General features: G+C 59.1%; 46 protein-coding genes (2 of these 46 only partly in view). 40 read left to right on the forward strand and 6 right to left on the reverse strand.

Features of this window, described 5'->3' with window-relative positions:
• The 31 genes from VFQ24_05660 to VFQ24_05810 all read left to right on the forward strand — a co-directional run.
• Window positions 1-585, forward strand: partial view of a DUF72 domain-containing protein gene (locus VFQ24_05660; protein ID HET9177828.1) — the 3' portion only. Its footprint begins 261 nt before the window's first position; 585 of the gene's 846 nt are visible here — the last part of the coding sequence; the start codon falls outside the window, past its left edge; its stop codon occupies window positions 583-585.
• Between the two features lie 608 nt (window positions 586-1,193).
• Complete coding sequence (locus VFQ24_05665) at window positions 1,194-2,723, forward strand: Gfo/Idh/MocA family oxidoreductase (GenBank protein ID HET9177829.1); 1,530 nt, start codon at window positions 1,194-1,196, stop codon at window positions 2,721-2,723.
• Between the two features lie 81 nt (window positions 2,724-2,804).
• Complete coding sequence (locus VFQ24_05670; GenBank protein HET9177830.1) at window positions 2,805-3,668, forward strand: TIM barrel protein; 864 nt, start codon at window positions 2,805-2,807, stop codon at window positions 3,666-3,668.
• A 278-nt stretch (window positions 3,669-3,946) separates the two neighbouring features.
• Window positions 3,947-6,154 carry an alpha-amylase family protein gene (locus VFQ24_05675; GenBank protein ID HET9177831.1) on the forward strand — a complete coding sequence of 736 codons (2,208 nt, stop codon included), beginning with the start codon at window positions 3,947-3,949 and terminating at the stop codon, window positions 6,152-6,154.
• Between the two features lie 258 nt (window positions 6,155-6,412).
• A complete protein-coding gene (locus tag VFQ24_05680; protein HET9177832.1) occupies window positions 6,413-8,626 on the forward strand; it encodes a nitrite/sulfite reductase in 2,214 nt (737 codons plus the stop codon).
• A gap of 19 nt (window positions 8,627-8,645) precedes the next feature.
• Window positions 8,646-9,227 (forward strand): hypothetical protein, encoded by a 582-nt coding sequence (locus tag VFQ24_05685; protein ID HET9177833.1) that lies wholly within the window; start codon window positions 8,646-8,648, stop codon window positions 9,225-9,227.
• A gap of 134 nt (window positions 9,228-9,361) precedes the next feature.
• Window positions 9,362-12,790 carry a TonB-dependent receptor gene (locus tag VFQ24_05690; protein ID HET9177834.1) on the forward strand — a complete coding sequence of 1,143 codons (3,429 nt, stop codon included), beginning with the start codon at window positions 9,362-9,364 and terminating at the stop codon, window positions 12,788-12,790.
• 617 nt (window positions 12,791-13,407) lie between these two features.
• The gene (locus VFQ24_05695; GenBank protein HET9177835.1) at window positions 13,408-14,067 is read left to right on the forward strand and encodes a response regulator transcription factor; all 660 of its coding nucleotides are present in this window, start codon (window positions 13,408-13,410) and stop codon (window positions 14,065-14,067) included.
• 188 nt (window positions 14,068-14,255) lie between these two features.
• On the forward strand, window positions 14,256-14,636 hold the full coding sequence (locus tag VFQ24_05700) for a hypothetical protein (protein ID HET9177836.1): 381 nt from the start codon (window positions 14,256-14,258) through the stop codon (window positions 14,634-14,636).
• Complete coding sequence (locus VFQ24_05705; protein HET9177837.1) at window positions 14,633-18,250, forward strand: SLBB domain-containing protein; 3,618 nt, start codon at window positions 14,633-14,635, stop codon at window positions 18,248-18,250. Before VFQ24_05700 ends, VFQ24_05705 begins: the two co-directional genes overlap by 4 nt.
• Window positions 18,251-18,282: 32 nt before the next feature.
• Entirely contained in the window at window positions 18,283-20,817 is a 2,535-nt protein-coding gene (locus VFQ24_05710) for a capsule assembly Wzi family protein (GenBank protein HET9177838.1), read from the forward strand.
• A gap of 40 nt (window positions 20,818-20,857) precedes the next feature.
• A complete protein-coding gene (locus tag VFQ24_05715) occupies window positions 20,858-22,273 on the forward strand; it encodes a GNVR domain-containing protein (protein HET9177839.1) in 1,416 nt (471 codons plus the stop codon).
• Window positions 22,274-22,356: 83 nt separating this feature from the next.
• Window positions 22,357-22,920: a UpxY family transcription antiterminator gene (locus tag VFQ24_05720; protein ID HET9177840.1), complete on the forward strand. Its 564-nt coding sequence runs from the start codon at window positions 22,357-22,359 to the stop codon at window positions 22,918-22,920.
• 196 nt (window positions 22,921-23,116) lie between these two features.
• On the forward strand, window positions 23,117-24,103 hold the full coding sequence (locus VFQ24_05725) for a GDP-mannose 4,6-dehydratase (GenBank protein ID HET9177841.1): 987 nt from the start codon (window positions 23,117-23,119) through the stop codon (window positions 24,101-24,103).
• A gap of 32 nt (window positions 24,104-24,135) precedes the next feature.
• The gene (locus tag VFQ24_05730) at window positions 24,136-25,593 is read left to right on the forward strand and encodes a polysaccharide biosynthesis C-terminal domain-containing protein (GenBank protein HET9177842.1); all 1,458 of its coding nucleotides are present in this window, start codon (window positions 24,136-24,138) and stop codon (window positions 25,591-25,593) included.
• Between the two features lie 581 nt (window positions 25,594-26,174).
• A complete protein-coding gene (locus VFQ24_05735; GenBank protein ID HET9177843.1) occupies window positions 26,175-27,161 on the forward strand; it encodes an O-antigen ligase family protein in 987 nt (328 codons plus the stop codon).
• The gene (locus tag VFQ24_05740) at window positions 27,152-28,285 is read left to right on the forward strand and encodes a glycosyltransferase family 1 protein (protein HET9177844.1); all 1,134 of its coding nucleotides are present in this window, start codon (window positions 27,152-27,154) and stop codon (window positions 28,283-28,285) included. Before VFQ24_05735 ends, VFQ24_05740 begins: the two co-directional genes overlap by 10 nt.
• Window positions 28,282-29,475 carry a glycosyltransferase family 1 protein gene (locus VFQ24_05745; protein HET9177845.1) on the forward strand — a complete coding sequence of 398 codons (1,194 nt, stop codon included), beginning with the start codon at window positions 28,282-28,284 and terminating at the stop codon, window positions 29,473-29,475. The genes VFQ24_05740 and VFQ24_05745 overlap by 4 nt, the downstream gene beginning before the upstream one ends.
• A gap of 13 nt (window positions 29,476-29,488) precedes the next feature.
• Entirely contained in the window at window positions 29,489-30,766 is a 1,278-nt protein-coding gene (locus VFQ24_05750) for a glycosyltransferase (protein ID HET9177846.1), read from the forward strand.
• Window positions 30,766-31,488: a sugar transferase gene (locus VFQ24_05755; protein ID HET9177847.1), complete on the forward strand. Its 723-nt coding sequence runs from the start codon at window positions 30,766-30,768 to the stop codon at window positions 31,486-31,488. The genes VFQ24_05750 and VFQ24_05755 overlap by 1 nt, the downstream gene beginning before the upstream one ends.
• Before the next feature lie 161 nt (window positions 31,489-31,649).
• Window positions 31,650-33,104, forward strand: coding sequence for a sugar transferase (locus tag VFQ24_05760; protein HET9177848.1), 1,455 nt, complete (start codon window positions 31,650-31,652; stop codon window positions 33,102-33,104).
• Window positions 33,088-34,194 (forward strand): GHMP kinase, encoded by a 1,107-nt coding sequence (locus tag VFQ24_05765; protein ID HET9177849.1) that lies wholly within the window; start codon window positions 33,088-33,090, stop codon window positions 34,192-34,194. Before VFQ24_05760 ends, VFQ24_05765 begins: the two co-directional genes overlap by 17 nt.
• 92 nt (window positions 34,195-34,286) lie before the next feature.
• Window positions 34,287-34,520 (forward strand): hypothetical protein, encoded by a 234-nt coding sequence (locus tag VFQ24_05770; GenBank protein HET9177850.1) that lies wholly within the window; start codon window positions 34,287-34,289, stop codon window positions 34,518-34,520.
• A 40-nt stretch (window positions 34,521-34,560) separates the two neighbouring features.
• A complete protein-coding gene (locus VFQ24_05775) occupies window positions 34,561-34,932 on the forward strand; it encodes a type II toxin-antitoxin system VapC family toxin (protein ID HET9177851.1) in 372 nt (123 codons plus the stop codon).
• A 228-nt stretch (window positions 34,933-35,160) separates the two neighbouring features.
• Window positions 35,161-35,856, forward strand: a complete 696-nt coding sequence (locus VFQ24_05780; GenBank protein HET9177852.1) for a nucleotidyltransferase family protein — start codon at window positions 35,161-35,163, stop codon at window positions 35,854-35,856.
• A 6-nt stretch (window positions 35,857-35,862) separates the two neighbouring features.
• Window positions 35,863-36,528: an HAD family phosphatase gene (locus VFQ24_05785; GenBank protein HET9177853.1), complete on the forward strand. Its 666-nt coding sequence runs from the start codon at window positions 35,863-35,865 to the stop codon at window positions 36,526-36,528.
• A 176-nt stretch (window positions 36,529-36,704) separates the two neighbouring features.
• Window positions 36,705-38,108, forward strand: a complete 1,404-nt coding sequence (locus tag VFQ24_05790; protein HET9177854.1) for a UDP-glucose/GDP-mannose dehydrogenase family protein — start codon at window positions 36,705-36,707, stop codon at window positions 38,106-38,108.
• A 328-nt stretch (window positions 38,109-38,436) separates the two neighbouring features.
• The gene (locus tag VFQ24_05795; protein ID HET9177855.1) at window positions 38,437-39,330 is read left to right on the forward strand and encodes a UbiA family prenyltransferase; all 894 of its coding nucleotides are present in this window, start codon (window positions 38,437-38,439) and stop codon (window positions 39,328-39,330) included.
• 50 nt (window positions 39,331-39,380) lie between these two features.
• Window positions 39,381-40,358 (forward strand): NAD-dependent epimerase/dehydratase family protein, encoded by a 978-nt coding sequence (locus tag VFQ24_05800; GenBank protein HET9177856.1) that lies wholly within the window; start codon window positions 39,381-39,383, stop codon window positions 40,356-40,358.
• The gene (locus VFQ24_05805) at window positions 40,351-41,730 is read left to right on the forward strand and encodes a DUF92 domain-containing protein (GenBank protein HET9177857.1); all 1,380 of its coding nucleotides are present in this window, start codon (window positions 40,351-40,353) and stop codon (window positions 41,728-41,730) included. Before VFQ24_05800 ends, VFQ24_05805 begins: the two co-directional genes overlap by 8 nt.
• 129 nt (window positions 41,731-41,859) lie before the next feature.
• Window positions 41,860-43,929, forward strand: a complete 2,070-nt coding sequence (locus VFQ24_05810) for an ATP-dependent DNA helicase RecQ (GenBank protein ID HET9177858.1) — start codon at window positions 41,860-41,862, stop codon at window positions 43,927-43,929.
• Window positions 43,930-44,178: 249 nt separating this feature from the next.
• On the opposite strand, the gene VFQ24_05815 is transcribed toward VFQ24_05810, so the two are convergent.
• Together VFQ24_05815 and VFQ24_05820 are read right to left on the reverse strand one after the other, a co-directional pair.
• Window positions 44,179-45,069, reverse strand: coding sequence for a S41 family peptidase (locus VFQ24_05815; protein HET9177859.1), 891 nt, complete (start codon window positions 45,067-45,069; stop codon window positions 44,179-44,181).
• Window positions 45,070-45,571: 502 nt separating this feature from the next.
• Window positions 45,572-45,922: a helix-turn-helix transcriptional regulator gene (locus VFQ24_05820; protein HET9177860.1), complete on the reverse strand. Its 351-nt coding sequence runs from the start codon at window positions 45,920-45,922 to the stop codon at window positions 45,572-45,574.
• A gap of 206 nt (window positions 45,923-46,128) precedes the next feature.
• Here VFQ24_05820 and VFQ24_05825 point away from each other — a divergent pair, with 206 nt between their 5' ends.
• On the forward strand, window positions 46,129-46,674 hold the full coding sequence (locus VFQ24_05825) for a hypothetical protein (GenBank protein HET9177861.1): 546 nt from the start codon (window positions 46,129-46,131) through the stop codon (window positions 46,672-46,674).
• Between the two features lie 103 nt (window positions 46,675-46,777).
• Entirely contained in the window at window positions 46,778-47,404 is a 627-nt protein-coding gene (locus tag VFQ24_05830) for a hypothetical protein (GenBank protein HET9177862.1), read from the forward strand.
• 204 nt (window positions 47,405-47,608) lie between these two features.
• On the opposite strand, the gene VFQ24_05835 is transcribed toward VFQ24_05830, so the two are convergent.
• The 3 genes from VFQ24_05835 to VFQ24_05845 all read right to left on the reverse strand — a co-directional run bounded on the left by VFQ24_05835 (window position 47,609) and on the right by VFQ24_05845 (window position 49,049).
• Window positions 47,609-47,791, reverse strand: a complete 183-nt coding sequence (locus VFQ24_05835) for a hypothetical protein (protein ID HET9177863.1) — start codon at window positions 47,789-47,791, stop codon at window positions 47,609-47,611.
• A gap of 66 nt (window positions 47,792-47,857) precedes the next feature.
• Complete coding sequence (locus tag VFQ24_05840; protein ID HET9177864.1) at window positions 47,858-48,214, reverse strand: hypothetical protein; 357 nt, start codon at window positions 48,212-48,214, stop codon at window positions 47,858-47,860.
• A gap of 334 nt (window positions 48,215-48,548) precedes the next feature.
• The gene (locus tag VFQ24_05845) at window positions 48,549-49,049 is read right to left on the reverse strand and encodes a carboxymuconolactone decarboxylase family protein (GenBank protein ID HET9177865.1); all 501 of its coding nucleotides are present in this window, start codon (window positions 49,047-49,049) and stop codon (window positions 48,549-48,551) included.
• Window positions 49,050-49,127: 78 nt separating this feature from the next.
• Between VFQ24_05845 and VFQ24_05850 the strand changes: the two genes are divergently transcribed.
• The gene (locus VFQ24_05850; protein HET9177866.1) at window positions 49,128-50,009 is read left to right on the forward strand and encodes a sigma-70 family RNA polymerase sigma factor; all 882 of its coding nucleotides are present in this window, start codon (window positions 49,128-49,130) and stop codon (window positions 50,007-50,009) included.
• A gap of 118 nt (window positions 50,010-50,127) precedes the next feature.
• Here VFQ24_05850 and VFQ24_05855 read toward each other — a convergent pair whose 3' ends face one another.
• A complete protein-coding gene (locus tag VFQ24_05855) occupies window positions 50,128-50,616 on the reverse strand; it encodes a cupin domain-containing protein (protein ID HET9177867.1) in 489 nt (162 codons plus the stop codon).
• Window positions 50,617-50,841: 225 nt separating this feature from the next.
• Here VFQ24_05855 and VFQ24_05860 point away from each other — a divergent pair, with 225 nt between their 5' ends.
• From VFQ24_05860 to VFQ24_05885, 6 genes are all read left to right on the forward strand, one after another.
• Complete coding sequence (locus tag VFQ24_05860) at window positions 50,842-53,040, forward strand: alpha-amylase family protein (GenBank protein ID HET9177868.1); 2,199 nt, start codon at window positions 50,842-50,844, stop codon at window positions 53,038-53,040.
• An 87-nt stretch (window positions 53,041-53,127) separates the two neighbouring features.
• Window positions 53,128-54,291 (forward strand): mandelate racemase/muconate lactonizing enzyme family protein, encoded by a 1,164-nt coding sequence (locus VFQ24_05865; protein HET9177869.1) that lies wholly within the window; start codon window positions 53,128-53,130, stop codon window positions 54,289-54,291.
• Between the two features lie 71 nt (window positions 54,292-54,362).
• Entirely contained in the window at window positions 54,363-55,229 is an 867-nt protein-coding gene (locus VFQ24_05870; GenBank protein HET9177870.1) for a glycoside hydrolase family 16 protein, read from the forward strand.
• A 178-nt stretch (window positions 55,230-55,407) separates the two neighbouring features.
• On the forward strand, window positions 55,408-55,908 hold the full coding sequence (gene coaD, locus VFQ24_05875; GenBank protein ID HET9177871.1) for a pantetheine-phosphate adenylyltransferase: 501 nt from the start codon (window positions 55,408-55,410) through the stop codon (window positions 55,906-55,908).
• A gap of 2 nt (window positions 55,909-55,910) precedes the next feature.
• Window positions 55,911-57,083, forward strand: coding sequence for a pyridoxal phosphate-dependent aminotransferase (locus VFQ24_05880; GenBank protein ID HET9177872.1), 1,173 nt, complete (start codon window positions 55,911-55,913; stop codon window positions 57,081-57,083).
• Window positions 57,084-57,227: 144 nt separating this feature from the next.
• Window positions 57,228-57,671, forward strand: partial view of a type I phosphomannose isomerase catalytic subunit gene (locus VFQ24_05885; protein ID HET9177873.1) — the beginning only. It continues 645 nt past the right edge of the window; 444 of the gene's 1,089 nt are visible here — the first part of the coding sequence; its start codon is at window positions 57,228-57,230; its stop codon lies beyond the right edge, outside the window.

The following is a 57,671-nucleotide window of genomic DNA, read 5'->3' on the forward strand; positions in this document are numbered from 1 at the left end:
CTGGGCGCATTGCTCGCACAATTCCCCTGGTCATTCAAAAACACGCCCGAAAATCGAGAGTACCTGATAAAGCTGGCAGACCGCTTTGGAGACTTTCCGTTGGTTGTCGAAGTTCGTCACGCCTCATGGGACAAAAAGGATTTCTACAGTTGGCTCGCCGAGCGGGGTATCGGTTTTTGTAATCTCGATCAGCCCGTGATTGGAAAATCCATGAAGCCGACAGAACGAGTGACGGCCCCAGTGGGGTACGTTCGACTTCACGGGCGCAATTACGCGGCTTGGTTTCGTGAGGCGGAGGGCACAGAGAGCGCAGCCGAGAGATACAACTACCTTTACTCTGTCGAGGAACTGAAGCCCTGGGCCATGCGAGTGAGAAATGTTGCTGACAAAACGAAGTCACTATTCGTCATCCTGAATAACCATTTTCGAGGAAAGTCGATTGCCAATGCCGCTCAGCTCATCCATATCCTGACTCACCAGCCGGTCAGAGTTCCACGTGACCTGTTTCGGCACTACCCAGAACTTCGAGCCATTGCTTTGCTTCCTGACGAGGAGCAATCACTTTTTCAGGATGAACTCTTCTGAAAAATAAGTGGCCACCCACAAGTCAAAAGCAAGATAGTGCCTGGAGTTTGATAGGGGTGACCTGCTCCCCAAAAGCTGTCCCTCGAGCAAATAGCGCTGGCCACGGGCACAAACGATTAAGCAGAAAGAGCGGATATCTCACCGCGAGATTGGCGGTTCTTCAGGCGACGGTTGCACACTGCTCTTTTTGCGGAGCCAAGACGCTGCGCCGGCGTCGCCACCAGCATCGCTACCCGCGGAAATTTCCAAAACAGTGATTAGCCTTGATAACTAGGCTACTCATCGTAAATCGCCCTGAAATGAGACAAATGGGATTTTCCCAGCACAATTTCAGAATTTTCCATCTGCTAGATAATAAATTAGTTATTGATTACTCCTCGTCTCTTTTCTAAAAATGTGTTTCAGCGATGAACACTGGGTAAGATTTACATCATCGTATCGAATCACGATTTGGTTGCGTCCGGAATCACACCTCGACCGGCCCAGGAGTTCCCATTGCCCAGCGAGCTAATGTGAATCGGCACGATTTGTGATATGGTGTTGCCGCTCCATGCAGCCACATTCTGATTAGCTCTGCTCTGCAGCCGATCTGCCTGACGGAGGATGCGATGCCTGACCGGGACGACGAGATGCGATCATCACTCTTGACGAGGCGTGAATTCCTTGAAGGCAGCGCCGCTTCGGTGGCGGCGCTCACGCTGCTTCCGCGGTCTTCGAGTGCGGCGGCTGCTCCCGTTCCTGCTGGCAAGCCCGTCACGCTTGGCTGTATCGGTGTTGGCGCGCAGGGGACGCGCGTAATGATGGACTTCCTGAAGATTCCCGACGTACAGGTGGTTGCCGTCTGTGACGTGAACCGCGAGAGCAGCGACTATTCCGAATGGGGCAAGGATGAACTGGTGAACAAGGAGCGGAAGCTCTTGAATGATCCATCGTGGGGCTCCGACTGGAAAGGTCCCACCTGCGGACGCGCGCCGGCTGCGCGCCTGGTAGACGCCTATTATGGCAACGTCCGCAAGCTTGCGAACTATCGCCCCTGCGGGAGCTACAACGATTTTCGAGAACTGATTGCCGAAGAGCATGACCTCGATGGCGTGGTGGTTTGTACGCCAGACCATTGGCACGCTCACGTCGCCATTTACGCTCTACAGCACGGGAAACATGTCTTCTGCCAGAAGCCGATGGGCCACTCCGTCCACGAGTGCGCCCTGATGGCCAAGGCGGCGCGTGAGACGGGGCTGGCCACCCAGGTCGCCGTGATGAACGAGGCCTCCGACGCCACGCGCCATCTCACCGAATGGGTGGCCGCCGGGGTCATCGGCCAGGTGCGCGAAGTTCACAACTGGTCGCAACGTCCGTACTGGCCGCAGGGCATCGAACGTCCCAAGGAAGCCGAACCGGTTCCCGACGGCCTTGATTGGAACATGTGGCTGGGCCCTGCGCCTGAGCGACCGTTCAATCACGTCTATCTTCCGTTTGTGTGGCGCGGCTGGAACGACTTTGGCGAGGGTTCGATCGGCGACATGGGAAATTACAGTTTCGATACGATGTTCCGTGTGCTCGAACTGACTGCGCCCAGCAATGTGGACGGCAGCTCAACGCCTCTGTTTCCGGAGACGTTTCCGCTGGGTGAACTCGTACACTGGGAATTTCCGGCGCGTGGGGACCGGGCGCCGGTCACGATCCATTGGTACGATGCGCATCTGCGCCCGCCACGCCCGCCCGAGCTCCTTGCCGGTGAGCTGATGAGCGACCGCGGCGACGGAGAAGGGATGTTGCTGGTGGGCGACAACGGCAAGATCCTGGGCAGCTTTGAAGGCCAGCACGCGCGTTTGATTCCGTCAAGCCGCATGACGAGTTTTACGCCGCCGCCCGACGATCTGCCGAAATCCCCGGGAGCCTACCGCGAGTGGCTCGACGCCATCCGGGGCGGCCCCAAGCCGCGCGCCAACTTTGAATTCGAGCAGAATGTAGTGGAAGCTCTGCTCCTCGGCTGCATCGCTGTTCGCATGGGGACAAAACTCGAATGGGACGCCGTGAACAAGCGCATCACGAGTCTCGCGGAGGGAAAGCCGGAAGACCTCGCTGCCGCGAACGCCCAGCTTAATCCGCCAGCACGCGATCCCTGGAAGCTCGATTGAGCACTACGCGCCCGTCAGTGGCTTGACAGACTTTGGACTGCTGCAGATACTCACGTTGCTTATGAAGAGAAGGAGGAATCGATGTCTACCGTTTCGAGAAGAGATTTTTTGAAACTTGCGGCCACCAGCGCGGCCGTGACTGGATTCATGTCGGCTGGCGCATCGGAGCTTCACGCGGACCCCCTGGGATTGCCCATCGGATGCCAGACGTGGCCCGTCCGGCAGATGATCGCCAAGGATTTTCCCGGAACCATCAAGACGCTGGCCGGCGCCGGGTTTCAATCTATTGAGCTGTGCTCGCCGATTGGTTATGCCGATTCCGGCTTTGGCGGCCTCAGCAAATACTCGGGAGCTCAACTTCGTGGAATCCTGAACGATGCGGGAGTCACCTGTGTCAGCTCGCACTTTGGGCTTGATGAACTGAGGAAAGACCAGGAGCGCAGTATCGCCTGGGCCAAGGACGTCGGTTTGACGCAGATGTTGGTCGCCAGCCTCGAAGGACCAAAAAATCCCACGATGGACGACGTTAAGCGCGCCGCCGACGAATACAATCACATTGCAGAGCGCGCCCACCAGGCGGGACTGCAGCAGGGTCTTCACAATGAGGGTTGGTTGGTCGGCCATGTTGATGGCCAGCGCATCTACGATGTGCTGTTCAAGCTGCTCGACCCGAAACTGGTCAAGTTCCAATTCCAGGTTTCGACCATCGAGCAAGGCTTCCATGCTGCCACGTATTTCCGCAAATACCCCGGTCGCTTCATCTCGATGCACGCGCAGGGATGGGACGCCAAAACGCGCAAGATCGTGCCCATCGGGCAGGGAACTCTCAACTGGAAGGATATTTTCGAAGCAGCCAAGGTCGGCGGCATCAAGAATTATTACGTCGAAATGGCGCTCCCGATGATGGAGGCCAGCGTTCCTTACCTTCGCAAACTGAAGGTGTGACCGTGCGCTCGCGGTGGATATCGATTCCGCGGCGATGTGCGGAGAACGACCAGGTTGCGAAGACGTTCTTCCATCAGAGACCCTGCAGCGTTAGGGCGATTTGGGGCGGCAGGGATCTGCCGTTACGTTTAGTCGGACGGAACTTTTTATTTGTTGAAAATCGCAGAGCTTGATACCTACTTCAAGCTCTGCGCTGCCCGCCTCTTCGCGATAATGCAGAACCCGATACGCTTGCTCCGGCGATTGCCCGGAAATCGTTAAGCATAGGAGACAATCTCATGGAGGGGATGACGAGAAGGGAATTCATCGCGGCGTCGGCGGCATCTGTGATGGTCAGCCAAACAGGGACAGCGGCAGCGCAGGCTTCTGAGCCGGCGAAGCCCTGGTACACCACGATGCGGCGTTGCGGGCAACTCAACTTGAATGAGCGCGACCCTCTCACGCTCGACGTCGATGCCTGGATGGACTACTGGGCGTCTCTGAAGGTGAACGCAATCCTTATTAACGGTGGTGGAATCCTCGCCTTTTATCCTACCGAGGTGCCCTATCAGCATCGCAGTGAGTTCCTGGGCGCCCGCGATCTCTTTGGTGAATTGGCCGCCGCTGCCCGCAAGCGCAACACCAGAATAGTCGCCCGGATGGACTGCAACTATGCCTACCAGGAGGCGCTGCACGCGCATCCGGAGTGGTTTGAGAGAAATCCCGACGGATCTCCGCGGCCTCAGGACGAGTGCCCCTGGCTGTTCAAGACCTGCATGTTCAGCACCTACTTCACTGAGCAGATGCCCGCCATCTACCGCGAGATGAACGAACGCTACAGTCCCGACGGTTTTTTCACCAACGGATGGCCAAGCACCGGTTCCCTTGAAGTGTGTTATTGCTCCGCCTGCCAAAAAATCTACCAGGAAAAAACCGGCGGAGTTCCACCGGAAACAACCGACGCGCAAAGTCCCGTCTATAGAAAATACTACGAAGTTTACATGGACCGCATCTCGGAGGTATGGAGTTTATGGAACCGCGTGGCGAGGGAAAAAAATCCCGATTCGGTTTACGTTGGCAACCTTGGAGGCGGAATCCGGACGGTGAAAGACCTCAAGCGGCTCGGCGAAGTTGCCGCCTGGTTCAACGCCGACCATCAGGGTCGTTCCACCGAAGACCCGATCTGGATTTGCGCCCAGCAGGGCCGCGTGGCGCAGTCGGTCATGGACGGCCGCACGATCACGAACGTGATTGGGTCCTACAGCACGAGCGATCCGCTATGGCGCCATGCGAGCAAGCCCGCTGCGGAAGCGACGCTCTGGATGGCTCAAATAACGGCCAGCGGCATGGTCCCGTGGTATCACCGGCTGGGTGGCGTTGTGCTGGACAACCGCTGGAGGGAAACCGGACGCGCGTTCTATGACTGGCTGGCCGCGAACGAAGCTGACTTCCGCAACCGGCGGTCCCTTGCCACGATCGCGGTGCTTTATCCCCAGAGCACGATTGCTTTCTATGGCTCAAACGGGACGCGAGAGCGTCGGCTGAACGGCGAGCGGATCGACTCCGCCGATTATCTGCAAGGGCTTTACTATGCCCTGCTGGAGGGCCGTTTCCTATTTGACTTTGTCCACCAGGAAAATCTCACATCGGAAGCGCTCAAGCCTTATAAGGCATTGCTGATTCCCAACGCAGCCTATCTTCGAGACGGTGAGTGCCAGGCCATTCGGCGGTACGCAGCGTCAGGCGGTTCTGTCTGGGCGACGTTCGAAACGTCCCTTTACAATGAATGGGGAGTGCGCCGCGAAGACTTCGGGCTATCGGACGTTTTCGGAGTTCACACGGCAGGCGATCTGGTCGGGCCTGTTCGCAACAGCTACATGCATATCGACCGGCCGCATCCGATCTCGGATATTTTCAAGAACACGGAAATTCTTCCCGGCACGGAATTTCGTGTCCCCGTCAGTCACCTGAATTCTGGATCGAGTTTCCTCAATCTTATTCCGCAGTATCCCGCGTATCCGCCGGAAATGGTCTATCCGCGCATTGCGAAAACGGAAGAACCCACGGCGGTGTTCCGCGAAGGTTTCGGAGGGTCCGGGAGGGTCGTGTATTTCCCAGGTGACATTGCCCGCACAGCGTGGAAATCGGGCAACCCGGACCTGAACCGCCTCGTCATCAGTTCCGTCAACTGGCTGATGAAAAGCCAGCCTCGTCCCGCGACGGTTGACGGAGAAGGCCTGCTCGAACTCTTTGCGTGGGAAACAGAGACCGGATGCGCCCTCCATATCCTCAACTACACGAATCCCAACGCCATGCGTTCTTCTATTCGGCGGTTCTATCCAATCGGGCCGCTCCGTGTTGCCATCAGGGTGCCGGAAGGGAAAAAGATTTCCGGAGCGCAGGCGCTTCGCGCCGGCCGCAGCCTTTCCTTCAAACAGACGAACGAAATCATGACGGCGGATCTCCCCACCGTAAGAGATTACGAAGTCGTTGCCTTGAGGTACTGACTCGTAAAGCCGTTGACATTCAAGGCGTGCTTCGTTAGAATAGCTTTTAGTCCTATGGGCAAGAGACTCCACAGCGGCGATTGCATGTGTTGTTGCACATCCGCGCCGGCGTGTGGTGGGTAATTTTAACCGTTATTTAGATCAGGAATAATACGAACCCACCGTCGGAACAAACACTGGCGGTGGGTTTTTGATTTTTGGAGCGGCGACACGATGAAAGTTTCGAATCCATTGTGGAGGGAGCGTCTGGAGGGAAGGATGCCGCCGGCGCTCGCGCGCGAGCTTGACATTTTCGAGGCCGAAATCAGCCTGAAGAAGCTAGGCAAGCTCGAAGACCGCGTATTTGCGGAAACGCGCCTGCGCAGAGGCGCCTACGGACAGCGCTATGACAACGGCGAGCGGCATGACGGGACGAAGGTCCAGCAGATGGCTTACGCCCGGCGCGAATTGACCAAAGGGCCGAACACGCTGTGGGACGCCCCAGGGATGCAGCGCATCAAGATTCCAGGCGGGGGCCTCGACGCCGCGCAGCTTGAAACTTTGGCTGATCTGGCCGAAGAATATTCCGACGGCATCGCACACATCACCACCCGCCAGGACGTACAACTGCACTACGTCCATATCGAGGATACGCCCTCGATCATGCGCAGGCTCGCCGCTGCCAACATCACGACGCGAGAGGCTTGTGGCAACTCCGTGCGGAACGTGACGGCCTGCCCGTACGCCGGCGTCTGCGAGGATGAAGTTTTTGACGTGACGCCATATTCCAAAGCGCTTTCAAGATTCCTTTTGGGGCATCCGGACACCCAGCAATTCGGCCGGAAGTTCAAGCCGTCATTCAGCGGCTGCTCGCAGCACGCCTGCGCTCTCGCCAATTTGCACGACATGGGCCTGGTGGCCGCAATACGTGTGGAGAACGGGGAAGAGAAGCGCGGCTTCGCCCTGTATGTAGGAGGAGGCCTTGGGGCCGTTCCTTATCAGGCAAAGCTGTTTGATCCGTTCGTCCCTCTGGAGGAGCTGCTGCCGCTGGCGCAGGCCATCTCGAGGGTGTTTGCACGGCTTGGAGAGAAGAAGAACCGCAGCCGCGCCCGCCTGAAGTTTCTGGTCCAGGATTTGGGAATCGAAAAATTCCGCGAACTAGTTCTGGAGGAGCGCAAGATATTGGAGCCGGACCCGCGATGGACGGGTTACATCACAGAAGCTGAGCAGTATAAGGAAGATCCCCTGAAGCCCGCGGGCAAGTTGCAGCAGCAGATCGGTTCAGAGACCTTCCAACGATGGCTGAAGACCAACATCCGGCCGCAGCGGCAGAAAGGTTATGTGGTTGCGACGGTTACGCTGCCGATCGGGGATATTACCGCGCGCCAACTGAGGGCGCTGGCGGATGTTGTGCGGCAATTCACAAAGGAAACCGTGAGGACAACGGTGGAGCAGAACATCGTCATCCGCTGGGTGAGTGAAAGCGACTTGCCTGAACTCCACCAGGCGCTCGATGCCGCCGGACTAGGATCTCCGGGCGCGGGAAGCATTGTTGACGTTGTCGCCTGCCCAGGAACCGACACGTGCAAGTTGGGCATATCCTCTTCACGGGGTCTCGCCGGCGAACTACGGAACCGCCTGATCGAAAAAAGCTATCAGTTGGATGAGGCGGTCAAGGACCTCCACATCAAGATCAGCGGCTGCTTCAACAGTTGCGGCCAGCACCACGTGGCGGACCTGGGATTCTATGGCGTCAGCCGCAAGATGTCGGGATACGCCGTGCCGCACTTCCAGGTGGTACTGGGCGGCGAATGGGCGCACAACGCAGGCTCCTATGGCTTGCCGGTGGTGGCCGTCCCGTCAAAGAATATTCCTGAAGTGGTGAGCCGCCTGACCGACCGCTACGTGGCGGGCCGGCAGAGCGGAGAGTGCTTCAAGGACTTTATCAAGCGGATCGGAAAGGCGGAGGTGAAGAAACTTCTTGAAGACCTGACGCGTCCGCCCGATGACGCGAGGGACCGCTCGTTTTTCAGGGACTGGGGCGACCCTCGCGAGTACACGCTGGGCGATATGGGTGTGGGCGAGTGCGCCGGCGAAGTGATTTCAGCCACCGACTTCGAACTGGCTGCGGCTGAAAGGCTCCTGTTCGAGGCGCAGGTGGCCTTCGAAAATGATGAGATTGAGCGTGCAGGCAAGGCTGCCTATCAGTCCATGCTTCGCGCCGCCAGGGCGCTGGTCAAGACCGAATTGCCCGGCATTCCCGATGACCCCGATCAGATAGTTTCTGAATTCCGCGGGCGGTTCTACGACACGCAAAGGTTCTTTGACACATACGCGGGCGGCAAGTTCGCTCAGTATCTGTTTGCCGCGCACGAGAGGGCTGGGGTTCCTTACACGGCCGACTCGGTGCGCCTTCTGATCGACGAGGCAGGGCTGTTCATCGAAGCCTCGCACAACTTCTCCAGCCGGGCAGAAGTACCGGCTGCGGTCTGAACGCAGAAAACCGGACCCGATGGAATTGCAGCACATCAACGTAAAGCTTCTGCTGAAAAAAGACCATGAGGAACTCGACCTCGCGCCCCTGATTCCGGTGTTTCATTCCTGGATACAGATGCAGGGTTGGGACGAATTGCTGCTGGACGTGGCCGACTACCGCCACGTTTTTGCTGGCCCCGGCGTCATCCTGATCGGACACGAGGCGAACTACAGCGTTGACAATACCGGCAACCGCCCGGGCATTCGTTACAATCGAAAGGCCGCATTGGAAGGCAGCAATCAGGACCGCCTGAGACAGGCCACGGCCGCCGCGCTCAAAGCCTGTCGCCGTTTTGAATCGGACCCGCGGCTGAACTCAGCCTTCCTCTTCAACGGCCAGGAGATCGAGATTTCAATCAATGACCGCCTGTTGGCCCCGAACAATCCGGAAACCCGGGAGGCCGTTCAGCCGGACCTTGCACCTCTGCTCCAGAAGTTGTTTGCGGGCGGGGGATATTCTCTCTCTTACGAAAATAGTCCGCGGAACCTGTTCTCAGTTTTAGTGACGTCCTCAGGCGCCTTCACGATCGAAGCATTGCTGCAAAATCTTTTAGATTAGGGCCATGGGAGATGCCTCTGGGACCCCGCTCAGGTGGCAACCAGCTACGTGGCGCCCGACCTGCCTAAGATTTCACTGAACATTTCAACGTAGGCTTTGGCTAAACGGCCGAACGCGAGTACAATACAAGTTCCATGTCCGGTTCAGTCAATTGCCTGATTCGTACCCTCTGCGGCGTGATGCTCTTGATCGTCGCGTTGTCGGCGCCTGGGTTTGCTCGCGCCTCCTGGAGCGGCGTTCTAAGCGACAGTGCTGGAAATCCTGTCGCTGGCGCGGTAGTCAGGCTGCACTCACCGAGTGGAAGGCTCGATTACTCCGCAGTCACATCTTCGGTTGGCGCCTTCATGCTTGGCGGCATTGAGGCGGGCAATTACCAGCTTGCGGCCAGCAAGGACGGCGAGACCTGGAGGACTTCGACTCCGGTTGCCATCAAGGACGGACTCAGTCTGACCGCCGGGTTGCGCCTCTCTTCTGTGAATCAGCAACTTCAGTTGATGGCTGGGGCCGAGGGTTCCTCCCAGCGGGCCACCGGGGGTGAGAACCTCTCCAGCAAGGAAGTCTCCAGCCTGCCCCTCAACGAACGGGACTTCAGTAAATTGCTGCTGCTGGCAGCCGGCACCATGACCGATACAAACGGAAGCGCCAACTTCACCCAGCAGTTTGCGGTGAACGGCCAGCGCGCCACCGCAACGGTTTTTGCGATGGACGGGATTGACACCACAGACCCCGAGATGGGCGGCGCAACCTTTCCCAACTTCAATGTCGATGCGATCCAGGAAGTGCAGCAGAGTTCCGGGGTGATGCCTGCGGAGATCGGCCACGGAGCTGCCAGCTTTACCAATGTGGTCACCAAATCCGGCGCCAACCAGATCCACGGCAGCGTCTTTGAGTTTGTCCGTAATTCGGCGTTCGACGCGCGGAACTTCTTTGACCGCCAGAACGCCATGGATCCGCGCCGCATTCCTCCTTTTACCCGCAATGAGTTTGGCTTTACGACGGGAGGGCCGATGGTCATTCCCGGGGTCTATAATGGACGAAACAAGACCTTCTTTTTCGGTGAGTATCAGGGGTTCCGGCAGGTGCTGGGCACCACACAAGTCTTTGCCGTCCCAACGGCGGCGGAACGCAATGGGATCGATACCACCGCATACGCTGGCGATACGCTGACGGTGCCCGTCAGCCCGGAAATTGTGCCGGTGCTGAACGGTTACCCGATGCCGAACGATCCGCAGGGCGCCTATGGGGCCAGGACATACGCAGCGTCTTCTAAAGTTTTTACAGGAACGGACCAGTTTTCAATTCGCGTCGATCATCGCATTTCGGCTGAATCGTCCCTGTTCATGCGCTTCAGCTATAACCAGATCACCGGCCCGGTAACCAACCCTGATCAGACGGCCATCGACCCCAGTTTCGGCATCCAGTATTTCGATCACCAGCGGAATGCGGGCTTGAAATATTCTCGGACCTGGTCACCTCATCTGACCTCTGTTACTTCAATTGGCTATACTCGGAGCACGCCCTTCTTTCCCGCCAGTAACCATTCCCAGCCCGCCATTACCTTCAGCGACGGCCTTTATGAATCTTACAATTCTGCTGATGGGTCCATCACGGGTTCCTTCGGAAATCTCTTGCAGTTTAAGCATGACATGGCCGACATCCAGGGCAACCACACGTTCAAGTGGGGCATGGAGATCCGTGTAAACAGGGACGCCACAATTTGGGGCCTGAATCCCAACGGCCTGTATACTTTCGGCGGTGGGACCGCATACTCGCCCGTCGCCATTTCATCGGCAAGCGGGCAGCATGATGTGCAACCGGGAGACCCATTACCGGATACGCTGGCAGGTTTTCTGACCGCGTCGCCCTATTTGTATACTGTCAGTGCAATTTCAGACATAACTCCGGGCGGCGATCGTTTTGATGAGGCGGGCGTGCGGCGTCAGGCATACAACTTTTACTTCCAGGACAGTTGGAGAGCAACGTCGCGCCTGGCGGTTGATTATGGCCTGAGGTACGAGGCAAATAGCCGCATCGCAGAAGTGCACAAGCGGACTTCGTTGCCTCTTATCGTAGGGCAGAACGGCTCCAGCGTGCCTTTTTGGGCCCCTGGAGCGAAACAGAACTTCGTTGTGAATCCACAACCTCCCTACACCAGAGATTTGAGTGGCTGGGGACCACGCCTATCCGTAGATTATCGTCTGAACGATCATACGACGCTGCACGCGGGTGGAGCAATCAATACGCTGCTGACGAACCTGTGGCAGGACAACTTCATGACTGGAAACATCCCATACCTGTTCACTCCTTATGCTTCCGCTGCTCCGGGTATTCCCGTGCCATTCAGCAACTCGATAGTGCACGTACAGCTCCCGCCGGTTTACACTCCTGGCGGTCAGCCCGTGTTTCCGACGGGTAACACTGCTGACGTCCCCCCCAACACGGCAATCGATATTCAGCGGTTCCAGAATGATCTGGCTGCGCTGACGCCGGGAAATCAGATCCAGGCTCTCTCAACTTTTGGCGTCGCCAAGGATTTTCGCAATGGCTATATCGAAAGTTACACCGCCGGGCTGGACCATGACTTCGGGTCTTTCAAACTCAGCGCCAACTATGTGGCCACTGCCGGAGTGCACCTCGCGAGTATTTTTTCTCCGAATAGTTACAGCGGCGCTTCCCCGGACTTCGCACCGTTTACCCAGTTCAACTCCGCGGGCCAGGTAACGGGAGGCTTCGGGTCCGAAAGTTTGATGACCACACGGTCGCATTCCACCTATCACTCATTCCAGACCAGCCTGAGCAAGAACTCTGCCGAGTGGGGTTTGGGATTCCAGGCCAGTTATACTTTCTCCAAGTCGCTCGATGACACGAGTTCGGCCCTGGGGAACCTTTCCGGAGGGCCTGGAGTCGTTCTTCAGACCTTGCCGCAAAACCCCTGGAATCCCGGAGCAGACAAAGGTCCCTCCTATTATGACGTGACCCAAGTCTTTGCCCTAAGCCTCATTCAGGCGCTTCCCTTCAATCGCATCAGCTTCCTGAGGCCGTTGGGGAAATCCGTAACTGAGGGATGGCAGTTCCTGAACATTACAACTCTGATGACGGGACTGCCATTCACGGTTTACTCCGGCATTGAACAGACGGGGGCAGGTACGTCGGGCGCAGACCGGCCGGACCAGATTGCTCAACCCAGCTTTTCAACCAGCCGCGCCGTTCGGGAAGACTATTTTGGACTTGGCACGCGCAACGCCTCCTTCTTTACGACGCCGATCCACGTGGCGGGAGGTACTGGCCCCAACCAGGGGGTCTTCGGGACCCTTGGCCGTAATACGTTCCGTGGACCTCAGTACCACAACCTCGACGTTGCCTTGATCAAGGACACATCTTTTGGAAGGCGGGGCGCCGGGGAGTTGGGTATTCTGCAATTCCGTGCGGAATTCTTCAATGCTCCCAATCTGGTGAATTTTGGCACCCCTTCCAATGTGCTGAGGGGCAGCGGTTTTGGTATTGTCAGCAAGACGGCCGGGACCTCTCGACAGATCCAGTTTTCGCTACGTTTGATCTACTGATTTTCCGCTGCTTTGTCGCGCTTGTCCCTTAAACTGACTGCACGGCGATTGCGAAACGGCGACTGCGTTTACAATTAAAATAACCTCCCTGCGCTCCCGTCCTGGCTGTATTGCCTCTAAAGCCCAGGCCAGTTCCTGGCGATCAGGAACTTTTGGGGAAGATACTCTCCCGTGGCCGCACAAACGCTACTACTCAGGTATTGGTGTGATTTCGACCAGTTTTGCTGAGGAGGAAGGCGAAGAGCAAATAGCCCAGCCGGCAGCTATACCTTCTGGCTTCAACTGGAAGTTACGTCACCGTTTTTCTGAGCATTTTTTACACGCCTGCTACTATTACTTGATTTCAACCAAATAACGATATGCAATAACTGGTATTTACCGCCTAGGTAATTTCCCTTGACGCAGCATTTGGTCTGTGCGTATATTGGACACAATGAGACCGCGCGCGACCATTGTGACGGGCCCTGGTTTGGGAGGGGGAATCACGTCGATAGACTGATCGCCCCGGATCACGGGTCCGACATGCATTCGCGCAAGTGCCGGGGATTTGAGTCGGGGCGACCTGTACAACCGCTGTTGAGTCGACCGTAGCGAAGACGAAACAGGATAGGGGACAAGTGAACGCCCAAGTGAACATTTTCCTTCTCGCACAAAACCGCCTGCTTCTTGAAGCTCTCGCAAGAATCCTTCGGAAAAAGGCTGAGTTTTCGGTTATTCATGCAGGCGCCTACTCTCCGGAATGTGTCAGGATCATGAATGGCTCGGATTGTGAAGTGTTGTTGCTCGACTCTTCGGTAACGGATGCGTTCGGGTTTCAGGTGATCCAGGACACTTTGGGAGGGACGGACGGCCTGAAAGCCTTAATGATCGGGATGGAAGAAGATGAAGAAACGTTTCTGAAAGCGGTGAGTGCCGGAGCAGCCGGCTACGTTCTCAAAGACGCCTCGGCGATGGATGTCGTGGCGGCGATCCGAGCTGTTGCGAGGGACGAGGCGGTATGTCCTCCGCGGCTTTGTCGGTCCCTTTTCCGCTACGTCGCCGGCACGTGTACCAGCTTGCCCAACATGAGGGTGAAGACGCAACTGGGGTTGACTCGCCGCCAGCAACAACTGGTGCCTTTGCTTGCACAAGGACTTACGAATAAAGAGATCGCGGTGCAACTTAACCTTTCCGAACAAACGATCAAAAACCACATCCATCGAATGCTGCAAAAAGTGGGGGCAGACGATCGCCTTTCCGTGGTGGAGTTGGTCAAAGCCAATCAGGTTTTCTTATAGAAAATAACTCGTACATTTTCTGCCGTCGGGGTAATCCCCTAGGGTTAGACCTAGGCCGAAATTGGTACTCTCGTGGTGCTAAGTACCATTAACGGTCTAAGGAGCTTGGTCCTCAGTCCTGACCTCTCCTTTGTACCTTTTCTCCGAAGTGGCCATGCCGATAGCCTATTAGGATGATCAGAAGCCGCATGACACGAAATGTGCGTGTGCTTGTCGCCAACCGGCCCAGGCTGATTCGAGAACTTATCCTGGCGACCATCGCAGACCAACCGGATATAGAAGTCGTTGGAGAAGTGCAGAATGAAGCCGACATCCTGGGGGCGGTGGAGCAGCAGCAGCCGGATTTCCTGATTGTGGCCCTGGATAACCCCGGCTCTCGTCCGCCCGTTTGTGACGTACTTCTCGAAAAGTTCCCCAACATGAAAATTCTTGCTCTGGCGCCGGAGCACAATAGCAGCATTTTCTACTGGGCCTCTATCGATATCCATTCCTTCGATGTGGAAGCTTCTGAAGAAGGACTTCTGGCCGTCCTCAGGGGCCCGGGACGGCGGGCAGGAGGCTACCAGTGAGTGTCCGCTTCAGAATCAGGCAATTGGTATTGGACCGCTACCCGCGATTCGCCGGGAGCGCGGCGCTGCTGGCGCTGAGCGTTTTGTTAATGTGCCCGGCCTTGATCGCGCAGCAAAAGCAGGACGCGCCACAGCGCACGCAGCAGGACGGGCAACCCGAACAGGCCGTCGAAGCAACGCCTTTGTCCGCTCTTGCCCGCCAAAACCTGGATTACGTGGCTGCGTCCGCCCCTGACATCGAAAAGGTGCTGGAAGGACAACCGGGGCTTCTGGTGGAACTGCAGCACTGGATCGCGCGTGATGCCGCCGACCACGGCCAGATGGTAGATGAACAACAGATGAGCAAGGAGGGAATCTACGAGCGCCTTGACACTGACCTTAAGTTCCGCGCGGTAGCCACCCTCATGTTGCAGAGTTACGGCTATCTGACGCCGGAGGTCAACCCCAATTCGAAAATTGGCCGGGAGCAGCAGCTTCAATTCGCGGCGGCAGAAAGGCGGTTGGAGCTGATGCCCACCCAGCAGGTCCCGACTGGTTACACGTTTCCGGGCCAGACTTATCCCGCCTACCAGCAAGTTCCGCCCGGCAACCAGCAAAGGGAAATGATCCTGCAACCCCAGCAGGCGCCTGCCCTCCCCCAGTGGGGTCCCATACTCCGCTCACCGCAGGGCCAACCCGGCTTGAACAACCCGGACAACCAGCTTTTGAACATGCGCCAGGCCAACCAGACTCTGGACCTGCAATCGAACCCGAACTCCCTCGGCGCGATGGGCACTACGCTGCCGCTGGGTTCTTTGAATGCGATTAATATGGGAGACCAGAGCAGCCTCGGCGGTTTGGAGGACCTGGGCGGGGTGGGCGGCGTCTCCGGTTACGGACAGGACTCAAGCGGCCTTGCAGCGTTTGCGAATTACCCGTCGCTGTCCACGATGCAGCAGCCTGGGGGCAGCTTCGGACGCATGCAAATGGGGCAGGAATTCGGCGGACCGTCGATGATGCAGGCGACGGTACCCGGGGAGAGATCTCCGTCACGTCTCCTGCGGCCTTCCCCGGATGACCGCCAAACGGAGCAAACCTACCAGCAGGAAGCTCCGCAACCGCAAGTTGTCCACCGCGCGAATCCCTATTCGGACATTCCCTCGCTCTACGACCTTTATGAACAGGTGTCCCCTCATTCTCCGAAGCTTCAGCGCTTCGGTCTGGACGTATTCGAAAACGCCCCCGCACGGGATACGGGAGAGCTTCCCATGGACCTGCCCGCCGGACCGGGTTACGTGGTGGGTCCGGGAGATGCCTTGACCATCAATACGTGGGGCAGCGTGTCGTCGCGCGTGTATCGCGTGGTGGACCGCGAAGGCCGCGTGACGCTGCCGGAGGTCGGACCGCTCATGGTGAGTGGAGAAACCATGAGCGCCGTGCAGCAGAGAGTGCAGCAGGCGCTGCGAACGCAGTTTCGAGACGTCTCTGCCGACGTCAGCCTGGTGAGGCTCCGCACCGTTCGCGTCTATGTGGTGGGCGAAGTCAAAAACCCGGGCGCGTATGACATCAGTTCGCTCTCGACGCCGTTGAACGCGCTGATTGCCGCCGGCGGGCCGGTGAAAGACGGTTCACTGCGAATGGTCAAACATTACCGCGGCAAGGAACTCGTCCAGACCGTGGACCTCTACGACCTGCTATTGCACGGAGTGCGCTCAGACCTCGAAAGGCTGGAGAACGGCGACACAATTCTCGTGCCGCCAGTGGGTCCGGAAGTTACTGTGGAGGGCACCGTCCGTCGCCCGGCCATCTATGAGCTCCACGGAGAAGCGACGCTGGCCCAGGTGCTTCAATTGGCCGGCGGGATTCTTCCCACCGCGACTCTGCGCCACATCGAGGTCCAGCGCGTGGAAGCCCACGAGAAGCGGACGATGCTGAGCCTTAATATCCAGAACCCGAAAGGCTCGGAGGAGATTAACCAGAAGCTCGAATCCTTCGGCATTCATGACGGCGACGTCGTCCGCATTTTCCCCATAGCGCCCTACAACGAGGACGCGGTTTATCTTGAAGGGCACGTACTGCGCCCCGGACGCTACTCCTTTCACCCCGGAATGCGGCTGAGCGATTTGGTTTCGTCTTATTCGGACCTGCTGCCCGAGCCCGCGACACATTACGCCGAAATCATCCGCTTGCGGGCGCCGGACTACTCTCCAAGCGTCGAAAGTTTTGATCTGTCCGAAGCCCTGGCTCATCCCGAATCTTCTCCGAAGCTGGACCCGCTCGATACGGTGAGGATCTTCAGCCGGTTCGATTTTAATTTTGCCCCGACCGTAACAGTGGGCGGCGACGTGCGCAATCCCGGGACGTACCGGACCTCGGGAGTGGTTCGCGTAAGGGACGCCATTTATCAGGCGGGCGGCGTTTCTCCGGACGCCTCTCTCGGCTCCGCTCAACTGGTTCGCAATCTGCCTGACGGCAAGCTGGAAATCAGGAGCCTCAACTTGCAGGAAGCGCTCGAAGGAGAGCCGAGCCAAAACGTGCTGCTCGAGTCGCGTGACCGCATCATGGTCCAACGGAATCCCCTGAGGGCCGACCCTCCCAGCGTTTACGTGGAAGGCGAAGTTGTGCGGCCTGGGCGTTTTCCGTTGACGGCAAACCTCAGAATCAGTGATCTGGTTGGACTGGCGGGCGGATTAAAGCGGAGCGCCGACCGCCAAACGGCCGATTTGACCCGGTACGCTGCTGGTAGCTCCGGGGCCGGAACAGACCAGCATCAGGAGATCAACCTGGAAGCGGCACTGAGCGGAACCAATGGACGGGACCCTGTGTTAAAGGACGGCGATTTGTTGACCGTCAAGGAGATTCCTGCCTGGAAGGACATCGGGGCGTCAATCACGATCCGGGGTGAGGTCAGACACCCTGGAACTTACGGGATCGCTCCCGGCGAGCGGCTCAGTTCAGTGCTGGAGCGGGCGGGCGGGTTCCTGCCGACAGCATATCCAACCGCTGCCATTCTTGAACGGATTTCAGTGAAGCAACTGCAGGAGAAGAGCCGGAATGAACTCATCCAGCAGGTCGAGCAAAGCGCCACCAACGTGAAGGTGTCAATAAATTCCACCGCCTCGGAGGCGGCGGCTTTGCAAAGCGCCGCACTACAACAGCAGCAGCAGGTCCTCGCCGCCTTAAAAAATGCTCCAGTTACAGGCCGCCTCGTCATTCATCTGAGGACAGATCTAAAAGCGTTTGCAAATTCTCAGGACGACGTCCAGGTGCAGGCTGGCGATACTTTGATGATTCCCAAGCGTCCCGACTTCGTAGTCGTGACGGGTCAGGTGTACAACTCAAACGCTATCACTTACGAGCCTGATCGGACGGCGGGTTGGTATCTGAGGCGCGCAGGGGGCGCCACCGACCTGGGGAATAAGGGCGCGATCTTCGTTGTGCGGTCCGATGGGTCCGTGGTGAGCGGCAGTGGGAACGGCTGGTGGCGCGGTGATGTCCTGTCGGCGCGCGTCGGCCCAGGTGACACAATCGTCGTCCCCGAAAAGCCCATCGGTGGTTCACTGTTCTGGAAGAACCTGCTTCAAATCAGCCAGGTGGCGTCTTCGACAGCAATCGTCGCCGCGCTGATTCCCTAGTGAGGAAAATTGGAGCGCCTTTGCAGAAGCTGATGATGCTTATATGTGCCATTGCGACGATTTCCGTTCCGGGTCCTGCACAGACCAGTCCTGGAAGCGCAGGAGCAGCGGTCCCGAGCGTGACGCCTGTCCGCCGTCCGCACCGGCAGGTTGATTGGTGGGGACATCACAAGAAAAAAGACGGACAGCCAGTTCCAGACTCGACCGAATACCAGAATGGCCTGGGGCTTCCCCTGGTGAAACACATGGCCGGCGACCAGAAAGCCATCTGGACCAGCCCCTTTCATGTTCGCTTGCGCGATGCTGACTGGCTGGTGCCGCTTGGGGGACTGGCGGCTGCGCTATTTGTTACCGACACTGACGTCAGCCGGCATCTTTCGACCGATCCCACACGGATCAGCAACAGCCGGACATTCTCCAATATGGGAGCTGCTACGCTGCTCGGCGGAGCGGGCGGGCTTTACCTGTTGGGAAAGCTCCGCCACAACGAGCACATGCGCGAAACGGGCCTGTTGAGCGGTGAGGCCGTCATCGGCAGTTTATTGGCCACAACTGCTATCAAAAGCGCTGCCGGCCGTGAGCGCCCTTACGTCGCCAATGCCGAAGGGAGTTTCCGGCAAGGCGGAAATTCGTTTCCTTCGGAGCACGCGACGGCTGCGTGGGCGACGGCGGGCGTCCTGGCGCATGAATATCCTGGCCCGCTGACCAGATTGTTTGCCTACGGCCTGGCGTCGGCCATCAGCGCTTCCCGTGTGACAGGCAAAGAGCACTTTCCGTCGGACGTGCTGGTGGGCAGCGTTCTCGGCTACCTGATTGCCCAGCACGTTTATCATGCGCACCATGATCCCGCAATCTGGGGCGGAAGCTGGCAGATGCCGAGCCGCGATGGCGATGCAGAACGTTTCCGTGATCCAGGACACATGGGTTCACCCTACGTGCCACTGGACAGTTGGGTGTATCCGGCATTCGCGCGGCTGGAAGCGAGGGGATACGTGCAGACGGCCATGCTCGGCATGCGGCCATGGACGCGGCTTGAATGCGCGCGTCTGGTGCAAGAGGCGGCTGACACCCAGAGTGCACAGGAAAATGACCGGCCCGTACTGGACCGCCTGATCAATAGCCTTGAAGCAGAATTTGCACCGGACCTCGTCCTGCTGGGCGGTGGCCGCAACCTGAGCGCCGAGTTCGAGTCGGTCTATACACGGTTCAGTGGGATTTCGGGCCAGCCGCTCACCGACGGTTACCACTTTGGCCAGACGATCACCAATGACTTCGGCCGGCCGTATGGCGAGGGATTCAACAGCGTGACGGGAGTCTCGGGTTGGGCTTCTTCGGGGCCCTTCACGGCCTATCTGAGGGGCGAATACCAACATGCTCCGGCGGGTCCGACACTTCCGCTGTCGGCGCGGCAGTTCATCCAAAGCGCTGATTATGGTCTCCCGCTACCGCCATCCCAGTTCTCGCCTTCCGTGGATCGTTTCCACGCCATGGACGCCTACGTAGCGATGAACATCGAGGACTGGCAGCTCTCGTTTGGAAAGCAGAGTCTCTGGTGGGGACCCGCCGAGGGCGGCTCGATGATGTTCAGCGATAACGCCGCGCCGATGGTCATGCTGAGATTGAGCAGGGTCACTCCGTTCAAGCTGCCGAGCATTTTCGGGTGGCTGGGCCCCATGCGGGCGGAGCTGTTTGTCGGACGGCTCAGCGGCCAGGAATTTGTTTATGGCGCACCAACTGGACTGATTGGCGAGTGGGGCAAAGCGCTTTCAGACCAGCCCATGATTCATGGGGAACGGATCAGCTTTAAGCCGACACCCAACCTGGAGTTCGGGTTTTCAAGCACAGCACTGTTTGCGGGCGCCGGGGTGCCGTTTACCGCGAAAACATTCTTACGCAGCGTGTTCTCGACCGGCAACGGCACACCGGGGTGCTTTGAGATCAGCGCGGTTTGCCCTCGAATTGATCCGGGTGACAGGAGGTCGGGATTTGATATGACCTACCGCCTTCCGGGCCTGAGGAACTGGGTTACGTTCTACACGGATTCGTTTACGGACGATGAAATTTCGCCGGTCGCCTATTTTGACCGGTCGGCAAACAGTGCTGGACTGTATTTTCCCCATCTGCCGAAGTTGCCGAAGATTGATCTACGCCTTGAAGGCATTTATACCGACAATCCGATTGGTAATGCGACGAACAACCTCTGCTGCGGGTTCTATTATTCCAACACCCGCTATCGGAACGGTTATACGAATGATGGCAACCTCATCGGAAGCTGGGTTGGGCGTGATGGACAGGGCGAGCAAGCCTGGTTGACTTATTGGCACAGCCCGCGCAGTTACCTTCGGTTCCGCTACCGACACCAGCAAGTGAGTCACCAGTTTGTTCCTTACGGTGGAAAAGTGGATGACGGCGGGGTCGAAGCCAGTTTCTGGCTGGGACGGGAACTTAGCGTCTCGGCATCCCTGCAGTATGAGAAGTGGGACTTTCCGGTGCTGCGGCCGGGGCCGACCTCAAATTTCACCTCTTCGGTCCAGTTCACTTACTGGCCGCGCTGGCGGGTGCATTGAACAGAAGTGTCGATGCCCAGGCTTTTGAAGGGAGTCGTGCTTGAGCGATCGCCGGACTGAAACGGCCCTGAGTCGCGAGCGGACTTACGTTCCGGAAGAACTCGTCATCGAGGCCATTGATGAAGTGGCGATGCGGGAGGCGCGCGAGCGCACGGCAGCCCGTGTGCGGCTGCTCTGGAACACCCGTCGCTTCGTGGCTCGGGCAGCAATCGCGGGGCTCGTGGTCGCTACGGCGGTCGCATTTCTGATCCCAAACAGATACCAGTCTACCGCCCAACTGATGCCTCCTGATCAGTCAATGACTTCCGGGACCGCGATGCTCACCGCCCTGAGCTCCCGGGTGGGCGAAGACCTGGCGGGGCTGGCGGAAAACGCGATGGGGATGAAAACCAACGGCGCCCTGTTTATCGGAATTCTGAAAAGCGATACGGTCAAGGACGACCTGATCCGAAAATTCAACTTGCAAAAACTTTACGGTAATCGCTACATCGAGTCCGCACGAAAAAAATTGGCGTCAAAGACGGACATCTCTGAGGATCGGCAAAGCGGAATCATCACCATCAGCGTCACCGATCACGACCCGAAGCGGGCAGAGGCGATGGCGCAGGAATATGTCGATCAACTGAACTGGGTGGTGACCCACTTGAGCACTTCTTCTGCACACCGCGAGCGAGTCTTCCTCGACCAGCGTCTGACCCAGGTAAAGGCTGACCTTGAAGACGCCGAAAAGAACTTCAGCCAGTTTGCGAGCCAGAAGGGCGCCATTGATGTTCCAGCCCAGGGCAGGGCAATGGTGGTGTCGGCGGCCAGCCTGCAGGGACAGTTGATTGCTGCCGAGTCAGAACTGCAGGGCCTGAAGCAGATTTATACGGACAGCAACGTGCGAGTGCGGGCCGCGCAGGCGCGAGTCAATGAGCTGCGTGACTCTCTGCGGAACATCGCAGGCAAAGGCGCCAACGAGACCAGTTCAGCCGGACAACTCTACCCGTCGCTCCGCGAACTGCCGCTGCTCGGGGTGACGTATGCCGACCTGCTGCGCCGCGCCAAAGTGCAGGAGGCCATCTTTGAGACCCTGACCAAACAGGACGAACTGGCGAAGGTGCAGGAGGCCAAAGAAATCCCGAGTGTCAAGGTGCTGGACCAGCCCCAGGTGCCCCAGAGAAGATCGTTTCCTCCTCACCTGCTGATTATGGTGCTTGGGCTGGTGTTGGCCGCCATCGGCGCCATCGCCTCGGTCCTTGCAGGGGCGGTCTGGCAGGCAACTCCTTCGAACGACCCGCGTAAAGCGGTGGCGATTGAGGTTTGGTCTTCCGTTCGTGGCAGCCTGCCGTGGAACTCTGGAAATGGTTCGCTGCCGAGTATGTCAACGGATTGGGTGCGGCGAAAATTTCGCCGGAAAGCAAACGCGCCTCCGGGCGAAGGCGAGCCCGAAGACGCACAAGCAAAAAGAAATTAGTGCTGCAGTTGCACCACACCAATTGGAACAGGGTTAGGTCACAGAAACCCAGCGAAGTGACGGGGCGGAGCTACAAGGCAATTATGGCGGCAGGCATATCGCAACGGCTACGCGGGCACCCCTTTGCAGAAGGCGAAGCGACGCCAGCCGAAAGCTTCAGGACATCTTGGTACGCGGTGTACACGCGCTCGAGGCACGAGAAGTCGGTCGCCGAACAACTGCACGGCAAAGGCGTGGAGACGTTTCTCCCGCTCTATCAAACCGTACGGCGCTGGAAAAACGGGGAGCATAGAGTGGAACTCCCGCTGTTTCCCGGCTACGCGTTTGCTCGCTTCTCGCTGGCAGACCGGCTACCGGTTCTTAAGGTTCCGGGAGTGGTGCGGCTGGTGGGATTCAATGGCGTTCCTGCGGCGCTCGAAGACCGGGAAGTTGAGGACCTGCGGCAAGCGCTCGCTGCAGGTGTTGCTGCCTGGCCGCATCCGTATTTGACCGAGGGATCTCGGGTCCGCATCACGGCAGGTCCGTTGGCGGGCCGGCAGGGGATACTCGTGCGACGGCAGGGTACGGTTAGAGTGGTGCTGTCAATCGACCTGATCCAGCGGTCGGTGTTGGTTGATGTTGCCGCCGATTCGTTGGAGCGTGCCTGAGCGCAAGATTTACACGCTGTGTCAGAAACAGACATAAACCAATGAACAGCTCAAAAGGCGTATCTGGAAGTAAAGCATTATCAGCGATTTACAAATTATACAAAAGCTGGGGGGAAAAGTCCCATACGTCCCATTTTGAGGGGCGCGGACACTCGATAGCCTACATATCGAGGCTTAATTCACTTCAGGAGGAACAATGCGAGCGTTGATCACCGGCATCACAGGGCAGGACGGGTCCTACATGGCCGAGCTGCTGCTGGACAAGGGGTATGAGGTGTACGGCCTAGTGCGGCGGAGCAGCGTTGAGAAGTTCGACCGGATCGGGCCGATGGTTGAGCGGCTGCAACTGGTGGAGGGCGATCTCACGGACCAGTCGTCGCTCGACAACCTGGTGCGGGAAATCCAGCCGGACGAGGTCTACAACCTGGCCGCGCAGAGTTTCGTTCCGACGTCGTGGACGCAGCCGGTGCTGACCGGCGACGTCACGGGCCTCGGCGTGCTGCGGATGCTCGAGGCGCTGCACAAGCATTGCCCAAAGGCGAAATTTCTGCAAGCGTCGAGCTCGGAGATGTTCGGCAAGGTCCACGAAACGCCGCAAACAGAAAGAACGCGATTCTATCCGCGCAGCCCGTACGGCGCGGCAAAAGTCTTCGGCCACCAGATCACCATCAATTACCGCGAAAGTTATGGGATGTTCGCCTGCGCCAGCATCTGCTTCAACCATGAATCGCCCCGTCGCGGCCTGGAGTTCGTCACGCGCAAGGTCACCTATCAGGTAGCGCGCATCAAGTGCGGGCTGGCGCGGCGGCTGCGGATGGGCAACATGGACGCGCAGCGCGACTGGGGCTTTGCCGGCGATTACGTGCAGGCCATGTGGCTTACGCTCCAGCAGCCGGAGCCCTGCGATTTCGTCATCGCCACCGGGGAAACTCACAGCGTGCAGGAACTGGTGGAAATCGCCTTCTCGACCGCCGGGCTCGACTGGCAGGAGTACGTGGAAATTGATCCCAAGTTTCTGCGGCCGGCCGAGGTCGATCATCTCTGCGGCAACGCGGCCCTGGCCCGCGAAAAGCTGGGCTGGGAACCGCAGGTCGGCTTCGAGGAACTCATCCGCATGATGGTTGAGTCGGATTTGCAACTGGTGCGCAGTCAGGCACCCTCAACTGCTGCTTCCGTAGTGTAATCGTGCGGGATTCGGGAGAAGGGCAGGCCCGAGTGAGTGTTTCTGAAAGTAATATCGAGGTGGTTGCAAATTCGTCGGCGCGGGATCCGAAATTCAGGGATGCCGCTCTCCTAACTGTTTCACAATTCGCTCGCCTCGGGCTGAGGTTAATCTTCATGCTGGCGGCGGCGCGAGCGCTCGGGCCAGATCGCTTCGGCGTGTATGTCCTGGTTCTTGCTGTACTGGAAATGGTTGCCGTGGCGGGAGGCGCCGGCTTCGTCGATTTCCTTACCCGCGAGACGGCAAAAGATGAGGGTCTCGGCTGGCGCGCGGGAATCCAGTTAATCCTTCTGCGATCCTCGTATGCGGCTCCTCTGGCTATGGCCGCGCTCGGCGTGCTGTGGCTCCTCGGGTATCCCGGTGCGGTCCTGTCGTGGGCAGCCGTAATGTTTGCAACGCTCATCCCGCGGGCCGCAAGCGAGTGTGTTCAGGGGGTGCTTCGAGGCGTCTGTCGTTACGGGTCTTTTCTGCTCATCGATCTCACGGTGGGAGTTGTACTGGTAGCTGGTGGCGGCTGGCTGCTGGTCCGAGGGAGCGGCGGCGTCAGTTTCGTGGTGGGAACGGAGCTGATGGCGGCAATTGCCGCCGCAATGCTGGCGCTGACATTCTTGGTTGTGACGGGCAAGGCGCAGCGGAAATGGTTGTCGTGGCGTGGGCTCGTGACGAAGACGCTCGTTTTCAACTACTACCCGCTGGCCACGACGATGTACGACAGAATCGATGTTGTCTTGCTGTCAAAGCTGGCCGGCGATTTTGCAACGGGCATCTACGGCCTTGCCTATCGGGCCTTGAGCGCGCTGCGGTTGATCCCCTACGGGGTGCTATTCAGCATCCTCCCAAGCCTGTCTCGCGATACGTGGGGCGCAGCCGAAAAACAACGGCTGGAACGGGCCATGGGGCTGCTGCTGAGTGTCGGGTATTTGGCGGTGCTTGGGACGGTGGCCTTTGCCGGGCCGGCAGTGGATATGCTGCTTGGGCCGCGCTATGCCGGGTCGGCGCTGGCGATCGAGATCCTGATCTGGGCCATCGTTCCCATGTACATCAACTTCGCGTTGAATACGGGATTGCTAGCCACAAGCCGCGAGAAGGTGTTTACGTCCACCTCGTCGGTGTGCCTTGCGGTGAACCTTATTTCCAATCTGGTCCTGATTCCGTTTTTCTCCTGGAAGGGAGCGGCGGCGGCCACACTTGTCACCGAGGCGACCCTGTTGCTCCAGAACATTTTCTGGATTCGCAAAACCATGGGGTCCGTGCCTGTGCCTTCGCACGCTGTGCGCACCACGTTCGCCTTTCTGGTGCTCCTGGCGGCTCTGCTGGTGGGCGGGCATTTTGCGCCTCCACTTCTGGTCGGAACGATGTGTGTGCTTGCCTTTCTGGCCTACCTTTACCAGGCGCAGGCGCTCTGCCAGTTTGCGGCAACTTGGAGGCAGGAGCGAGGCAGCCCGGCTTAGGCCGTTCGGATGGCTGGGCAGGCGAGCTTTAGTTGTCCTCGTTTACTTTGGGGATTCCCCCGGGATTGCAGTGGTTCAAGGCAGGAAACTTGCAATCGCATCTTGACGGTAGAGTGCCTTACACATGGTTCGGTCGCGTCCCTGAGTGGACTTTCCCGGCATTGCTCGGCCTGGCTGCGGGTGTCTCCGCGGCTCTCTTCGTCACAGCTCACTGGACCGTAGCGGTGGCGGGAGCGATCCTTGTCTTGGCCCTTTCCGCAGTCGGGTGCGAACTATTTCTGTTCGCCGTGATCTTTTTCTTGCCCATGGGCTGGACCCTCGGACCCGGTTCACCAGTTGGGGATGTGGCGACGGCGGCTCGATTCGCCACCGTAGGGGGGTTCTTTTTCGGTTGTTTCTGGCGCGGGGAGCTTTGCTTTGCGCAGCTTTGGGAACCACGGATGACACGCGCTACTTTGTTGTTTTCCGCAGCGGCATTGGCCTCAATCCTTTTTGGCACTAACGGGGTGACGCGGGATTCTGTACACAACCTGTACCGCTTTCTCTCGTACGTCGCATTTTACCTTTTCTTGCTGGCCTGGGTGGATTCGAAGCGACGGGTCAAGAGAGCGGTCGCCGTGTTGCTATCTTCTGTGGTCCTCCTGGCTGTGTACGGCGCCATCCAAAGGCTAGCTGGAGGCTACACTTCGCTCTGGCTGTACCTGAATCCTCGTGGCCCAGAGCTTCCCCCCTGGGACGGCAGGATACCCTCGCTGCTCAACTACTCAAACTCTCTTGCGGGTTACCTTAACCTCATCCTACCGTTGGCCCTAGCCTGCTCGATTTTGCCTGTCGGGAGGCGCTTTAGGCAGGCGGGGGCACTTGCGCTCGCGTTGGGCACCCTGACGCTGCTTTTCACTGGGAGCGTCGGCGGCCTTGTCGCCTTTGGGTGTGTGGGAGGGCTCGCAGGTTTCTGGCTGTTCAGGGGATTTGCCAGACGCTTCATTTGGCTCGGTGGCCTTGCGGCTCTCGCAATCGCGTTTTTTGTTGCTAGAAGTTTCCTGAATCCTGTCCACACTGTCAGCCTGGTAGGGTACGACGTAGGAACGCGATTGCTCCTATGGACAACCGCGTGGCATTTTTTCATTCAATCGCCTATCTGGGGGATTGGCTGGGGAAATTTCGTCGGCGCATATGGTAGCTACCTCAACCTATCGTGGATGCAAAGCGGGGTTTACGAAGTCCATAACATCTACCTTCAGTTGCTTTCCGAAACGGGGGTTGTTGGCTCGTTTGCATTCTTTGGGCTGATCGTTCTTGCGCTCCGTGAGGCTCGACGTCAAATGAAGTCAGCCTCAGAGCCCTTTGAAATGGCCCTGGCCTTCGGGTGTTTCGCCGCCATGGTCACTGTGCTTATCCACGGCTTGGTCGATTTCCTCTTTGAGGTTAGCCCGCCCTTCGGAACGTTGTTCTGGATGCTGCTGGCGCTTCTGACTGTCAGTGGACGACTCCGGAAGGGGCCACGAACGCGGCGGGCGCTGGCGAGGTGTGGAAAACCGGCAGCGGGAGACGTACACAAGTGCGAATAGGAATCAACGCAGCCTTCCTCGGTGGGAGGTCCGATGGTTTAACCACATATACGCGGTCTATCATCGGGGAGCTTTCCGCTTCAGGTCACGAGGTTCTCGTTTATACGTCGGACGAGCTTGAATCTCACTGGGCTGGCAACGCCACGAGGCGTCGAATCCCGTCACCCTTGCGGGCGGGAAACGGTACCGTGGGGAACACGCTGCGCGTGACGGCGTGGTGCCAAGCCGCGCTCCCGCTCTGTGTGGCGCTTGATCGGGCACAAGTGTTGTTGTGTACTTTGCCCGAAGGCATGGTTGTCCCAACTTGTCCGCAGGTGGTCGTTGTTCACGATATTATCCCGTTGCTATTCCCAGATACAGGATCGCGATGGAGCACCTATTTCAGATACGTCTTGCCTTGGGTACTTAGGGCGTCCCGTTGTGTGATAGCCGATTCACAACATACTAAGAACGATCTAAGGAGACATTACGGGTTGCCTGAGGGAAGGATCGAGGTGGTCTACCCCTGGGTCGATCCGGTGTTTTTCTCCCACCTTCCCGATCTGCCTCCGCAGGATCACGAGGACGGGCCTTTTTTTCTATTTGTCGGTCGTTTGTCACCGAATAAGAACCTCGAAATGGTGGTTCGGGCGTTCGCTGCTATTCGCCGTGATGTTCGCCACAGACTGGTCTGCGTCCTAGGCATCACAGACGACAGAGACCGGAGATGTCTTGCGGAGATTCTAGATGTGGCAGTGCGCCTCGGGGTTCGTGACCGGCTTCATGTCTATTCGGGCCTCTCTCGCGCTCAGCTTCTTTTTTTGTACCGGAACGCCACGGCGCTGGTCTTGCTTTCAAAGTACGAAGGTTTCGGTTATCCGCCGCTGGAGGCGATGGCCACGGGGACACCCGCCATTGTCAGTGATTCAACCTCTCTTGCCGAGGTTGCGGGCCCCGCCGGGTTGTGCGTTTCCAATACTGAGCCAGACCAGGCGGCAGAAGCGATGAAGAGGCTGGCCTGCGACCCGCCGTACCGGGCGCAACATTCTGAGGCAGGAAAAGCGCACGCCCGCACCTTTTCACGAGAGCGCAGCGGGCGCATGATCAGGTCGATTCTCGAGCGGTGCGCAAAGGGGGTGGCATGACGATTCTTACCGGCGACGTTTCGCACGCGAAAATATTGGAAAGGGAAGGTGCTGCCACGCGGCCGGAGCAGGCAGCGGCGAACGGAGTGAAAGCACGGCTGACAATTGATGCGCGAATTTGGAAGGCCGGGATTGGAACGTACACGCTGAACCTGCTGCGGGCGATGCGGGGCGTGAACGGCGGAATGCGTATCAGCGCCATTGTGCGGGCTGAGGCGGCAGACGCGATTTCCGGACTGTGCGATGAGATTCGGGTAGTGGACGCGCCCATTTACACGCTGAAGGAACAGATTCAGATTCCTGCGGCGGCGCGAGGGTCGGACCTGCTGCACGTGCCGCACTACAATGTGCCTGCGCTCTATCGAGGGCCAATGGTCGTGACGATCCACGACCTGACCCACGTGACCGAGCCGGGATACCGCAATTCTGCCAATGCCTGGCTCTACTCGCGGCCCATGCTGAAAATCGCAGCAAAAAAGGCCCTGCAGGTGATTACAGACTCAGAGCACTCAAAGCAGCGGATTGTCGAGCGGCTTGGTGTGAAACCAGAAAAAGTAAGCGCCATTTATCTTGGGCTTGGACCGCAGTTCCGGCTGCTGGACCGCGAAAAGGCAGCGGATGACGTGGAGAACGCTCTCCTAATCAGCCGACCGTACCTGCTGTATGTGGGCAGCCTCAAACCGCATAAGAACCTGGGAGCCTTGCTACGCGCCTTTGCGCTGCTGCGCTCGCGAGGGCACATGAACCACGCGCTGCTGCTGGCGGGCGACGACCGGAAGCGAAGGCGAGGTGTGCTCGACGACTGCGCCCGACTCGGGATCACCGGGGCCGTACGGCATATTCCATGGGTGTCGGAGAATCTGCTGCCCCAATTGTATGCAGCGGCGGAGCTAGTGGTGATGCCGTCGACTTCGGAGGGCTTTGGCTTGCCAGTGGCGGAGGCGATGGCCTGCGGGACGCCGGTGGTATGCTCGAACGCGGCTTCGTTGTCGGAGGTGGGCGGCGACGCCGTGGAATATTTTGATCCCTACAGCGTGGAGGACATGGCGGCCGCAATCGAGCGGGTGCTCGACTCACCGGCGCGGCGGGCCGAGATGGGCGAGAAGGGGCTGAGGCAGGCGGCGAAATTTACCTGGGAAGAGTGCGCGCGGAAGCACCTGGAAGTCTATCGACGCGTGCTGGCATCTTAAAGTTTGGAGTGTGATGGACCGAATAGGGGAATCGGGGACAGTGATGGATTCGATGGCGAGACCTGGCGTGCCTGCCGAAACGATGAGCCGGCTGCGGGTGGCCGTGGTGCAGTTCTGGCTCTCCGGTTATGGCGGTTCGGAAAAGGTGCTGGAGGCGATCGGGGAAATTTTCCCGCAAGCCGACTTCTACGCGCTGGTGGTGAGGGACGGAGCCATTCCGCCCTCGCTGCGGGGACGGAAATGGACCACTTCCTTTGTGGACCGCATACCCGGTGCAAGGCGCTGGTACCGGCACTTTCTTCCGCTGTTTCCGTATGCCCTGGAGCAGTTTGACCTGAGCGGCTACGACCTGGTAATCAGCTCGGAATCCGGGCCGGCCAAAGGCGTACTGACCTCTCCACGGGCCTGCCACATCTGTTATTGCCTGAGCCCCATGCGCTACATCTGGGACATGTACCACGAGTACCGGAAGAAGATGAATCCTTTGGCGCGCGCGGCCTTCTCGCTGACGGCCCACTACGCCCGGCAGTGGGACGTGAGCACGGCGGCCCGCGTGGATTACTTTGCCGCCATCTCGGATTACGTCGCCGCGCGCGTTCAGAAATATTACAGGCGCGAAAGCACGGTGATTTATCCGCCCGTTGACGTATCGAAGGGTTACCTGTCAGACGAGAGGGAAGACTACTACCTTGCGATCAGTCGGCTGGTGCCGTATAAGCGCCTGGACCTGGCCATCGATGCCTGCAACCGGCTGGGACGCCGCCTCCGGATTGTGGGCACGGGGCCGGAATACAATCGGCTGCGAAAATTGGCTGGCCCCACCATCAGGTTTCTCGGGAAGCTGGACGAAAATTCGTTGCGAGAGTGCTACGCGCGCTGCCGGGCCTTCCTGTTCCCGGCAGAGGAGGATTTTGGAATCGCGCCGGTGGAAGCACAATCGTTTGGAAGGCCGGTGATTGCCTACGGACGCGGCGGAGCAGTCGAGACCGTGATCGGGCTTGCGGACGACGCCGGCGCTCAGTCAGCCACAGGAATTTTGTTTGCGGAGCAGACAGCGGAATCGCTGGCCGGCGCCATCGTCAGATTTGAAGAGGCCGAATCGTCGTTCAGCCCGGAATTCATCCGTGCCAGCGCGCAGCGATTCAGCCTTGAAAGATTTAAGGAAGAGTTTGTGAAATTTGCTGCGGGCCGTCTGGCCGAATTCCAGGAAGAGTCCGGCGGATGGTCACAGCGAAGAGAAGCGCGCGACTTGGCGCAGGTTCCCGCAGGCGGAGCAGGAGGCGACGGCTGATGGGGAACTCTTCGATTGCCCGCCCGGAAACCAACGCGCCTTCTGTTGAGGCGGGGAAAGATGCGGCTGCCGTGGAGGCAGTTTCCCCTGGCATGGAAAAGCGCTACGGCCCCGCAGCCAAACCGTTGCAGCGGGCTTTGAAAAATGCGCTGGACTTTGTTGGAGCGATGGCCGGGCTGGTCCTGCTCTCGCCTGCGCTCCTGATTATCGCTCTGTGCGTGAAGCTCGACGACGGCGGAACCGTTCTCTACCGGCGGCGGGTGGTGGGGCAGAACGGCGAGTTTGATGCTTTCAAGTTTCGAACCATGGTGACCAATGCGGAGGCTGTTCTGAAAGCCGATTCAGGACTTCGCCAGCAGTACGAGCGGAACTTCAAGCTCAAAAACGACCCACGAGTGACTCGCACTGGAGCGTGGCTGAGGAAGTACAGCCTGGACGAACTGCCGCAACTGATTAACGTCGTGCGGGGACAGATGAGTCTTGTGGGGCCGCGGATGTGCACACCGGAGGAATTGAAGCGGTACGGCCGTTGCGGGGGCCTGGTGCTGAGCGTGCGGCCGGGAATCACAGGCTACTGGCAGGTGAATGGGCGGCAGAACGTGTCATTCGATCAGCACGTGGCGATGGATGCGTTTTACGTGAAGAACTGGAGCCTGAAGATGGACCTTGGAATTCTGCTCCAGACACCGCGCATTGTCATCAGCGGCGAGGGCGCCTACTGACAATGCGTAAAGTACCATCGTGGAGCAGCGGCGCTCTCGTTGTGAATAAATAACGGGCTCGAGCGAACCGCAGAATTTCCATCCTTGAGGCCCCGGCCGCAGTGACTTGCGCTCCCGCCAGAAAATCATGATGAGGCCCTGCCGCTCCGGGAGTAGTAATCATGCCAAGACCAACTCGTGAATTTGGAATTATAAGAAGCCGCAGAATCTCCTTCCTCATTCTCGCGGCGGACATTCTGTGGATTGTGCTGGGGTTCTATCTCGCTTACGAGTGGCGCTACGGGTTCACCTTCAGCGTGGGCGACGTGTGGGCCTGCTTCTCGTTGTTCGGAGAATTGGCAATTGCCGCGGTGCTCATCTGGAGCTTTCTGGCGCTGGTAATGAAGCTGGACGGGTTCCAGGGCGGCTGGACCTTCCGCTCCGTCTTTTCCGACCTGTTTGTCGGGGTCGTACTGCTGATGGCGCTGCTTCTGGCGAACGGTTACCTGTCCCGCGTTTACCATTCGCGGCTGGTGCTCATCTATTTTGCCGTTTTGGCGCTTGGGGGCTTCCTCGCCATCCGTTGCCTGGCCTGGCGGGCGCTCCGCTCCAAGCACTATCGAGGCTTGGGGCGCCGCATCGCGATTCTGGGCGGCGGCAGGATCGCCCGAGAACTTTCCACCAAAATCGCCCGTCACCCGGAGCTGGGCTGGCAGATTGTCGGCTATATGTGCCCCGACACCGAGAATGGCGTGGCGGGAGGGGCGGAGAAGCAGACCCGGCGGGTCCCGACGCTCGAGGTGGCGGGGTTTCTGGCCGCGCACAAGGTTGACGAGATTATTGTGGCCATCTCCAATCCCGCCCGCCAGACGCTGGACGTGGTGGCGCAATGCGAGCGCCTTGGCATCGGCGTCCTGGTGGTCCCTCAGGCGTATGAGCTTTATATCTCGCGCCCAACGCTGGCCGAACTCGACGGGCTGCCGCTGATTGCGATTGACCAGTACAACCTGCCGGCGGGCGGGCAGGCGGTCCGGCGTCTGACGGACCTCGTGCTGGCTCCCCTGATGCTGGCGGCTACGCTGCCCACCCTCCTGGTGGCGGCCGTAGCTCTGATTCTTCGTAAAGGCAGCGCTTTCCGCAAAGAACTTCGCTGTGGCGAGGATGGCAAGACATTCGGGATGTACCGCTTGAACGTTGACCGCGAAATGCCGGTCCTGCCCGCGTATGAAAAGCTATTCGTTGATTTAGGAATTACGGAGTTGCCGCAGCTCTGGAACGTGCTTCGCGGAGACATGGATCTGGTGGGCCCGCGGCCGGAGCCGCCGGAGCGCGTCAAGCACTACTCGGACTGGCAGCGGCAGCGTCTAAAGATCCGGCCGGGGATTACCGGCCTGGCGCAGATCCAGGGGCTGCGCGAACAGCACTCGGCGGAACAGAAAACGCACTATGACCTGCAATACATTGTGCGCTGGTCGCCATTTCTCGACCTGTCGCTCATCCTTCAGACCGCCTGGACGCTGGCGGCGCGGTTGTGGAGAAAAAAGAGCGTCTGGCCGGGGCCGCTTGCGGGACGCTCCCCATGGCCCGTTCAGGCGGAAACACACCCAGAGGAGGTTCTCTATGTTGATCACCCGTAGCCCTGTCCGGATCAGCTTTGGCGGCGGAGGAACGGACCTGCCCGCTTACTACGAGCAGTTCGGCGGCGCCGTGCTCAGCACGACCATCAACAAATATTTCTATACCGTGCTGAGAAAGAGGGATGACGGCAAGGTCCAGGTAATATCCTCCGACCTCCGAACGCTTGAGACGTGGGAAAACATTGCCGGTATGAGCTTTGAGCGGAGCGAACTGGAAATTCCCCTGGCGGTGATGAAGGACCTGGGACGCAGCGTGGCGGTGGACCTGTTCCTGGCGTCTGAAATTCCTCCCGGCACCGGCCTGGGATCTTCCGCGAGTGTCTGCGTGAACGTTCTGAAGGCCTTGTCCACCCACCTGCATCTGGACCTCTCAAAGTATCAACTGGCAGAGCGGGCGTTTCACATGGCGCGCAACGTCCTGGGCAATCCGGTGGGCAAGCAGGACGAATACGCCGCAGTTTTTGGCGGGATGAACTACATTCGCTTTGAGAGGAACGGGTCGGTAATGGTGGAACCCGTGGAACTGGATGCGGTGCTGTTGCGCGAACTGGAAGAGAACCTGATGCTCTTCTTCACGGGCGCTACTCACCAGTCGCAGACAATCCTCGAGGAGCAGGAGAGGGCAACGCGCGATGACAGCCGCCGGGCGCTTGAACCTCTGCACGCCATCGCGGCGCTGGCCGACCGCATGAGGGCCACGCTCGAGGACGGAGACCTCCACACCTTCGGCGCTCTGCTGGACGAGGGCTGGCAGGCCAAGAAGCGGATTTCGGGCAAGATTTCAAGCGACCAGATTGACGCCCTCTACCGCACCGCAAAAGAGAACGGAGCGGTGGGAGGGAAAATCACCGGCGCCGGAGGGGGAGGTTTTCTGCTGCTCTACTGCGAGCGGCCCCACCAGGAGGCGGTAAACAGGGCCCTCTCCGCGGCAGGCGCGCGCGAGATGACCTTTCGGTTTGATTCCAAAGGGGCCCAGGTGATCGTGAACGATCCTTTCATCGACGGCGACGAGTCGGCCGGTGGGAGCTGGCAATTTATTCCCTACTCGACGGCAAAAGGGACCGCCATGGACTTGGCCTGGGACGCCTAAGCGCGCCAGGAAGACTGGCAGATGTAGCGCCCACCTTCAGGTGGGCAGGCGCCGAGTCAAAGCTCGGCATTACACGTGTATAATCAAAGGAAATGGAAGTAACCATCAAAGTGCCCGATAAGATGGCAGCCGAAGCCCGCGCGCATGGCGTGTCGGTCGAAGTCTACGTGCAAGAAATCCTGGCGAGGCAGGCGCTTGACGCGACGGGCGAGAAGGGTGCTCAGTCCGTTCGCGCGGCCATAGACCGAATCCGTGAGTTGCGCAAAGGCAACATGCTTGCAGGTCTTCGAACGAAGGATCTCATCCACGAAGGCCACAAATACTGATGCCCACTTTCGTTGTGGATGCCTCAGCGGCCTTGGCTTGGTGCTTCGAGGACGAAGCCGACAGTTGGACGGATGGGCTTTGGAGCGTTTGCGCCAGGGCGATCGAATGGTTGTTCCTGCGCATTGGCCCACTGAAATCCTCAACGGCCTCCTGGTTGCTGCTCGTAGAAAGCGCATCAGGCCAGATCAGCCAGAGCAGTTCTGGGGCGAGCTTGTGCGCTTACCCGTCGAGACGGAACCGCCGCTCGCCGCAGTTCAGGCAACCACGGTCCTCCAATTCGCCGAAAAACACGGCCTTACGGTATATGACGCGGTGTATTTAGAACTGGTTCATCGGCGCCAATTGCCTCTCGGAACCCTTGACACGGACTTACGCAAGGCGGCGCAACTTGAGGGTGTTCCGCTGCTCTAGACCGACCTCCGTCTTAGCTTGCCACTCGTAGCCCGTCATCGCCGCCCTCGTGCTGGGGTCGAAAGTATCTGGAAAGCCCGCGAGCGAGAAGTTCCCTCGAGCCAAGTTGAAGCTCGGCGCTACACCGGCAAGAAAGGGATGCAGCATCCCGGATATAAATTCACGTTGCTTTAACGCACTGCGCAAGAGTTCCAACCGCCGTCCACGCAACAACCACGGGCTAACATCATGAAAGCTTTTCTTCTGGCCGCAGGTCTCGGCACACGGCTGCGTCCCCTGACCGACCAGACTCCCAAATGCCTTTTGCCCGTTCGGGGAGTGCCGGTGCTCGCCATCTGGCTCGACCTTTGCCACCGCCACGGCATTGACGAGGTCCTGATCAATGCGCACTCGCACGGCGAGCAGGTCAGGAAATATCTGGCAGCGCACCGGAACGGAGTGAACGCCAGGGTGGTTGACGAGCCGGTGCTGCTGGGAAGCGCGGGAACCATCCTCGCCAACCGCAAGTGGTTGGAAGGGGAACGCTGCTTCTGGATCATCTATGCGGACGTGCTGACCAACGCCAGCCTCGGGCAGATGATGCAATTCCACCGCGAGCGCCGGGGCCTTGCCACGCTCGGTGGGTATGAAGTCCCGGACCCGGAACGGTGCGGAATTATGCAGGTGGATGCCGACGGCCTGATCCAGCGCTTTGTAGAGAAGCCGAAAACGCCGGCAGGCCGTCTGGCATTTTCGGGCCTGATGATTGCCGACGCGGCTTTGCTTGAGCGGATTCCAGACAACCGGCCCGCTGATCTGGGCTTTGACGTGCTGCCCAAACTGGCCGGAAAAATGTATGCCTGGCCTATCTCGGACTACCTGCTGGACATCGGAACATTCGAGAACTTCAAGCTGGCGCAGAAAACCTGGCCGGGCCTCGACTGAGACGACATGAAGTGCCGGAGCGCGTGCAAGGGAGTGATTTTTGACATGGATGGAGTGCTGATTGACAGCCACCCCGTCCACAAAAAAGTGTGGAGGCAGTTCCTGGCCTCGCTGGACAGGCCGGTAACGGAACGGGAACTCGATTTTGTGCTGGACGGCAGGAAGCGCGAAGAGATCCTCCGCCACTTTCTGGGAGACCTTTCCGCGGAACGTATCAGGGAGTACGGACAGCGAAAGAACAGGATTTATGAAAAGACCACAAGGGACCTGAAGACCATTTCCGGCGTGGAGCAATTTCTTGGCACGTTGGAATCAGCGGGCATCCCTATGGCAGTAGCCACCAGCGCCAGCTTCGAGCGCGCCCGGGACACCCTGGCAGCTCTCGGGATCCTTCCACGCTTCAATGCCCTGGTGACCGGGAACGACGTTGTCAAGGGAAAGCCTGATCCTGAGGCGTTTTTGCGCGCCGCCCAGCGGCTGGACCGCGATTCACACGAGCTGCTGGTGGTGGAGGACGCTGTTTCCGGAGTCAAGGCGGCAAAATCGGCGGGGATGAAGTGCCTGGGGATTGCTGCAGGCGGACGCATCGAGATACTGCGGGCGGCCGGCGCCGACCACGTGGTGCGCGACTACCGCAAGATCAGCCTGGACGAAGTTCACCGGCTGTTCTGAACCTCGGCCAATGACGGACCTGTCCGCCGTATCGGGTTGGATGACATTGTCTTTGATTTAGTGAGGATTGCGTAATAGACTAACGGGCTTCCGTAGCGCCGGTCCCGCCCACCGGGAGCGGCCCTGAAAAGTGCCGCCGGGACGGCGGCGCTACGAACGAGCGGCGTCCCCACATTTTGCAATCCTCAATAGACGGTTTTGCGATCATCGCAGGTAAGGGGTTCGGGGTGCAGATATCGGTCATTGGCTGCGGATACGTTGGCCTGGTTACAGGCGCCTGCCTTGCGGAGGCGGGCCATGAAGTGGTGTGTACTGACAAGGATTCGGCCAGAATTGCCGTGCTGAACGATGGCGGAATTCCAATCTATGAGTTGTACCTGGACGAACTGGTTGCCAGAAATCGCCGCGAAAACCGCCTGAAGTTTACCTCAGACGCGGCGGAGTCGGTCCGCGCAAGCGAAGTCGTATTTATCTGCGTTGGAACTCCGCCGCTTGAAACCGGCGACTCTGACCTTTCCGCCATTGACGCAGTTGCGCGGCTGATCGCCACCGCAGCCAAAACGCCGAAGTTGGTGGTTGAAAAGAGCACGGTGCCGGTGCAGACGGGGCGGCAATTGAAACAGGCGCTGAGCGTTTACGGGCGGAAAAGCGGCGTGGCGTTCCGCGTGGCTTCCAATCCGGAATTTCTTCGCGAGGGGACGGCGGTCGGGGATTTTTTGCATCCGGAGCGGATTGTGGTGGGCGTGGACGACGACGCGTCCGAAAAGCAGCTTCGGGAGGTTTACCAGCCGATCCTGGCGGGGAAATTCAACTGCCCCCTGCATCCTGCCGCCTGCCCCGCGCTGGCGCCGCCGTCGTTTCTGGTGACCAACATCAACAGCGCGGAGTTGATCAAGCATGCTTGCAATTCCTTCCTGGCTTTGAAGATTTCCTACGCCAACGTACTCTCGGACCTGTGCGAATCGCTGGGCGCCAACGTTCGAGAGGTCACGCGCGCCATGGGGCTGGATGCGCGGATCGGGCCGCAGTTTCTGGCTGCCGGCCTCGGCTTTGGCGGGTCCTGCCTGCCCAAGGATGTTCAGGCGTTTATTCGTCTTTCCGAGCAGGCTGGGATGGACTTTGCCTTGTTGAAAGAAGTGGAACGCATCAATCGGCAGCGCGTCCAGCGTTTTGTCGAAAAGGTCCGCCGCGCTCTCTGGGTGATCAAAGACAAGAAAATCGCCGTGCTGGGCCTGGCCTTTAAACCCGATACGGACGATATTCGCTCCTCTCCGCCCATCAGCCTGGTGAAGCAATTGCTCGCCGAGGGAGCGCAGGTGAGGGCCTACGATCCTGCGGCCATGGACCGAACGCGCGAGCTGCTCCCGGAGGCTTGCCACAGCAGGGACGCCTATGAGGCCGCGCGCGGCGCTGACGCGCTGCTGATTGCGACCGAATGGCAGGAGTTTGCTGCGCTTGACTGGGAGCGGATCTACAACTCGATGGCCCGTCCACTGATTTTGGACGGCCGGAACCTGCTGGACCCGGACCAAATGGCAAAGCGAGGTTTCGAGTATCATTCCTTCGGCAGGCCCGATTGAACCGGCCTCTACCAAAAGCTTTGGCCAGGCGGTCGCTGCAATCGGCAGCGAGCGCCCGGAAAGTCTTCGTGGGTTTCATGCTTGATCCTGTGATGTCCGGCGAAATTCCGGAAGAGCTTCCTTCTTCCGTCCTTCACGCGATTTTTTCCTCCAGGCTGTTTCGTATCTTCCTGCCTTAAGAACCCTTCCTGAGCCGCGCCTTCCCCGAAAAATAAGCACGATAATTCGCCAGCCGCAATTGGGCCGGCGCCGATTGGCCTGCCCTGAAAACGGCACGACTGTCATTTCAACTTGCCTGACGGGCCGCGAAGCCTGAAAATAGCGTCGCATGAAACTGCTGAAGCTCTACTGGACTTTTGGCCGCCCCTTCACGCTGATTCCTCCCATGGTCGGCATTTTTTCCGGCTCGCTGATTGGTTATGGGGCAACGCACGTCCGCCTGGTCCCTTATCACATTGTGCTGGCGGTGTTGGCGGCGGGAGTTCTGAACGCGGCATCGAATGGCATCAACCAGATCTGCGATTTTGAAAACGACCGCATCAACAAGCCGCACCGGCCGCTGCCTTCCGGACGAATGACCTGGCAGCAGGCCTGGGTGTTTGTGGTGGTCACCTATGTTGTGGCGCTGGCGATGGTGGCCGCGATCAACTGGCAGATTTTTGCCATCTACGTCGTGGCGGCGCTTGCGACACTGGCCTATTCAGTGCCGCCGGTGAGGCTGAAGCGAAGCACCTGGGGATCGAACATCATCATTGCGCTGGTCCGCGGCGGACTGCTGAAGGTGGCTGGCTGGGCGGCGGTGGCCACGGTGCTCCACTCGGTTGAACCGTGGTACATCGGCTCAATCTACGTTGTGTTTCTGCTGGGCGCCACCACCACCAAGGACTTTGCCGACATCGAAGGTGACCGCAAGGCGGGCTGCATCACGCTGCCGGTGCGCTACGGCGCAACGTTCAGCGCCCGCGCCATCAGCCCGTCGTTTATCCTGCCATGGCTGATGCTGCCGCTCGGTTTGTGGCTGCGCGTTCTGAGCGGAAATTCCACGGCGATTGTGGTTTTGAGTATCATCATGCTGGCGTGGGGAGCCTATGTGATTTACCTGATTAACGATGACCCCCGGCGGCTGGTGACGGAGGGAGAAAATCATCCCGGATGGCACCATATGTACTGGATGATGATGGTAGGGCATCTGGGACTCGCAGCCGCGTACCTGATCAGCTAAAGTGAGTTTTGCGGCCGGCGGCAGCTCGCGGCGGCGGATGCGGAAAGATAATGATTCTTCTGACAGGCTCAAGCGGATATCTCGGCTCGCGCATTGCGCACGCGCTGGTGGCCCGCGGCGAGGCGTTCCGCGTGCTGGTGCGGGACCCAGATAAGCTGGGCCTGGCGCCCGCAGAAACCCGGTGCGAGATCATGGCCGGCGATCTTTGCGACCGCGAGGCCGTGGCGAACGCGCTGCGCGGAGTGCAGCAGGTGGTCCATTCCGCGGCGCTGGTTAAGATGTGGGTGAAGGACCCGCGGGAGTTCTGGCGGGTGAACGTCGAGGGGCTGAAATCCCTGCTGGAAGCTGCAGACCGGGCGGGCGTGGAACGCGTAGTCTACACGTCTTCGTTTATGGCCGCAGGGCCGTCGTCCGACTCGAAGGCAGGCGAAGGATTGAAGAACCACGGACCGTACTCGAATGAATATGAAGAAACCAAAGCCCGGGCGCTCGACTGGCTGCGGGCCGAAGGCTTTGCGCGGTTTCCGGTGGTGGCGCTGCTGCCGGGGGTCGTCTACGGTCCGGGTCCGCCGACCGATGGCAACCTGGTGGGCAGCATGATGCGCCAGTATTTGAGCGGAAAATTTCCCGGGCTGCTCGGTTCGGGCGAACAGCGATGGAGCTTCTCCTATATTGCTGAGGTTGTGCAGGCGCATCTGGCGGCGCTCGAAAAGGGCAGGGCGGGAGAAGAATATTTCCTTGCCGGCGACAATCGAAGCCTCAATGACCTGTTCCGCGTGATCGGGCGATTGGCCGACGTTACCTTTCCGGTGCGGCACCTGCCCTTTGCAATCGGGAAAGCGGTGGGAGCGCTGGAAGTCGCGCGGGCGCGGCTCTTTGATCATCGGCCGCAATTGACGCCGGGCGTGGTGGAAATTTTCAAGCGCGACTGGATCTATTCGAGCGACAAGGCCGTCCGCGAGCTGGGTTATCGCGTGGTTCCGCTCGAGGAGGGAATTAAAAAAACCTTGGAGGCGGGAATTGGGTGACGCTTCGGTCTACAACGGAGTGGGGCGGCGACCGCTGATCTCCACGCGGAAGATGGTCCACATCTCCATGCTGTCGTTTGCGCTGCTGCTGCCTTTCCTGACCTGGGTGGAGGCGGCAGGGGCGGCGCTGGTGGCGCTCGCTTTCAACCTGTTCATACTGCCACGGCTGGAACTTGACCTCGGCAAGCAGTCCACCCGCGGGGCAGGCGAAGCTCGGCCCATGCAGTGGACCGGCATCGTTGCATATCCTGTTTCTGTGCTGGTGCTGGTACTGCTGTACGGCAGGCGTATGGAAGTGGTGGGCGCCGTGTGGGCCATCATGGCGCTGGGCGACGGCTTCGCCAGCGTGGCCGGCGAATCCCTGCGAGGTCGCGCGGTCCCGTGGAACCGGGGCAAAACGTGGTCAGGCTTTGCCGCGTTTATCGCCATCGGCACGCTGGGAAGCTTTGCGCTGGCACGGTGGATCAATCCGTCAGTGCCCGAACTGAATTTGCTGATTGTCTGCGCGGCCACGGCGGCGGTGGGAGCGGTGGTTGAGACGCTGCCGATCAAGCTGGATGACAACATCTCCGTGCCGCTGGTCTGCGGCGGCTTCATGTATTGCGCGCTGCTCATCGAGTGGTCGGCGCTCCAAAGCAACCTGCCTTATCTCGGCGTGCGCGTGCTGCTGGCCGTTGGAATCAATGCCGTTTTTGCTCTGGCTGCCCTGGCGCTGCGCATGGTGAACCGCTCAGGCGCGCTGATGGGTTTCCTGATGGGAGCCCTCATCTACATGGGCTATGGCTATAAAACCTTCCTGGTGCTGCTGTCGTTTTTTGTGATCGGCTCGGTGGCAACTCGGCTTGGCTACGGTCGGAAGGCGGCGCGGGGCGTGGCGGAATCTCGCCGGGGCGCGCGAAGCTGGCGCGAGGCCACGGCCAATACGCTGGCGGCGGCGTTCTTTTCCGTGCTGGTGATCACGACTCACTACGAGGCGGCGTTCCTGGCGGCCTTCATCGCGGCGATGGCGGAAGCCGCAGGCGATACCATCTCGAGCGAAATCGGGCAGTGGCTTTCCGGGCGAGCCTACATGATTACCACCTTCAAGCCTGTCCCTGCAGGTCTCGACGGCGGCATTTCGCTGGTGGGAACGCTGGCGGGAATGGGCGCAAGCGCCGCGATTGTGGCCGTGGGCTACGCGCTGGGCCTGTGCCGGCCCGGCACCGCCGTCGTCGCGTTCATCGCCGCCGGGGCAGGGAACCTGTTTGACAGCTACCTCGGCGCCACCATCGAACGCCGCGGCCTGGTCGGCAATGGCATCGTCAACTTTGCCGGTACCAGCTTCGCAGGTGGCCTGGCGTTGGGCCTGCTGCTCGCCTTACACCTGGTGTGAGAAGGTTTCGGCTTTGCGCCAGCCGTTGAGCTGAAGTGATTCTAAAGCCCACACTCAGGAATGTCCTGAGTGTGGCTGCCAGCCATCGGCTTGGCGCGCAGCCGGTGTTTACCAAGTGGGACCGCACCCATGCCAACCGACGATCTTCATAAGCTTCTGCGCAGTGCGTTTGGGTTCTCCTCCTTCCGGCCGAACCAGGAAGCTGTTTGCCGTGCGGCCATCAAAGGGCAGGACATCCTGCTGGTCATGCCCACCGGGTCCGGCAAGTCGCTCTGTTACCAGTTGCCGGGCGTCTCGCGCAGCGGGACCACGCTGGTGATCAGTCCGCTGATTGCCCTGATAGAAGACCAGGTAGCAAAGCTCAAGGAGCGGGGTTTTGCGGTTGAGCGCATCCATTCCGGCCGCCCGCGCGCCGACCTGCGCCGTGTCTGCCAGGATTACCTGCGTGGAGTGTTGCAATTTCTTTTTATTGCCCCGGAGCGGCTGCGCGTGGCCGGCTTCCCGGAGATGCTGGCCAAGAGGCCGCCGTCCCTGGTCGCGATTGACGAAGCACATTGCATCTCGCAATGGGGGCACGACTTCAGGCCGGATTACCGTATGCTGGGCCAGCATCTGCCGGGCTTGCGCCCTGCGCCGCTGATAGCGCTGACGGCCACCGCCACGCCTATTGTTCAGAAGGACATCGTGGCGCAATTGGGGCTGGTGCGCCCGGCCCTCTTTGTTCACGGTTTCCGGCGCTCCAACATTGCCATTGAGGTTGTCGAAACTGCCCCTTTTCAGCGACCCGAACTTACCCATCAACTGCTGCGGGTGGCGGAACGGCGGCCGGCAATCGTCTATACGCCCACGCGCAAGCAGGCGCAGGCTCTGGCAGCCGAACTGGCCTCTTCCTTTCCCGCCATGGCCTATCACGCCGGCCTCGATGCCGGGATACGGCAGCAAGTGCAGGCCGAGTTTCTCAAGGGGCGGGTGGAGGTGATTGTGGCGACGATCGCCTTTGGGATGGGGATTGACAAAGCCGATATCCGTACTGTAATCCATACGGCCCTGCCTGGCAGCATGGAAGCGTATTACCAGGAGATCGGACGCGCCGGCCGTGACGGAAAACCCAGCCGGGCCATCCTGATGCACTCCTATGCCGACCGCTACACCCACGACTTCTTCTTCGAGCGCGATTATCCGGACATCAGAGTGCTTGATGGAATCTTTGCGCACCTTGGGCCTGCGCCGCAAACGAAAGCGGCGCTCCAGCGGCAGGTCCAGGCGGAGGAAGAGGACTTTGACAAGGCGCTGGAAAAGCTATGGATCCACGGAGGCGCCGTGGTGGATTATGCTGAAAATGTCAGCCGGGGCGCCACCGGTTGGCGCGACGCCTATCTTGCTCAAGCAGAACAGAAGCGGGCGCAAATCGATCAGATGATCCGTTACGCAGAGAGCCGGCAGTGCCGCATGGCCAGTCTGGTGCGCCATTTTGGCGATCTTGCCGACGGGCAGAAGGCTTGCGGGATCTGCGATTTCTGCGATCCCACGCATTGCGGAGCACAACGGCTTCGGAGCGCCACCCAGGAGGAGCATGCCTGGCTCTTGCGGGTAGCGGCCGCCCTGCGCAAGACGAACATAAAATCAACGGGCAAACTTTATCTGGCGGTATGCCCGGGTCGTGAAATGGCCCGCAATGCTTTTGAAGAAGTGCTTGGGGCCATGGCACGGGCAGGCCTCGTAGAGCTAATCGACTCGGCCTTTGAGAAGGATGGCAAGTCGATCCCTTACCGTACTGCCAGGCTTACGGATGCCGGTTACGCCGTGGACGAGCGGACGCCGGTCAACTTCCTGATGAAAGAGAATGTGCTTCCACCCGACAAGCGCAAAAGGAAGAGGAAGTCCAAAGCTCCCGAGGGACGGAACAAGGCCTCAAGACCGGAAGCCGCAGCACGGCCTGAGGCGGCGGCGAACGCGAAAGGGGTGGAAAACAAAAACGAGGCCCGCCTGGAAGCGGCGTTGCGCGCCTGGCGCCTGGCCGAAGCCCGGCGGCGCGGCCTGCCCGCGTTCTGTATCTTCAACGACCGCACTCTGAGTGCCCTGGCCAGCAGCCGCCCGGCAACCACCGAAGATCTGCTCGCCATCCCCGGAATCGGAATCAGCAAGCTCGAGAAATACGGACGAGACATCTGCCGCCTCCTGCGCGGGAATGGCGATTAATGACGCAGGTCGCACGCAGCCTGGGTAATGCAGCCTCTGCGGCTATTAATTTGGAAACCGGCGAAAAGCCGCCGACCGCGCGAACGGCGGGCTGCGCTACGGACTCTTGCCGAAGGTGGGAGTGGCGGACCGTGCCGACTTCATCCTGGCGGCGCTTGCGGAATAGCCGGTATACAGTGCGAAAATTGATTTATAGCAAGCAGCTCGCAGACCCTGCGGTTTAAGATTTGGAAACTGCCCATGTGGAATCTAACGAGTTCCCAAGGTTTTCATCGTCTGGATTTTTTGTTCTGCAAGATGTTCTGCCACTTGTAAGGCATCTTCGGGTCTGACTTTCACATTGGGCCGCACACCCACTACCGCCCAGTCGGGTTCTGAGTAGGGATTAATCGCTCGCGTTTCGCGAATGCCCATTCCGAAATGTTCGTCGATCCGATGGAAAGTTCCGACATCAGTAGCGCCGCCTGTGGTTTCGCCTACGAGTATGGCCCTCTTCAGCATTTTTAAGTTGTAGCTGAAGTGCTCTGCACCGGAAAACGTTCTGGCCGAGGTCAATACATAGATCGACTTGTCTGCGAGCTTGTTTCCTGGAACTGGCGACTGTGTCCATGATCGATCCGTCGTATTCTCTCTCGGGTTGTACATGTATTCCGGGTGGTCAAACAAGTAGGCCGCGATGAGCATAACCATTCTGGGGTATCCGCCATGGTTGTCCCGCAAATCGAAGATGATCGCCTTGGCATCATTCAGAGACGCCAAGGCTGCCTTCGCTTCTGAACTGCAGATGGAAGGATCAGGAAACGAATTTAATTTTAAATAACCGATGCTGTGTGGCAGGACCTCGATTTTCTCGAAGTTGCAGTTGCTTTCTTCCAGCGCCCGCCGGTACTGTGCAAGGCGCTCGGCGTTCGGCCCCATCGGGCGATCCCGTAATGGAAGGCGGCTATAGACCACTTCCAGGCCCATGTCGCGGCTTGTGTCCCTCAGTTGCTTCGTCAGCAGAGCGGCGAATGCTGCGCCATCCGTAATGCTTCCATAATCGCCGGCTTTTTGATGTGCCGCCAGCGCCTGCGCAACCTTGTCGGCAAGGTCTGGATGAATATAGTGCTCTCTCAAATTCGCGGCCACTGCTTCAATCACTCTCTGCTTTTCCGCCTCGCCCAGTTTCTCGCCCTCAGCCAGCCTGTGTCCTGGATCGTTCGGATTCGATTGCGAAGCCTGAAGTTTGCGGAATCCAAGTATGGCAAGCTCGGTACGTTGGGGCCTCATGGCCGGGGCGCTTGGCAGCCGCGAATTGCCGAAATGATTAATCAGAGCAGGGACAGCGCCCAGGGTCGCGAGTGAAAGAACGCCCCCGAAAAGCAGCGCCGCCGGACGTGGCGCCTCGGCTTCCTGAACGCGAAATATAAATAGTCTTTCGAAACTGCGGGAGGCTTGGATGCTGCCAAATTCCGGCACGATAGAGCTGTGCATACGGGGAAGCGAGACCGCGAGATCGAAGAGCAGATCCAGCCAAAGGCGAAGGCGCGGCAAGAATCCCCTTTCATCTCGTGCCCGGTCGCGAAACAGAAGGAGGGCTTCCACGCCAAATTCTTCGCGAAAATGAGAAGGGAATAGCCGAAACAGCCAGGTGTAAACCTTTTCAGACATATTCCCCTCGCAGGATTTTCTTGGCGCGTGCGACGCGCAATAAATCCGCCAGCCTTTCGGCCTCTGTTCGAGCAAGCTTGCGTCCTGCTGTGGTCAATCGATAGTAGCGGCGCCGCTCATGGTTGAGTCCTGGGTCTTCACGCAGATCAACTTCCTGGATGAATTTCTCTTCGAGTAAGACCTGGATTGAGCTATAAAGCGTTCCGGGTCCCAGGCGCATTCGGCCGCCGGTCTGGCTTGCCACTTGACGCATGATCCCGTATCCGTGCAGGTCTTCGCCAACCAGTGACAGCAGAATCTGGAACGCCGCCGAGGGTAAGGGGTCGAGTTTTCTTTTTGGCATAGGTGCTCGATAAACGATATATCGATAAATAAGTATATGCAAGTTCGACTCATCCTGCAAGACTCTTCTCACAGCCTTTGTGGCCGGCTAAAAGTGGGCACAGATCAGCGTTCTGCTAGGTACGGACCGACTATGGCGGCTGGCAGAGATTTTCTCGCGTTGTCGTTCTATAATTGCCTGCCGGACCTTTCTTTGGAGGCATTGCGATGGTTGTTGCCTTCCTCAGCTTGCTGGTCGCATTGGCGTTTGGACAGGCTCACAACGCTGGCGCGCCCACGCTGCCTTTTACCGATCCCGGAGCGTGCCCGTTCGAGTGCTGCCAGTACGGCGAGTGGACTGCAACGTCGAGCCAGCGGGCGTATAAGTCCACGAACAGAGAATCGGGCCTTGCGTTCACTGTTCGCCCCGGCGAAAAGATTACTGCGCTGACGGGCGTGGTGATCACCCGGAAAGCCGGCCTCGTAATTATCCGGAAACAGACATCTTTCGAGGACATAACTGTTCCGGCAGGAGCGAAGCTCTTTCTGCTCCACCGCGTGGGCGAGGGCGTCGACCTCTTCTGGTATAAGGGAGCGACTCATTCCGCAGAGCTCTATGTAGATCAGGTCCGTAAAGCCAACGCGCAGTACCCGTGGGACGTAATTTCGTTGCCGCAGACCGAATGGTGGGTGAAAGTGAAGAATTCGCGCGGCGCTTCGGGCTGGCTGCTCGAGCCACAAGGCTTCCGCGGCATGGACGCCTGCGGGGGCTGATTGTTTTGGACCCTGGCCGTTGCCAGTTGGAAAACCTGCTGCACGGCCAGACCGGACGCGCTACAATTGCGCTTCTGCACCGGCCACTCGGGAGGGACCAGCGATGGTTCGGAAACTTACACCTATTGTTCTGGCGCTGGCGGCCATCGCATCGGCTGCCGCGGATCAACATGCAAATCGCGCGGAGATGCTTGCCCACCTCAAGAACGTGACGACGTGGTCAGAACTAGCTAAGAGAGATGTTCCACCCGTGGAATTCGAGATTCACTTTAAGGGGGCCGAACCCGGCGGCGGATGGCTTGACGGTACATATCGGAAACTGTGGTACGGCCCGAAAGGGTATCGCGTAGAGATCCAATCCTCGGCATATTCTGCAGTCGAGGTGCTTACTGACGCCGGAGTTTGGGAACAAAGCAGTCTCGATGACGAGCCGTACGCCATCAGCGAGGCAACAAGAGTTTTGCTGGGATACGGTTCCCAGGTGAATTCTGGCGACAAGCTCGGCCAGCCCAAGGACCAGACCGTCGGCGGGAAGCGGCTCGTCTGCTCCACCGTCAAACGCCCTAATCACATATCGGTCGATTTTTGTCTTGATCCTGATTCTCTGAGCCCCGTGTCGATTGCGTGGAAGTCCCGGCTCGAGGTTGTTGATCATTCCGACTTCATTCCGTGGGGCGCATGGCTTATGCCGAAGGCTGTACAGTCGCATGTGAGCGGGAGACCGAGGTGATCGCGGAGTTGACGAAGCTCAGTTCTCCTACCGAGAGCCTGGAAGCAGCTCTGACCCCGCCAAGCGGGCCGGACGTCCGTCATCATCCCGTGTGCGGCGAGTCAAACTCCGTTGATCCTGTTACCATCTCGCGGAAGCCAATCCCTTACCCGCCCTTGCTGAGGCAAAGAGGAGAGGGAGGCATTATGCGAGTTTTAGCGGTTATTAGGGAGAGACGGACGCCTGCACAGCATTACCTTCGTTCAGTCGGTCGGCCCTGACCTTGACAGGCTCGCCGTTCAGGTTATGAACGAGTGGCGCTTCAAGCCCGGAACGTGTGGCGGCGTTCCCGTAAGTGTGCCGGTGGAATTTGAATTTCACTTCGGCTTGTAGTTCCCAAGTGATCATTCCAGGGGCTTGTGCTTAGAAAATCACCCGCTTGGCACGAGGCCGCCGACGCTTGCTGACTGCCGCCTATGCGGGCTTTGGGCCGGCAGGCCGAAAATAGCGGGTGGCTGCGGAGCGGAAGAGGAAGAATGCCAGCACGGCGCAAAGCGTGGCGTGAATTGCCAGCTCGGGAATGTTATGGAAGATGCTCAGGACCACGTGGAAAGCAATCCAGGCGAGCGCCAGCCAGCGCGCCCAATTGTGGCCGCGCAGCATGTACGCGCCACTCAGAATCGCCGCGACAAAGATGAGTTCCACCCAGAGGATGTCGTAGGGAAACGGATGGAACGTTCTCTGCACGGCCGCGTGATAAACGAAGCCCACCACGCCCATTATTAAATAAATCCAGGCGATGATGGTTACGGAAAGGGGACGTTTATTCACGATTGGCAAAGCATAGCATTGCCAACCGTGGGACTCAAGCTGGCGATTTCGGATCCCACACGGGTTTGACCGTCATCTGATCACCCGCCTTGAACGGAAGAATCGATCGTCCTCAATGGAGAACCAGAGAAGACTAGTGCCGTGCGTCTGAAAAGGATTTACAACGTGAAGACGTGACACGGGCGTCCGGCCCGTGTCGGACCACGGCCAAGATGGCCGTGCCACGGGGGAGATTGTGAAGGGTAAGGCGACGCACGACGCGAGGGGTGCAAGGCTGCGCGGCGGACGCAGCCCGTACCCGTTAGGGAGCCCCATGAGTCATGCGGCGATTTGTTCAGCGGGCCGCAGGGCCGCCCTCCATCACCTTCTTCGCTTGAAGTGACTTGGCCCACTCGCCCGCCACCTGCCGGGTGGCCACGTTCAGCCGGTTCCACACGTTGGTGACGGCAATCCACAGGACCAGGGTCGCCAGTTCTGATTCATTATAGAAACGCGCGGCCTCGTTCCAGATGTCATCCGGTACAGGGTCTGGCCGGTCGCTCAAGCGAGTGACGGCTTCGGTGAGCGCCAGGGCGGCGCGCTCGGCATCGCTGAACCAGGGAGCCTCGCGCCAGGCCGCCACGGCGAACAGGCGCTCATTTGAATCGCCCGCCTTGTTAAAGCGCAGCGAGAGATCAACACAGACGCTGCATCCGTTAATCTGGCTGGCGCGCAGGTGGACCAGAGCGAGCGTCTTGGGCGGAATGGTGCTCCGTTCCACTGCCTTCGCAAGGTCTTGCATGGCCTGCATGGCCTCCGGATTAAACATTACCGGGTTCTTTATCCGTGCTTGAATCATCTAATACCTCCATGTCACAAAGTTTGGATTTTGTACGTCACCACTATGACGGACGAAAACGAGGAGATGTGACCGGTGGATGAAGGCAATTGGCTGGCGGAACGATTTGAAGACAACCGCGGTCACCTGCGGGCGGTGGCCTACCGGATCCTGGGGTCGATGAATGAGGCGGACGACGCCGTTCAGGAAGCCTGGCTGCGACTCAGCCGGTCCGACGAGAGCAGTATAGAAAACCTTGGCGGCTGGCTGACCACGGTGGTGGCGCGCGTCTGTCTGGACATGCTGCGCTCGCGCAATTCGCGGAGGGAAGAACCCATCGCTGGGCCGGCGAACATACCGGTCGCGAGCAGTGGGCCGGGGAGCGATCCCGAACAGGAGGCGCTGCTGGCTGACTCGGTTGGACTCGCATTGCTGGTTGTCCTCGGCCGGCTGACGCCCGCCGAGCGCGTTGCGTTCGTTCTGCACGACATGTTTGCAGTTCCTTTTGAGGAAATCGCCCCGATCATTGCACGCACGCCCGTGGCAGCAAGGCAGCTCGCCAGCCGCGCGCGGCGTCGCGTGCAGGGCGCTTCCGCGGTCCCATCCAATCTTATCGAGCAGCGGGCAGTGGCCAGTGCTTTCCTCTCGGCTTTGCGCGCCGGCGACATCGAAGGACTTGTCGCCGTGCTTGATCCCGAGGTCGTTGTGCATCTGGACGAAGCCTCTGCGCGCGCGGGAGGTCCCAGAGAAATCCGCGGCGCCCGAAACTGGGCCAGCGGAGCGGTCGCGTTCGCCGCTGTGGCCAAATCTGTGCAGCCGGCTTTGGTGAACGGATCGGTGGGGCTTGTGTGGGCCCCGCGGGGACGTCTGATGCGAGTGGTCACCTTTGCGCTCAAGCGCGGCAAAATCGCCCAAGTGGAAATTATCGCCGATCCAGCGCGCCTGCTCGAACTCGACCTGGCCGTCCTCAATCCCTGACGGCACTCGGTATCGCCTGACGAACTCAAGGGTTGCGTTTTGCCTTTCCGTTGGTCGTGACGTTGCAGGATCTGAAAGATTCGTTTTCCTCTGGATTGCAGCTCCCGGATGGGCGCCCTTACGTCTGAGACGGAGACGGAGCGGGCGTAAGGCCGTGGCGGAGCATGATCTCAATCATCTTCGCTCTGTCCGGGGGCCCACCTGCGGCCGCGTTGATGACCTCGGCGGACTCGCGGAAAAACTCCGGGCCGATGGCCGCCGGGGTGATCACGCAGAGGGCCTTCACGTCGAGGGCTCCGTGATTGTCAAAACGGTGGACAGCGCCGCGGGGAATGCAGAGCGCCTGCCCCGGTCCCACGTCAATCGGCTTTCCGTCGACGGTCCAGGTGAGCATTCCCTCAATCCCGTAAATTGTTTCTTCGTAATGGTCATGGCTGTGCGCAGGCGCAGCCAGTCGCTGCGCTGCCGGGACAAAGAACTCGAATGCCGCGACGCTGCCGCTTGAATTCCGCGCCGTGACCAGGAAGCGTACCACGAGCGGTCCCAGGCGGATCGTCTCGTCGGCGGGACTGGTCCTGACGTTCACGCTGGTGCTCTGTTGCCACATGTCGTGGTCTCCTTCACTTAAATATTCCAGGCCTCAAAAGTATCTTGTGACTCAATCTTGCAGGCACCATTCTACATCGTGGCGCTCTGATTCGTTCGAATGGTTTTCCGTGGGAAGCCTGTTCTGAGCCGGCGTTGTGCATTACTCCGCCCGGCCCACGGTTCTGTGTTATTTTGTAAGGCCAACAGCGGCGGGTTTGTGCCATCCAGGCGGAGGCCGGGTTCAATGACCATTGACAGGCGTGACTTTCTGCAGGCGCTGGCAAGCGGCGCGCTGATTTCAAGCAGCGTGGCCGGCGACTCGATCGCCGCCGCTCCGCCGTCCCAAACATCCGGCTGGTACGATCGGCCCATGCGATGGGCGCAGCTTGTCTTTGTTGAAGATGATCCTGGCAATTACGACCGCGAGTTCTGGCTCGACTACTTCCGGCGTATTCACGCGGATGCGGCGTGCCTGAGCGCCGGGGGATGTGTCGCTTTTTATCCAACCGAAATTCCGCTCCATTATCGCAGCAAGTGGCTGGCCGATCGAGATACGTTTGGCGAAATCGTCAAGGGCTGCCGTGCTCTGGGTATGAACGTGATTGCGCGAACGGACGCTCACGCCTGCCATCAGGACATGTACGACGCCCATCCGGATTGGATCATGGTAAACGAGAAGGGCGAGAAGGTGCGTCACTGGTCTGACCGGGACTTCTGGGTGACCTGCGCTCTGGGTCCCTACAATTTCGAATTCATGACTTCCGTGCACACGGAAATAATGAGGCTCTATCGCGTTGATGGGATCTTCACCAATCGATGGGCCGGCTCCGGGATGTGCTACTGCGCTCACTGCCAGGAAAACTTCATTGCGTTCGCCGGAATGGAACTGCCGCGAACGAATAATCCCCAGAATCCCGCGCGGCGGGAATACATTGTTTGGCGTCAGAAAAGGCTGTTCGAGTTGTGGCGTGTGTGGGATGCCGCCATTAAGAGCATCAACCCGGACGCCAGCTTTATCCCGAACGCGGGCGGCGGTGCGCTCAGCGGACTCAATATGAAAACCATTGGCGAAAGGGCGCCGACCTTGTTCGCTGACCGGCAAGGGCGGAGCGGGCTGATGCCGCCCTGGATTAACGGCAAGAACGCAAAGGAATATGGCGCCGCCCTCGGCCGCAAGTCGATTGTCGGCATTTTCAGCGTGGGTCTGGAAGACAAGTACCGCTGGAAGGACTCCGTCCAGAGTGGCAATGAGATCCGGACGTGGGTAGTGGACGGCATGGCGCATAATTTCCGTCCGTGGTTTACAAAATTCAACGCCAAGCCGATTGACAGGCGATGGCTTCCGGTGGTGGAAGAACTTTATAACTGGCACCACCAGAATGAGCGATACCTTCGGAACGAGTCTTCGCTGGCGAGGGTCGCCATGGTTTACTCTCAGCAGACCGCGGCGTTTTATGGAGGCGAGCAGGCGCGCGCCAAAGTCGAGGACCCGTCACTTGGTTTCTACCAGGCCCTGGTCGAAGCGCGCATTCCTTTCGAGATGGTCCACGATGAACTGCTGGATGCCGGGCACCTGGCGGCTTTCCGCACGCTCGTTCTTCCGAACATTGCGGCGCTTTCAGAGAAACAGTGTGACCAGGTCCGGCAATTTGTAAACGGCGGCGGCAATCTGGTGGCCACCTGGGAAACGTCTCTCTATGACGAGTGGGGCGTGCGCAGGGATGATTTCGGCCTGGCATCGCTGTTCGGCACGTCGTTTGCGGGGCGCACCGAAGGGCCGATGCAAAATTCGTATCTGACGCTCGAGAAGGACCCGGCCACTGGCCATTTCCATCCCTTGCTCGCAGGGCTTGAAGACGCGACTCGAATCATCAACGGCGTCAACCGGGTGATTGTGAAGCCGGCGATCGCAGGTTCGTATGCCCCACTGATCGTGGTGCCGTCGTATCCGGACCTTCCCATGGAAGAGGTTTTTCCACGGCCGGACGAAACGAAGGAGGCTGGCGTCTTTATTCGTGAATCCGGGCGTGGCCGCGTGGTGTATTTTCCCTGGGATGTGGACCGCACCTTCTGGGAGGTTCTGAACCCAGACCACGGCAAGCTGCTTCGAAATGCGGTGCGCTGGGCCACCAATGAGGCGCTGCCGGTCACGGTCGAGGGGCCCGGCATAATTGACCTTTCCGTCTGGACACAGACGAACTCCATGACCGTCCATCTGGTGAACCTGACCAACCCCATGATGATGAAAGGACCGGTGCGGGAGATTATTCCAACCCCCCGCCAGCAGGTGCGTGTACGCATCCCCGGGGGCCGCCGGATCGCGAAGGTCCACTTGCTGGTTGCGAAAACAGATGCTGCTTACCGTCAGGATGGCGGCGATGTTCGGCTGGAGGTGCCGTCGGTTGGATTGCACGAAGTAATCGCGGTTGATTTTGAGGCGTAATCTGCTTGACGCAAGGTCAGCTTCGGGGTGAAATGGCACGGTTCGACATTGCCGTGCGGTAAACCGCATGTGGATGAGGAGGCATAGATGAACAGAAGAGACGTGCTGCGTTCGGCGGCGGCGCTGCCGGCGCTCGGGGTGGCATTATCTGCGGCGGCTGAACAGCGGAAAACACTGAAGATTACCGGGCTTGAGACGGATCTGTTGAAACCTCCTCCCGGCCAGCCCGAATATGATGCGCTTCAAACGCTGAACGTGGACAAGGGCGCCGTGGTCCTCCGAATCCACACCGACGCGGGCATCACAGGCTGGGCCAACAGTTCATTCGGCAATCGTGGTGAAGGCGCGCGCGTGGTGCAGTCGATCCTCGAAAACGAAGTCAAACCCGTAATTATGGGAAAGGACCCGGCGTTTCCGCGGGGAATCCGCGCTGAACTGTGGAACGCCATGAACTACCAGGGCGTCACCGGCGTGGCGCAGTTTGCGCTGGCGGCTACCGACATTGCGCTATGGGATATTCTGGGCAAAAATGCGGGCCTGCCCGTCTGTAAAATGCTGGGCGCCTATCGTGACCGGATTCCAGTCTACTCGATGTGCGGCTGGTACTACGACAACGATGAAGACCTTTCGCACTTCAAGCGGCAAGTTTCGGCGGCCATGGAACAGGGCTACAAAGCGGTGAAGATCAAGGTCGGGAAGTACACGCTGGCTGACGATGTCCGGCGAATCCGCATGGCGCTGGACACGATCGGGAAGGGCAAACGGTTGATGGTGGACGCCAACCAGGTGTTCGACCGCTCTGAAGCCTTGTTGAGAGGCAAGGTGTACCAGGAAATGGGTTGTTTCTGGCTGGAAGAGCCGCTCCCGCCGGAAGACATGGAAGGCTTCGCCATCGTGGCCCAGGCGCTCGACATGCGGATCGCCACGGGAGAGAATTTGAACACCAAGTATGCTTTCGCCGATCTCATTGCAAGACGTGGCGCGGACATTGTGCAGCCCGACGATCGCCGGGCCGGCGGCGTGTGCGAGTGGATGGAAATTGCCGCTATCGCTGACGGTTACCACGTGGAGGTGGCCAGCCACGGTGGCGGGCAAACCAACCTGAACATGCTCCTGGCCATGCCCAACGCCATCTATATGGAATCCGGCGGGCCGCAGAAGATGATCGACGGCGAGGTGCTGGGGCCCGAGGCCCCGGGCATGAGCAGCGAAGTGAGCGCCGAGGAAATTCGGAAGTATAAAGTTTCTTGATCCCGCTATGATGGCTCTATTACGAGTCTAGCGCAGCCCGGCAGACTCTACAGGCTCGAGGAGGTACTTGGATGATCACCCGCCGCAGCATACTGAAAGGGGCAATGGCTGCCGCAGGAGTTGCATCCACACGGAAGCTGCTTGCGAGCTCTGCCGAAATTTCGGACGCGCCGCCGGCGGGCTATCGGCTGGTCTGGCAGGATGAATTTAATGCGAACGGGCGGCCTGACCACGCCAACTGGACTTGCGAACACGGCTTCGTGCGCAACGAGGAGTTCCAGTGGTATCAGCCGGAGAACGCGTTCTGCGCGGACGGGAAATTGATCATCGAATCCCGGCGGGAGAAAAAAGCAAACCCAGATTATCACCAGGGCAGCAGCGACTGGCGCAGAAATCGGCGCGCCGCGGATTACACTTCGGCAAGTCTCACCACGCGCGGCATCCATAGCTGGAAGTACGGTTACTTCACCCTGCGCGGCCGGATTGATACGCGCCCGGGCATCTGGCCCGCGTGGTGGACGCTGGGGGTTTCCAGGCGCTGGCCTGCCTGCGGCGAAATTGACATCATGGAATATTACGCCGGACACGTGAACGCCAACGTTGCCTGGGAAGGAGCCGATGGTAAGGCAACCTGGGCCAGCATTTTTAAGCCGATCGCCGACTTTCACGATCAGAGTTGGTCTGACAAGTTCCACCTCTGGGCGATGGAATGGACCCGCGAGTTTATTCATCTGTACCTCGATGGAGCGCTGTTAAATTCGGTGAACCTTCGCCGCACCCGCAACGCGCGCGGGAACGGCTTCAATCCTTTTCACCAGCCCGTCTATATGATCCTGAATCAGGCCATCGGGGGCGAGAGCGGCGGCAATCCGGAACAAACGCGGTTTCCGTCTCGATTTGAAGTGGACTACGTGCGTGCGTATCAGCGGCCAGAGTAATCTTTCCGCTCCGTCAGCGACGCGCCTTTGCGGCCATGAGCAGGAACCTGCGGCAGGCTGTCGCCACCGAGAAACCCGGCCCTGACATTTCATAAAATCTGGTTTACAACATTTGAACGCAACCGCTAAAATGCTCTATTAGTGCAGGGGCGCTGCTGCTGCACGCCTGCTTCGGAACATGTCAAACATTCTCGCGATTTATCCAGGGTCCTTCGACCCATTAACCAACGGCCACTTTGACCTGATCCAGCGAAGCAGCCGGATTTTTGACCATCTGATCGTCGCCCTGCTGACGAACGCGGAAAAGCAACCGCTCTTCAGCGTCGAGGAGCGGGTCGAGATGCTTGAGGAAGTGACGCGGGAAATGAAGAATGTGTCCGTGGACACCTTCAGCGGCCTGCTGGTTGAGTATGCCGTGAAGAAGAAAGCCCGTGCAATCGTTCGGGGCATCCGAGCTTTTTCCGACTACGAGTACGAAATTCAGATGGCCCTGACAAATCGAAAACTTCAGCCGAAGCTGGAAACGCTTTTCCTGATGCCGGCGGAAGAGTATGCCTACATCAGTTCGAGGCTGGTGAAGGAAATTTGCAGGCATGGCGGGTCCATGAAAGGTCTGGTTCCGCCATTGGTGGAAAAACGTTTGAGGAAGAAAGTCGTTTCAACGTTAGACGAGGTTTGACCATGCAACTTTCAGAACGTATTTCGCGCATTTCAGTTTCATCCACTTTGGCCGTTGTCCAGAAGGCCGCCCAGCTCCGGGCGAGCGGCGTGAGCCTGGTCGATTTCGGCGCAGGCGAGCCCGATTTTCCGACTCCTGACAATATCAAGAAGGCGGCCATTGAGGCCATTAATCAGAATTTCACGAAGTACACGCCTACCAGCGGCACCAAGGAATTGAAAGAAGCCATCATCGAGCGCCACGCCAAAGACTTTGGCTCCAACTACAAAGTGGAAGAATGTCTGGTGACCGTGGGCGGGAAGCAGGCCATCTTCGAGGCTGCCGCCGCCACCATCAACCACGGCGACGAAGTGATTCTGCCAGTGCCCTATTGGGTGTCGTACCTCGACATCGTCAACTACGCCGGGGGCAAAGTGGTGCCGCTCGAGACCCGCGAGGCAGACGACTTCCAGGTGCGCGCCTCGAACGTTGAAAAACTGATTACGCCAAAAACGAGACTGATTATCGTGAATTCGCCAAACAACCCGACGGGCGCCGTGATTCCGGACGAGGAGATGGAGAAACTGCTGGCGCTGGCGAAGAGCCGTAACGTCCTCCTGATGTCAGATGAGTGCTATTGCCAGTTCCTTTATGACGGCCGGAAGCCCTTTTCACTAGGGCATTCGGGCGATCGCGACCATCTCATCATCACGGGATCGCTCTCGAAAACCTACGCGATGACGGGATGGCGCGTCGGCTTTGCTCTGGGCGCGAAAAACCTGATGAGCAACATGCTGAACCTGCAGAGCCATTCGACATCCAACACGACATCGATTTCGCAGAAGGCGGCTGTGGAAGCCCTGCGCGGGCCACAGGATTCCGTCCGTACGATGCTGGCCGAGTATCAGAGGCGCCGTGACAAGATTGTCGCCGGCCTGCGGGCGATTCCGGGTGTCACGTGCGCCAACCCCGCCGGCGCGTTTTACGTCTACCCGAACATAGGCGCTTACCTCAAGAAGAACGGTACCGCGGATTGCCAGGCGCTGGTGGACCGCCTGCTGGAAGAAGCGCACGTGGCAGTCGTGCCCGGGCCCGGCTTCGGTACTGACGAACACGTTCGGCTCTCCTATGCCACGTCCATGGAGAATATTGAAGAGGGACTCCAGCGGATGAAAAAGTTTTTCGGCGAAATGTGAGGCTGCGAAAGCCGGAGAGCTCCCTGCGGCAGCGCACGTTAGCGGGGGAACGGCGCTCGATGAAAAAGCCGGCCTTATGCAGAGACGGGCGTGGCTTCACCTCTCACGCACGTGGGGCGCTGCTGTCGCCCTGCGATGATACTTATGCCAAGACTTGACACTCCGCTCAAGCTTTCGCCCATCTTCAAGCCAAAAATCTGGGGAGTGGATAGTCTGGCGCCGCTGTTCGATTGGCCCGAGCCTGCGAAGATCTCGAGTGACCGCGGAGCGTCCGCCCGGCCAGGTGAGGAAACCTTGATTGGCGAGGTATGGATTACTGATGAAAGTTCAGAGATACTGAACGGCCCTGCCGCAGGGCTTACCTTGGGGGAGGCTTCCGCCAGGTACCGTGGTGAATTAAACGGGGTCAACTGGAAGGACCGCCGCTTCCCGATCCTCTCGAAGTACATCTTCACCGGTGACTGGCTTTCGCTCCAGGTGCATCCGGACGACCGCTACGCTCGCAAACACGACCCAGGGAACCTGGGAAAGTGCGAGATGTGGTACATCCTGGACGCGGAGCCGGAGGCGGAAATCCTGCTGGCCATG

It is taken from the genome of Terriglobia bacterium (assembly GCA_035712365.1).
Classification (GTDB): Bacteria; Acidobacteriota; Terriglobia; order UBA7540; family UBA7540; genus SCRD01.

Bases quoted from the DNA above. Each gene is read 5' to 3' on its own strand.
- VFQ24_05665 (HET9177829.1), top strand. From the start codon at position 1,194: ATGCCTGACCGGGACGACGAGATGCGATCATCACTCTTGACGAGGCGT.
- VFQ24_05670 (HET9177830.1), top strand. From the start codon at position 2,805: ATGTCTACCGTTTCGAGAAGAGATTTTTTGAAACTTGCGGCCACCAGC.
- VFQ24_05675 (HET9177831.1), top strand. From the start codon at position 3,947: ATGGAGGGGATGACGAGAAGGGAATTCATCGCGGCGTCGGCGGCATCT.
- VFQ24_05680 (HET9177832.1), top strand. From the start codon at position 6,413: ATGCCGCCGGCGCTCGCGCGCGAGCTTGACATTTTCGAGGCCGAAATC.
- VFQ24_05685 (HET9177833.1), top strand. From the start codon at position 8,646: ATGGAATTGCAGCACATCAACGTAAAGCTTCTGCTGAAAAAAGACCAT.
- VFQ24_05690 (HET9177834.1), top strand. From the start codon at position 9,362: ATGTCCGGTTCAGTCAATTGCCTGATTCGTACCCTCTGCGGCGTGATG.
- VFQ24_05700 (HET9177836.1), top strand. From the start codon at position 14,256: ATGACACGAAATGTGCGTGTGCTTGTCGCCAACCGGCCCAGGCTGATT.
- VFQ24_05710 (HET9177838.1), top strand. From the start codon at position 18,283: ATGATGCTTATATGTGCCATTGCGACGATTTCCGTTCCGGGTCCTGCA.
- VFQ24_05720 (HET9177840.1), top strand. From the start codon at position 22,357: ATGGCGGCAGGCATATCGCAACGGCTACGCGGGCACCCCTTTGCAGAA.
- VFQ24_05725 (HET9177841.1), top strand. From the start codon at position 23,117: ATGCGAGCGTTGATCACCGGCATCACAGGGCAGGACGGGTCCTACATG.
- VFQ24_05745 (HET9177845.1), top strand. From the start codon at position 28,282: ATGACGATTCTTACCGGCGACGTTTCGCACGCGAAAATATTGGAAAGG.
- VFQ24_05750 (HET9177846.1), top strand. From the start codon at position 29,489: ATGGACCGAATAGGGGAATCGGGGACAGTGATGGATTCGATGGCGAGA.
- VFQ24_05755 (HET9177847.1), top strand. From the start codon at position 30,766: ATGGGGAACTCTTCGATTGCCCGCCCGGAAACCAACGCGCCTTCTGTT.
- VFQ24_05760 (HET9177848.1), top strand. From the start codon at position 31,650: ATGCCAAGACCAACTCGTGAATTTGGAATTATAAGAAGCCGCAGAATC.
- VFQ24_05765 (HET9177849.1), top strand. From the start codon at position 33,088: ATGTTGATCACCCGTAGCCCTGTCCGGATCAGCTTTGGCGGCGGAGGA.
- VFQ24_05770 (HET9177850.1), top strand. From the start codon at position 34,287: ATGGAAGTAACCATCAAAGTGCCCGATAAGATGGCAGCCGAAGCCCGC.
- VFQ24_05780 (HET9177852.1), top strand. From the start codon at position 35,161: ATGAAAGCTTTTCTTCTGGCCGCAGGTCTCGGCACACGGCTGCGTCCC.
- VFQ24_05785 (HET9177853.1), top strand. From the start codon at position 35,863: ATGAAGTGCCGGAGCGCGTGCAAGGGAGTGATTTTTGACATGGATGGA.
- VFQ24_05795 (HET9177855.1), top strand. From the start codon at position 38,437: ATGAAACTGCTGAAGCTCTACTGGACTTTTGGCCGCCCCTTCACGCTG.
- VFQ24_05800 (HET9177856.1), top strand. From the start codon at position 39,381: ATGATTCTTCTGACAGGCTCAAGCGGATATCTCGGCTCGCGCATTGCG.
- VFQ24_05810 (HET9177858.1), top strand. From the start codon at position 41,860: ATGCCAACCGACGATCTTCATAAGCTTCTGCGCAGTGCGTTTGGGTTC.
- VFQ24_05820 (HET9177860.1), bottom strand. From the start codon at position 45,922: ATGCCAAAAAGAAAACTCGACCCCTTACCCTCGGCGGCGTTCCAGATT.
- VFQ24_05825 (HET9177861.1), top strand. From the start codon at position 46,129: ATGGTTGTTGCCTTCCTCAGCTTGCTGGTCGCATTGGCGTTTGGACAG.
- VFQ24_05830 (HET9177862.1), top strand. From the start codon at position 46,778: ATGGTTCGGAAACTTACACCTATTGTTCTGGCGCTGGCGGCCATCGCA.
- VFQ24_05835 (HET9177863.1), bottom strand. From the start codon at position 47,791: ATGATCACTTGGGAACTACAAGCCGAAGTGAAATTCAAATTCCACCGG.
- VFQ24_05855 (HET9177867.1), bottom strand. From the start codon at position 50,616: ATGTGGCAACAGAGCACCAGCGTGAACGTCAGGACCAGTCCCGCCGAC.
- VFQ24_05860 (HET9177868.1), top strand. From the start codon at position 50,842: ATGACCATTGACAGGCGTGACTTTCTGCAGGCGCTGGCAAGCGGCGCG.
- VFQ24_05865 (HET9177869.1), top strand. From the start codon at position 53,128: ATGAACAGAAGAGACGTGCTGCGTTCGGCGGCGGCGCTGCCGGCGCTC.
- VFQ24_05870 (HET9177870.1), top strand. From the start codon at position 54,363: ATGATCACCCGCCGCAGCATACTGAAAGGGGCAATGGCTGCCGCAGGA.
- coaD (HET9177871.1), top strand. From the start codon at position 55,408: ATGTCAAACATTCTCGCGATTTATCCAGGGTCCTTCGACCCATTAACC.
- VFQ24_05880 (HET9177872.1), top strand. From the start codon at position 55,911: ATGCAACTTTCAGAACGTATTTCGCGCATTTCAGTTTCATCCACTTTG.